Annotated in this window: 44 protein-coding genes and 2 pseudogenes (1 of these 46 running past the window's edge); 25 read left to right on the forward strand and 21 right to left on the reverse strand. The window is 61.8% G+C overall.

Going from position 1 to position 57,671, the window contains the following annotated elements; all coding sequences use genetic code 11:
• Positions 1 to 488: 488 nt before the first annotated feature.
• Entirely contained in the window at positions 489 to 1,091 is a 603-nt protein-coding gene (locus BBG20_RS21165; RefSeq protein WP_003172097.1) for a peroxiredoxin, read from the reverse strand.
• A 244-nt stretch (positions 1,092 to 1,335) separates the two neighbouring features.
• Here BBG20_RS21165 and BBG20_RS31995 point away from each other — a divergent pair, with 244 nt between their 5' ends.
• Positions 1,336 to 1,554 (forward strand): bacterioferritin-associated ferredoxin, encoded by a 219-nt coding sequence (locus tag BBG20_RS31995; protein WP_078740971.1) that lies wholly within the window; start codon positions 1,336 to 1,338, stop codon positions 1,552 to 1,554.
• A gap of 201 nt (positions 1,555 to 1,755) precedes the next feature.
• On the forward strand, positions 1,756 to 2,226 hold the full coding sequence (gene bfr, locus BBG20_RS21170; protein WP_012722487.1) for a bacterioferritin: 471 nt from the start codon (positions 1,756 to 1,758) through the stop codon (positions 2,224 to 2,226).
• A gap of 77 nt (positions 2,227 to 2,303) precedes the next feature.
• On the opposite strand, the gene grxD is transcribed toward bfr, so the two are convergent.
• Complete coding sequence (gene grxD / locus BBG20_RS21175) at positions 2,304 to 2,642, reverse strand: Grx4 family monothiol glutaredoxin (RefSeq protein ID WP_065906770.1); 339 nt, start codon at positions 2,640 to 2,642, stop codon at positions 2,304 to 2,306.
• A gap of 86 nt (positions 2,643 to 2,728) precedes the next feature.
• On the reverse strand, positions 2,729 to 4,837 hold the full coding sequence (locus BBG20_RS21180; protein WP_065906771.1) for a molybdopterin oxidoreductase family protein: 2,109 nt from the start codon (positions 4,835 to 4,837) through the stop codon (positions 2,729 to 2,731).
• A gap of 433 nt (positions 4,838 to 5,270) precedes the next feature.
• On the opposite strand from BBG20_RS21180, the gene argF reads away from it, so the two are divergent.
• Both argF and BBG20_RS21190 read left to right on the forward strand, forming a co-directional pair.
• On the forward strand, positions 5,271 to 6,191 hold the full coding sequence (argF, locus tag BBG20_RS21185; RefSeq protein WP_065906772.1) for an ornithine carbamoyltransferase: 921 nt from the start codon (positions 5,271 to 5,273) through the stop codon (positions 6,189 to 6,191).
• Complete coding sequence (locus tag BBG20_RS21190) at positions 6,188 to 7,297, forward strand: ABC transporter ATP-binding protein (protein ID WP_065906773.1); 1,110 nt, start codon at positions 6,188 to 6,190, stop codon at positions 7,295 to 7,297. Before argF ends, BBG20_RS21190 begins: the two co-directional genes overlap by 4 nt.
• 764 nt (positions 7,298 to 8,061) lie before the next feature.
• Here the strand turns inward: BBG20_RS21190 and ybaK are convergent.
• Positions 8,062 to 8,532, reverse strand: coding sequence for a Cys-tRNA(Pro) deacylase (ybaK, locus tag BBG20_RS21200; RefSeq protein ID WP_065906777.1), 471 nt, complete (start codon positions 8,530 to 8,532; stop codon positions 8,062 to 8,064).
• 326 nt (positions 8,533 to 8,858) lie between these two features.
• Here ybaK and BBG20_RS21205 point away from each other — a divergent pair, with 326 nt between their 5' ends.
• From BBG20_RS21205 to glpD, 4 genes are all read left to right on the forward strand, one after another.
• Positions 8,859 to 9,713, forward strand: a complete 855-nt coding sequence (locus BBG20_RS21205; RefSeq protein WP_065906780.1) for an MIP/aquaporin family protein — start codon at positions 8,859 to 8,861, stop codon at positions 9,711 to 9,713.
• A gap of 76 nt (positions 9,714 to 9,789) precedes the next feature.
• Positions 9,790 to 11,295 (forward strand): glycerol kinase GlpK, encoded by a 1,506-nt coding sequence (gene glpK, locus BBG20_RS21210; protein ID WP_065906783.1) that lies wholly within the window; start codon positions 9,790 to 9,792, stop codon positions 11,293 to 11,295.
• A 95-nt stretch (positions 11,296 to 11,390) separates the two neighbouring features.
• Positions 11,391 to 12,146, forward strand: a complete 756-nt coding sequence (locus BBG20_RS21215) for a DeoR/GlpR family transcriptional regulator (RefSeq protein WP_010212755.1) — start codon at positions 11,391 to 11,393, stop codon at positions 12,144 to 12,146.
• Between the two features lie 310 nt (positions 12,147 to 12,456).
• Entirely contained in the window at positions 12,457 to 13,992 is a 1,536-nt protein-coding gene (gene glpD / locus BBG20_RS21220; protein WP_065906785.1) for a glycerol-3-phosphate dehydrogenase, read from the forward strand.
• 48 nt (positions 13,993 to 14,040) lie between these two features.
• Here the strand turns inward: glpD and BBG20_RS21225 are convergent, their stop codons facing one another.
• Complete coding sequence (locus BBG20_RS21225) at positions 14,041 to 14,754, reverse strand: tetratricopeptide repeat protein (protein WP_065906787.1); 714 nt, start codon at positions 14,752 to 14,754, stop codon at positions 14,041 to 14,043.
• Between the two features lie 125 nt (positions 14,755 to 14,879).
• On the opposite strand from BBG20_RS21225, the gene BBG20_RS21230 reads away from it, so the two are divergent.
• The 8 genes from BBG20_RS21230 to BBG20_RS21265 all read left to right on the forward strand — a co-directional run bounded on the left by BBG20_RS21230 (position 14,880) and on the right by BBG20_RS21265 (position 24,599).
• On the forward strand, positions 14,880 to 17,198 hold the full coding sequence (locus tag BBG20_RS21230) for a TonB-dependent receptor (RefSeq protein WP_065906789.1): 2,319 nt from the start codon (positions 14,880 to 14,882) through the stop codon (positions 17,196 to 17,198).
• Positions 17,199 to 17,578: 380 nt separating this feature from the next.
• A complete protein-coding gene (locus BBG20_RS21235; protein ID WP_065906791.1) occupies positions 17,579 to 18,505 on the forward strand; it encodes a glutamate/aspartate ABC transporter substrate-binding protein in 927 nt (308 codons plus the stop codon).
• A 193-nt stretch (positions 18,506 to 18,698) separates the two neighbouring features.
• Entirely contained in the window at positions 18,699 to 19,445 is a 747-nt protein-coding gene (locus BBG20_RS21240) for an amino acid ABC transporter permease (RefSeq protein ID WP_065906793.1), read from the forward strand.
• Complete coding sequence (locus BBG20_RS21245) at positions 19,445 to 20,116, forward strand: amino acid ABC transporter permease (protein ID WP_065906795.1); 672 nt, start codon at positions 19,445 to 19,447, stop codon at positions 20,114 to 20,116. Before BBG20_RS21240 ends, BBG20_RS21245 begins: the two co-directional genes overlap by 1 nt.
• Complete coding sequence (locus BBG20_RS21250; RefSeq protein ID WP_007916729.1) at positions 20,113 to 20,847, forward strand: amino acid ABC transporter ATP-binding protein; 735 nt, start codon at positions 20,113 to 20,115, stop codon at positions 20,845 to 20,847. The genes BBG20_RS21245 and BBG20_RS21250 overlap by 4 nt, the downstream gene beginning before the upstream one ends.
• Before the next feature lie 167 nt (positions 20,848 to 21,014).
• On the forward strand, positions 21,015 to 22,916 hold the full coding sequence (locus BBG20_RS21255; protein ID WP_065906797.1) for a two-component sensor histidine kinase AauS: 1,902 nt from the start codon (positions 21,015 to 21,017) through the stop codon (positions 22,914 to 22,916).
• Positions 22,913 to 24,250 (forward strand): two-component response regulator AauR, encoded by a 1,338-nt coding sequence (locus BBG20_RS21260; RefSeq protein WP_065906799.1) that lies wholly within the window; start codon positions 22,913 to 22,915, stop codon positions 24,248 to 24,250. Before BBG20_RS21255 ends, BBG20_RS21260 begins: the two co-directional genes overlap by 4 nt.
• A 10-nt stretch (positions 24,251 to 24,260) precedes the next feature.
• Complete coding sequence (locus BBG20_RS21265; protein WP_065906802.1) at positions 24,261 to 24,599, forward strand: GlpM family protein; 339 nt, start codon at positions 24,261 to 24,263, stop codon at positions 24,597 to 24,599.
• A 131-nt stretch (positions 24,600 to 24,730) separates the two neighbouring features.
• Here BBG20_RS21265 and BBG20_RS21270 read toward each other — a convergent pair whose 3' ends face one another.
• From BBG20_RS21270 to BBG20_RS21295, 6 genes and pseudogenes are all read right to left on the reverse strand, one after another.
• Positions 24,731 to 26,128: a sigma-54-dependent transcriptional regulator gene (locus tag BBG20_RS21270; RefSeq protein WP_065906804.1), complete on the reverse strand. Its 1,398-nt coding sequence runs from the start codon at positions 26,126 to 26,128 to the stop codon at positions 24,731 to 24,733.
• Complete coding sequence (locus BBG20_RS21275; protein WP_065906806.1) at positions 26,118 to 27,887, reverse strand: HAMP domain-containing sensor histidine kinase; 1,770 nt, start codon at positions 27,885 to 27,887, stop codon at positions 26,118 to 26,120. Before BBG20_RS21275 ends, BBG20_RS21270 begins: the two co-directional genes overlap by 11 nt.
• A complete protein-coding gene (locus tag BBG20_RS21280) occupies positions 27,887 to 29,011 on the reverse strand; it encodes a GNAT family N-acetyltransferase (protein ID WP_065906807.1) in 1,125 nt (374 codons plus the stop codon). The genes BBG20_RS21275 and BBG20_RS21280 overlap by 1 nt, the downstream gene beginning before the upstream one ends.
• A 418-nt stretch (positions 29,012 to 29,429) precedes the next feature.
• Positions 29,430 to 30,284 (reverse strand): annotated as a pseudogene (locus tag BBG20_RS21285) (alpha/beta hydrolase); the annotation flags it as partial.
• A pseudogene (locus BBG20_RS21290) lies at positions 30,281 to 31,680 on the reverse strand (aspartate aminotransferase family protein). The pseudogenes BBG20_RS21285 and BBG20_RS21290, both read right to left, overlap by 4 nt.
• Positions 31,673 to 32,383, reverse strand: a complete 711-nt coding sequence (locus BBG20_RS21295) for an MtnX-like HAD-IB family phosphatase (RefSeq protein WP_065906809.1) — start codon at positions 32,381 to 32,383, stop codon at positions 31,673 to 31,675. The pseudogene BBG20_RS21290 and the gene BBG20_RS21295 overlap by 8 nt, the downstream one beginning before the upstream one ends.
• A 239-nt stretch (positions 32,384 to 32,622) precedes the next feature.
• Between BBG20_RS21295 and BBG20_RS21300 the strand changes: the two genes are divergently transcribed.
• Positions 32,623 to 33,393, forward strand: a complete 771-nt coding sequence (locus BBG20_RS21300) for a MipA/OmpV family protein (RefSeq protein ID WP_065906810.1) — start codon at positions 32,623 to 32,625, stop codon at positions 33,391 to 33,393.
• 107 nt (positions 33,394 to 33,500) lie between these two features.
• On the opposite strand, the gene BBG20_RS21305 is transcribed toward BBG20_RS21300, so the two are convergent.
• Entirely contained in the window at positions 33,501 to 34,154 is a 654-nt protein-coding gene (locus BBG20_RS21305) for a DsbA family oxidoreductase (RefSeq protein WP_065906813.1), read from the reverse strand.
• Between the two features lie 52 nt (positions 34,155 to 34,206).
• Complete coding sequence (locus BBG20_RS21310) at positions 34,207 to 35,226, reverse strand: alpha/beta fold hydrolase (RefSeq protein ID WP_065906816.1); 1,020 nt, start codon at positions 35,224 to 35,226, stop codon at positions 34,207 to 34,209.
• A gap of 182 nt (positions 35,227 to 35,408) precedes the next feature.
• Between BBG20_RS21310 and metR the strand changes: the two genes are divergently transcribed.
• Entirely contained in the window at positions 35,409 to 36,326 is a 918-nt protein-coding gene (gene metR / locus BBG20_RS21315; RefSeq protein WP_065906818.1) for a transcriptional regulator MetR, read from the forward strand.
• A gap of 14 nt (positions 36,327 to 36,340) precedes the next feature.
• On the opposite strand, the gene BBG20_RS21320 is transcribed toward metR, so the two are convergent.
• The 5 genes from BBG20_RS21320 to BBG20_RS21340 all read right to left on the reverse strand — a co-directional run bounded on the left by BBG20_RS21320 (position 36,341) and on the right by BBG20_RS21340 (position 41,144).
• Entirely contained in the window at positions 36,341 to 36,754 is a 414-nt protein-coding gene (locus tag BBG20_RS21320) for an NUDIX hydrolase (RefSeq protein WP_065906820.1), read from the reverse strand.
• A gap of 96 nt (positions 36,755 to 36,850) precedes the next feature.
• Positions 36,851 to 38,200, reverse strand: coding sequence for an HD domain-containing phosphohydrolase (locus BBG20_RS21325; protein ID WP_065906822.1), 1,350 nt, complete (start codon positions 38,198 to 38,200; stop codon positions 36,851 to 36,853).
• A gap of 172 nt (positions 38,201 to 38,372) precedes the next feature.
• On the reverse strand, positions 38,373 to 38,645 hold the full coding sequence (locus BBG20_RS21330) for a type B 50S ribosomal protein L31 (protein WP_025858669.1): 273 nt from the start codon (positions 38,643 to 38,645) through the stop codon (positions 38,373 to 38,375).
• A 100-nt stretch (positions 38,646 to 38,745) separates the two neighbouring features.
• Positions 38,746 to 40,071, reverse strand: a complete 1,326-nt coding sequence (locus BBG20_RS21335; RefSeq protein ID WP_065906826.1) for an APC family permease — start codon at positions 40,069 to 40,071, stop codon at positions 38,746 to 38,748.
• Positions 40,072 to 40,322: 251 nt separating this feature from the next.
• The gene (locus BBG20_RS21340) at positions 40,323 to 41,144 is read right to left on the reverse strand and encodes a carbon-nitrogen hydrolase family protein (RefSeq protein ID WP_065906828.1); all 822 of its coding nucleotides are present in this window, start codon (positions 41,142 to 41,144) and stop codon (positions 40,323 to 40,325) included.
• A 93-nt stretch (positions 41,145 to 41,237) separates the two neighbouring features.
• Here BBG20_RS21340 and BBG20_RS21345 point away from each other — a divergent pair, with 93 nt between their 5' ends.
• Complete coding sequence (locus tag BBG20_RS21345; RefSeq protein WP_065906830.1) at positions 41,238 to 42,002, forward strand: helix-turn-helix transcriptional regulator; 765 nt, start codon at positions 41,238 to 41,240, stop codon at positions 42,000 to 42,002.
• Here the strand turns inward: BBG20_RS21345 and BBG20_RS21350 are convergent.
• Positions 41,974 to 42,555 (reverse strand): hypothetical protein, encoded by a 582-nt coding sequence (locus tag BBG20_RS21350; RefSeq protein WP_065906832.1) that lies wholly within the window; start codon positions 42,553 to 42,555, stop codon positions 41,974 to 41,976. The two genes, BBG20_RS21345 and BBG20_RS21350, sit on opposite strands and share 29 nt — an antisense overlap.
• A 178-nt stretch (positions 42,556 to 42,733) precedes the next feature.
• Here BBG20_RS21350 and BBG20_RS21355 point away from each other — a divergent pair, with 178 nt between their 5' ends.
• From BBG20_RS21355 to BBG20_RS21370, 4 genes are all read left to right on the forward strand, one after another.
• Positions 42,734 to 44,353, forward strand: coding sequence for an FMN-binding glutamate synthase family protein (locus BBG20_RS21355; RefSeq protein WP_065906834.1), 1,620 nt, complete (start codon positions 42,734 to 42,736; stop codon positions 44,351 to 44,353).
• A 21-nt stretch (positions 44,354 to 44,374) separates the two neighbouring features.
• Entirely contained in the window at positions 44,375 to 44,659 is a 285-nt protein-coding gene (locus tag BBG20_RS21360) for a putative quinol monooxygenase (RefSeq protein WP_065906835.1), read from the forward strand.
• Positions 44,660 to 44,721: 62 nt separating this feature from the next.
• On the forward strand, positions 44,722 to 45,018 hold the full coding sequence (locus BBG20_RS21365; RefSeq protein WP_065906837.1) for a cupin domain-containing protein: 297 nt from the start codon (positions 44,722 to 44,724) through the stop codon (positions 45,016 to 45,018).
• 143 nt (positions 45,019 to 45,161) lie between these two features.
• Entirely contained in the window at positions 45,162 to 46,286 is a 1,125-nt protein-coding gene (locus tag BBG20_RS21370; protein WP_065906839.1) for an OpgC family protein, read from the forward strand.
• 45 nt (positions 46,287 to 46,331) lie between these two features.
• On the opposite strand, the gene BBG20_RS21375 is transcribed toward BBG20_RS21370, so the two are convergent.
• Both BBG20_RS21375 and BBG20_RS21380 read right to left on the reverse strand, forming a co-directional pair.
• Positions 46,332 to 47,744 (reverse strand): amino acid permease, encoded by a 1,413-nt coding sequence (locus BBG20_RS21375; protein ID WP_065906841.1) that lies wholly within the window; start codon positions 47,742 to 47,744, stop codon positions 46,332 to 46,334.
• A gap of 258 nt (positions 47,745 to 48,002) precedes the next feature.
• Entirely contained in the window at positions 48,003 to 52,583 is a 4,581-nt protein-coding gene (locus tag BBG20_RS21380) for a coiled-coil domain-containing protein (protein WP_065906843.1), read from the reverse strand.
• 180 nt (positions 52,584 to 52,763) lie between these two features.
• Here BBG20_RS21380 and BBG20_RS21385 point away from each other — a divergent pair, with 180 nt between their 5' ends.
• Positions 52,764 to 55,895 (forward strand): transglycosylase domain-containing protein, encoded by a 3,132-nt coding sequence (locus tag BBG20_RS21385; RefSeq protein ID WP_065906845.1) that lies wholly within the window; start codon positions 52,764 to 52,766, stop codon positions 55,893 to 55,895.
• Positions 55,896 to 56,013: 118 nt separating this feature from the next.
• Positions 56,014 to 57,671, forward strand: partial view of an NEL-type E3 ubiquitin ligase domain-containing protein gene (locus BBG20_RS21390; protein ID WP_065906847.1) — the start only. It continues 3,367 nt past the right edge of the window; the window shows 1,658 of its 5,025 coding nt (coding positions 1-1,658); the start codon lies at positions 56,014 to 56,016; the stop codon falls past the right edge of the window.

Below are 57,671 nucleotides of genomic sequence, written 5' to 3' on the forward strand. Positions count from 1 at the left end.
AGGCTTGCTCATCACGAAAGGCTTGTTCTCCACAAGAAGCCTATTCAATACAAGAAGCTTGTTCCTCCACGTGGAGCCGCCTCACCACGGCCTGCTTACCCTACTGTGGCCATCGGGTTGCTGTGTTGTGGTGAGCAGGCTTGCCCTGCGTTGGGCTGCGCAGCAGCCCCATTGGCACCCACAGGACTCATCAGGTAAACCGCGGGGTCTGGTTTTGGGGCCGCTGCGCGGCCCAACGCAGGACAAGCCTGCTCGCCACAAGAAGCCTGCTCACCACACGAGGCTTGTGCACCACATGAAGCCTACTCACCACAGCCTGCTTGCCTTGATGCGGTAATTTGGTTGCTGTGTTGTGGTGAGCACGCTTGCCACAAGAGGCCTCCTGACCACGAGCAGCGCGCTCGCGACTCAAAGCCAGTCACACGGCTGAATCCCGCGCATAAAAAAACCGGCCTTCTCAGGCCGGTTTTTTTTACCGTGAAACTGGCTTACAGCTTGCCAGCGTTCTCGGTCAGGTAAGCCGCAACGCCTTCTGGCGAAGCGTTCATGCCTTTGTCGCCTTTTTTCCAGTTGGCAGGGCAGACTTCGCCGTGCTCTTCGTGGAATTGCAGAGCGTCGACCAGGCGGATCAGCTCTTCCATGTTACGACCCAGCGGCAGGTCGTTGATGATCTGGGAACGTACAACGCCCTTGTCGTCGATCAGGAACGCGCCACGGAAAGCCACGCCGCCTTCGGACTCGACGTCGTAGGCCTTGGCGATGTCGTGCTTCATGTCGGCAGCCATGGTGTATTTGACTTTGCCGATGCCGCCATCATTGATGGCAGTGTTGCGCCAGGCGTTGTGGGTGAAATGGGAGTCGATAGAAACGGCAACCACTTCTACGTTGCGCGCCTTGAAATCGTCCATGCGGTGGTCCAGAGCGATCAGCTCCGAAGGGCAGACGAAGGTGAAGTCCAGCGGGTAGAAGAATACCAGGCCGTATTTGCCTTTGATGGCTTCAGACAGTTTGAAGCTGTCAACGATTTCGCCATTGCCGAGGACGGCAGGTACGTCGAAATCCGGGGCTTGTTTGCCGACGAGTACGCTCATTGGTTATCTCCTGATAGTAGGGTGACGATTGAAGTAAAAGGACCGGCCTCAAGTCTGCCGCATTCAAGCGACAGGCCCGTGACGCAGTCACGCTTCGTGAAGACCGAGCATCATACACTGAAAAAACCGTTCGTCAGTGCGTGGGCAATGCCTGCGAATACCCTACGAATCTACTTTGACAATCATTCTCGTTAACATTAAGATCCATCGCACTTAAGCCTTAAACCCGCGACGGTTCTCCCTTATGTATGTGTGCCTGTGTACTGGCGTCACCGACGGACAAATCCGCGAAGCAATCTACGAAGGTTGCTGCAGCTACAAGGAAGTACGTGAAACCACCGGCGTTGCCAGCCAGTGCGGAAAATGTGCTTGCCTCGCCAAGCAAGTGGTACGGGAAACCCTGACGCAGCTGCAGACAGCCCAGGCCGCGCTCCCCTACACAGCAGAATTTACACACGCCTGAATACGCGTGTTTTAAAGAACCGGACTTAGTGTCCGGTTTTTTTATGCCTGCAATTCAATTAGTTAGCGTCAAGACGCGGAACACAAACATTCTTATTCCGATTAATTTTCATTTATTATTCAATAACTTAGGTTTGACACTAGGGATTTCGCCGCTCAAACTCCGCCTTATACACAGCTATTACAGGGCAGGACCCCAGTCATGAAAGGCGACATCTCAGTCATCCAGCAACTCAACAAAATCCTTGCCAATGAACTGGTCGCGATCAATCAGTACTTTCTGCATGCGCGCATGTATGACGATTGGGGCCTGGAAAAGCTCGGCAAGCGTGAATACAAAGAATCCATCAAAGCCATGAAGGACGCCGACGCGCTGATCAAGCGCATCCTGTTCCTGGAAGGCCTGCCGAACGTGCAGGACCTGGGCAAGCTCAACATCGGCGAGCACACCCAGGAAATGATCAGCAGCGACCTGGGCTTTGAACGCAAGAGCCACAGCGACCTCAAGGCCGCCATTGCGCACTGTGAGACCAAGGGTGACTTCGGCAGCCGTGAACTGCTGGAAGATATCCTGGAAGACCAGGAAGAACATATCGACTGGCTGGAGACCCAACTGGGCCTGATCGACAAAGTCAGCCTGGAGAACTACCTGCAATCGCAGATGGGTGAATAAGCCCTAGGCGACAGGTACAAAAAAGCCCCGCTCTCTTATGAGAAGCGGGGCTTTTTATTGACCGATGATTTCTAGAATCAAGCGTCGGTCTTGGCTGCAGCGTTTGCCGCGGCTTCTTTGATCAGCGCCTGCAGCGAACCATCAGCGGCCATTTCGACGATGATGTCGCTACCGCCGACCAGCTCACCGGCAACCCACAGTTGTGGGAAAGTAGGCCAGTTGGCGTACTTCGGCAGGTTGGCGCGGATTTCAGGGTTTTGCAGGATATCCACGTAAGCGAACTTCTCGCCGCACGCCATGATGGCCTGGGAAGCCTTCGCGGAGAAACCGCACTGAGGAGCGTTCGGAGCGCCCTTCATGTAAAGCAGAATGGTGTTGTTGGCAATCTGCTCTTTGATCGTTTCGATGATATCCATGGAACACCTCGGCTGGAACTTTGCGACTCACAGGTCGGCACGGTGGCGCATTGTAACGCAAAATCCCAGCGTGGTGCTCGGGCTCCTTAAGCGGCTGCAACCTGCACCGGCACCCCGTTCAACGCGGCGTTGCCGGACAATTCGTCCAATTGCCGTTCGTCAGTCAAGTCGTTCGCGCTCGCGCCCGGCTGGCTGCTGGCGATGGTCATCTGCACGCCGGGGCGGCCATGGCCCCAGCCGTGAGGCAGGCTGACCACGCCGGGCATCATGTCCAGGCTGGCCACCACCTCGACCTCGATCATGCCGATGCGCGAACTCACACGCACCCGCTGGCCATCACTCAACTGCCGACGGCTCAGGTCGTCCGGATGCATCAGCAACTGGTGCCGAGGCTTGCCCTTCACCAGCCGGTGATAGTTGTGCATCCAGGAATTGTTGCTGCGCACATGGCGCCGACCGATCAGCAACAATTCGTCAGCCACCGGCACCGGCTGCGCGGCAAAACGCGCCAGGTCCGCGAGGATCACCGCCGGCGCCGCGCGCACCTTGCCATCAGCGGTTTTCAGACGCGCGGCGAGGTTGGGCTTGAGCGGGCCCAGGTCCAGGCCATGGGGATGCTCGGCGAGCATCGCCACCGACAACTTGTACCCGGACGCATCACCATAGGTCCCGGCCCGCAGCCCGAAATCGATCATCTGCGCTGGCGGCATGGTGGGCTTGAGCGCAGCGCCGGTGTGCGCCGCAAACGCTTGAGCCAGCCCGACAAAAATCTCCCAGTCATGCAGCGCGCCCGCAGGCTTGGGCAGGATTGCGCGATTGAAGCGGGTGACGTTACGCACCGCAAACATGTTGAAGGTGGTGTCGTAATGATCGTTTTCCAGCGCCGAGGTGGACGGCAGGATCAGGTCGGCATAACGCGTCGTCTCGTTGATATACAGGTCGATACTGACCATGAACTCCAGGCTATCCAGGGCCTGTTCGAGCTGACGACCATTGGGCGTCGACAGCACGGGGTTGCCGGCCACGGTCACCAGCGCGCGGATTTGTCCTTCACCTTCGGTGAGCATTTCCTCGGCGAGGGCCGACACCGGCAACTCGCCACCGTACTCCGGTCGTCCGGAGACCCGGCTCTGCCAGCGATTGAAATGCCCGCCGCCGGTGGACGCGACCAAGTCCACGGCCGGGGTAGTGCACAAGGCACCGCCGACGCGGTCCAGGTTGCCGGTCACCAGGTTGATCAACTGCACCAGCCAATGGCACAGCGTGCCAAACGCCTGGGTCGAGACACCCATGCGCCCGTAGCACACCGCCTTGTCGGCGCCTGCAAAGTCCCGCGCCAACTGGCGAATCTGCTCAGCCGGCACCGCACACTGATCGCTCATGGCCTCAGCGGTAAAGCCGGCGATGGCCTGACGCACCTCCTCCAGGCCTTCAACCGGCAGATGGCTGGCGCGGGTCAGGTTTTCGGTAAACAGCGTGTTGAGCACCCCGAACAACAACGCGGCATCCCCTCCCGGGCGCACGAACAGGTGCTGGTCAGCCATTGCCGCTGTCTCGCTGCGCCGAGGATCGACCACCACCACTTTGCCGCCCCGCGCCTGGATGGCCTTGAGGCGCTTCTCCACATCGGGGACGGTCATGATGCTGCCATTCGACGCCAGCGGGTTGCCGCCCAGGATCAGCATGAAGTCGGTGTGGTCGATGTCCGGGATCGGCAACAACAGCCCGTGTCCGTACATCAAGTGACTGGTGAGGTGATGGGGCAACTGGTCCACCGAGGTTGCGGAAAACCGGTTGCGTGTCTTCAGTTGGCCAAGGAAGTAGTTGCTGTGGGTCATCAGCCCGTAGTTATGCACGCTGGGGTTGCCCTGATACACCGCCACCGCGTTTTGCCCGTGACGCGTCTGAATGCCCGCCAGCCGTTCGGCTACAAGCCCAAAGGCTTCTTCCCACGAGATCGACTGCCATTCGCTGCCCACGCGCCGCATCGGCTGGTGCAGGCGGTCCGGATCATTCTGGATATCCTGCAGCGCAACGGCCTTGGGGCAGATATGCCCGCGGCTGAACGTATCCAGCGCGTCGCCCTTGATCGAGGTGATCGCCAGGCTGCCGTCGTCGGCCTGGGTGGTTTCCAGGGTCAGGCCGCAGATGGCTTCGCACAGGTGGCAGGCACGGTGATGGAGAGTCTTGGTCATGGCCAGTCTCTTTATTGGGGATGGCTGCACTATGGGCCGCGCCAGGCACAGGGACCAGTAACGTTCGCCCCGTGAATCGGCCGGCATCAGGCCCGGGCATGGGTATACGTGAGCAAATGTTTCAGAAACTTCCCACATAGCCGCCAAAACCGACGCAGCTTGGCCTGGGCGCGTCCCCGCGCATTGCAAAAGGCTGCGGCGCCAGTGTACAAATGGCCCGCTGCTGTCAGGAAATCGTCTTCAAACGCGCTCCGGCGCCCTGCTTGAACACCCTTAAAAACCGTAGCCCTATTGGTAAGACGCGACATTTAATTATAAGATCGCGCCTTCCCCTATTTCGTCGCCCCGTGCGGCTTTCGCCGCAGGTCTCGCCCGTTGTCACAATAAACAAGGCTTTGAGTATCTGCGGTCTGTTGCAAAAAGGTAGTTAATGATGAGCGCAAGGCACTTTCTCTCCCTGATGGATTGCACGCCCGAAGAGCTGGTCAGCGTGATCCGTCGAGGCATTGAGCTTAAAGACCTGCGTAACCGCGGCGTACTGTTCGAGCCTTTGAAAAACCGCGTGCTCGGCATGATTTTCGAGAAGTCGTCGACCCGCACCCGCTTGTCTTTCGAAGCCGGCATGATCCAGCTGGGTGGCCAGGCCATCTTCCTGTCGCCGCGCGACACCCAACTGGGCCGTGGCGAGCCGATCAGCGATTGCGCCATCGTCATGTCGCGCATGCTTGATGCGGTGATGATCCGTACCTTTGCCCACAGCACCTTGACCGAATTCGCTGCCAACTCGCGCGTGCCGGTGATCAATGGCCTGTCCGATGATCTGCACCCGTGCCAGTTGCTGGCCGACATGCAGACCTTCCTCGAACACCGCGGCTCGATCCAGGGCAAGACCGTGGCCTGGATCGGCGACGGCAATAACATGTGCAACAGCTATATAGAAGCGGCGATCCAATTCGATTTCCAGCTGCGCATTGCCTGCCCGGAAGGCTACGAGCCTGACGCACGTTTCCTCGAACAGGCCGGCGACCGCGTGACCGTGGTGCGTGACCCGCGCGACGCGGTGATCGGCGCCCACCTGGTGAGCACCGACGTCTGGACCTCGATGGGTCAGGAAGACGAAACCGCCAAGCGCCTGGCGCTGTTTGCGCCCTTCCAGGTTACCCGTGCCCTGCTCGACCAGGCTGCGCCAGATGTGCTGTTCATGCACTGCCTGCCGGCCCACCGTGGCGAGGAGATCAGCCTCGACCTGCTCGACGACCCGCGCTCCGTGGCCTGGGACCAGGCAGAAAACCGCCTGCACGCACAGAAGGCCTTGCTTGAGTTCCTCGTCGAGCCGGCGTACCACCACGCATGAGCCAGCCATTACTGCTGAACCTGCGCAATCTGGCATGCGGCTATCAAGATCAACGTGTGGTGCAGAACCTCAACCTGCACCTCAACGCCGGCGACATCGGGTGCTTGCTCGGCTCCTCGGGCTGCGGCAAAACCACTACCCTGCGGGCGATCGCCGGGTTCGAGCCGGTGCATGAAGGTGAAATCAGCCTGGCCGGCGAAGTGATTTCCAGTGCCGGCTTCACCTTGGCTCCAGAGAAACGTCGTATCGGCATGGTGTTCCAGGACTACGCGCTGTTTCCGCACCTCAGCGTGGCGGACAACATCGCCTTCGGCATTCGCAAGCACCCGCAAAAAGACCGCGTGGTCGCCGAACTGCTGGAACTGGTGAACCTGAAGAACCTCGGCAAACGCTTCCCCCACGAGCTTTCCGGCGGCCAGCAACAACGGGTGGCCCTGGCCCGCGCCCTGGCGCCGGAACCGCAGCTGTTGTTGCTCGATGAACCCTTCTCCAACCTCGATGGCGAACTGCGGCGCAAGCTGAGCCACGAAGTTCGTGACATCCTCAAGGCACGCGGCACCAGTGCGATTCTGGTCACCCATGACCAGGAAGAAGCCTTCGCGGTGAGTGATCAGGTGGGCGTGTTCAAAGAGGGTCGGCTGGAGCAGTGGGACACGCCCTATAACCTCTACCACGAGCCGCAGACGCCATATGTCGCCAGCTTTATTGGCCAGGGCTATTTCATCCGTGGCCAGCTAAGCTCGCCGGAATCGGTCAGCACCGAACTCGGCGATCTGCGGGGCAATCGTGCCTACACCTGGCCTACCGGTGGCGCAGTGGACGTGCTGCTGCGTCCGGACGACATCGTCTATGCGCCGGACAGTGCACTGAAAGCGCAGATCGTCGGCAAGACCTTCCTGGGCGCCTCAACCCTGTACCGCCTGCAATTGCCAACGGGCGCGCAGCTGGAGTCGATATTCCCTAGCCATGCGGATCATCAGGTCGGCGCGGATGTGGGTATCCGTGTCGCGGCAGAACACCTGATATTGTTCCAGGCCTCGGGCAGCACTGCCGCGCAGATTCCGCATGCCGAATCCGGTGTACGGCGTTACAGCCCGGCGAACTGACAAAGCCCTATCTTAATGTGGGAGCGGGCTTGCTCGCGAATGCGCTGCATCAGCCACTGCATCTTTGAGTGTCACACTGCTTTCGCGGGCAAGCCCGCTCCCACATTGGATCTGCACTGGCCTGAGATCAGGCCCGGCCTATCAGCGCGAACTTGGCCTGGGGTATGTTCGACAAATCCCTTCGAACAGCAGGCGGCGTTACAGCCCGGCGAACTGACGCAATCCTATCGAAATGTGGGAGCGGGCTTGCTCGCGAATGCGCTACATCAGTCACTGCATCTTTGACTGCCACACCGCTTTCGCGAGCAAGCCCGCTCCCACATTGGATCTGCACCGGCCTGAGATCAGGCCCGGCCTATCGGCGCGAACTTGGCCTGGGGTATGTTCGACAAATCCCTCCGAACCCAGCATGCGCCCTTCCAGCCCAACGAACTGACAAAACCCCATCGAAATGTGGGAGCGGGCTTGCTCGCGAATGCGCTTCATCAGTCACTGCATCTTTGACTGTCACACCGCTTTCGTGGGCAAGCCCGCTCCCACATTGGATCAGGCCCGGCCTATCGGCGCGAACGTGGCCTGGGGTGTGTTCGACAAATCACTCCGACCCAGCATGCGCCCTTCCAGCCCAACGAACTGACAAAACCCTATCGAAATGTGGGAGCGGGCTTGCTCGCGAATGCGCTACATCAGTCACTGCATCTTTGCCTGACACACCGTTTTCGCGGGCAAGCCCGCTCCCACATTGGATCTGCATTGGCCTGAGATCAGGCCCGGCCTATCGGCGCGAACTTGGCCTGGGTGTGTTCGGCCAGCACTGCTGCGGGCAGTTCGACCTCCAATCCCCTTCTCCCTGCACTCACGTGAATCGTCGCAAATTGCTGCGCCGTCATATCGATAAAGGTGCGCAGGCGCTTTTTCTGGCCCAGCGGGCTGATACCGCCGAGCAAATAACCGGTGGAGCGTTGCGCCGCAGCCGGGTCGGCCATTTCGGCTTTCTTGACCCCCGCCGCCTGGGCGAGCGCTTTCAAATCCAGACTTCCGACGACCGGCACCACCGCGACCAACAGTTCGCCCTTCTCACTGCTGGCGAGCAAGGTCTTGAACACCTGCGCCGGGTCCAAGCCCAATTTTTCCGCGGCCTCCAGGCCATAGGAGGCGGACTTCGGATCGTGCTCATAACTGTGGATGCGATGTTCGGCACGAACTTTTTTCAACAAATCCAATGCAGGTGTCATGACCTCTCCGGGCGTGGCAGACAGAGCACCAATTCTAAGCCAAGCCCGTGCGAAACGCTCTAGTGCGCGCGCTCGTGACCTCTCGCTTCAGAGGGCGCCTCATGATCATTCACCAGACCAATAGTTGGAAAGTGACCGACCGTTCACTTTCGACCTTTGACAGCCGTGATTCTTGTCTATATTTTTTCGTTTCCGAATACTGTAGGAATACACCTACGTGTTTCGAGCAGTAAGCCGTGGCGGAGATGGGGATCCCCACCACGGTGAAAATCGCGCATGACCCGTTGAGGTCAAACGCCAGACAAGAACAACAATTGAGGTTTTCCATGACAACTGCTCTTCAACAGCCTTCACTTTCGAGCCAATGCATGGCCGAGTTCCTGGGGACTGCGCTGCTGATCTTCTTCGGTACGGGATGTGTCGCTGCGCTCAAGGTCGCGGGTGCCAGCTTTGGCTTGTGGGAAATCAGCATCATCTGGGGGGTCGGCGTCAGCATGGCGATCTACCTGAGCGCCGGTATTTCCGGGGCCCACCTCAACCCGGCGGTCAGTATCGCCCTGTGCATCTTCGCCGATTTCGAAAAGCGCAAACTGCCCTTCTACATTCTCGCCCAGATCGCCGGCGCCTTCTGCTCGGCAGCCCTGGTGTACACCCTCTACAGCAATCTGTTTTTCGATTACGAACAAACCCACCACATGGTGCGCGGCTCACAAGCCAGCCTGGAGTTGGCCTCGGTGTTCTCCACCTACCCCCATGCGCTGCTGAGCACTGCCCAAGCGTTCCTGGTGGAAGTGGTCATTACCGCGATCCTGATGGGCGTGATCATGGCCCTCACCGATGACAACAACGGCCTGCCACGCGGCCCGCTGGCACCGCTGCTCATCGGCTTGCTGATTGCCGTGATTGGCAGCGCCATGGGCCCGCTGACCGGCTTTGCGATGAACCCGGCGCGGGATTTCGGGCCCAAGCTGATGACCTTTTTCGCCGGCTGGGGTGAAATGGCCTTTACCGGTGGCCGTGATATTCCTTACTTCCTGGTTCCGATTTTCGCGCCGATTGTCGGCGCATGCCTCGGTGCTGCGGCCTATCGCGGGCTGATTGCCCGTCATCTGCCGAGCGCCGCACCTGCTATAGCTGAAACACCTGACACGGCTGTCAACGGCAAGACCCGTATTTCCTGAAAGCGCCAGCCTGGGCCCCTGCCCTTCGCGGTCCAGGCTGATTTCTGACTTCCTTATTTCGTCCAAGGCAATTGACATGACCGATATCGAGAATAAGAACTACATCATTGCCCTTGATCAGGGCACCACCAGTTCGCGCGCGATCATCTTCGACCGCGACGCCAACGTGGTCTGCACCGCCCAGCGTGAATTCACTCAGCATTACCCGCAAGCCGGCTGGGTCGAACACGACCCGATGGAAATTTTCGCCACCCAGAGCGCGGTGATGGTCGAGGCCCTGGCACAAGCCGGCCTGCACCATGACCAGGTCGCCGCCATCGGTATCACCAACCAGCGTGAAACCACCGTGGTGTGGGACAAGATCACCGGCCGGCCGATCTACAACGCCATCGTCTGGCAGTGCCGCCGCAGCACCGAGATCTGCCAGCAGCTCAAGCGCGACGGCCACGAGCAATACATCAATGACACCACTGGCCTGGTGACCGACCCGTACTTCTCCGGCACCAAGCTCAAGTGGATCCTCGACAACGTCGAAGGCAGCCGCGAGCGGGCGCGCAACGGCGAACTGCTGTTCGGCACCATCGACAGCTGGCTGATCTGGAAATTTACCGGCGGCAAAACCCACGTCACCGACTACACCAACGCCTCGCGCACCATGCTCTTCAACATCCACACCCTGGAGTGGGATGCGAAGATGCTGGAGATTCTCGACGTGCCGCGCGAAATGCTGCCGGAAGTGAAATCCTCCTCGGAAATCTACGGCCGCACCAAAAGCGGCATCGCCATCGGTGGTATCGCCGGTGACCAGCAGGCTGCGTTGTTCGGCCAGATGTGCGTCGAAGCCGGGCAGGCCAAGAATACCTATGGCACCGGCTGCTTCCTGCTGATGAACACCGGCGACAAGGCGGTGAAGTCCAAGCACGGCATGCTCACCACCATCGCCTGCGGCCCTCGTGGCGAAGTGGCTTACGCCCTCGAAGGCGCGGTGTTCAACGGCGGCTCCACCGTGCAATGGCTGCGTGATGAGCTGAAGATCATCGCCGACGCCACCGACACCGAATATTTCGCCGGCAAGGTCAAAGACAGCAACGGCGTGTACCTGGTCCCGGCGTTCACTGGCCTGGGCGCTCCGTACTGGGACCCGTATGCCCGTGGCGCGCTGTTCGGCCTGACCCGCGGCGTACGCGTGGATCACATTATTCGTGCAGCCCTGGAGTCGATTGCCTACCAGACCCGCGACGTACTGGACGCCATGCAGCAAGACTCCGGCGAACGCCTCAAGGCCCTGCGCGTGGACGGCGGCGCGGTCGCCAACAACTTCCTGATGCAGTTCCAGGCCGACATCCTCGGCACCCAGGTCGAGCGCCCGCAAATGCGCGAGACCACGGCGCTTGGCGCGGCGTATCTGGCCGGCCTGGCCTGCGGGTTCTGGGGCAGCCTTGACGAACTGCGCGGCAAGGCCGTGATCGAGCGCGAATTCGAACCGCAACTGGACGAAGTCGCCAAAGAGAAGCTGTATGCCGGCTGGCAGAAAGCAGTCAGCCGCACCCGCGACTGGGAACCCCACGAAGGCGCTGAATAAGCCAGGCGCCGGACGGCGACAGGGTTGTAACTGGCAGGGAGCGGATTCCTGCGTCATCATGGGCCACTTTTGTATGGCAGCCCAAAGGACGCCCCATGAATCTGCCTCCCCGCCAGCAACAAATCCTCGAACTGGTCCGCGAACGCGGCTACGTCAGTATCGAGGAAATGGCGCAGCTGTTCGTTGTCACCCCGCAAACCATCCGCCGCGATATCAACCAGCTGGCGGACGCCAATCTGTTGCGCCGCTACCATGGCGGCGCAGCCTATGACTCCAGCGTCGAAAACACCGCGTACGCCATGCGTGCCGACCAGATGCGCGACGAGAAACAGCGCATCGGCGAAGCCATCGCGGCGCAAATCCCCGATCATGCCTCGCTGTTCATCAATATCGGCACCACCACCGAATCCATCGCCCGCGCGTTGCTCAACCACAATCACCTGAAAATCATCACCAACAACCTCAACGTCGCCACCATGCTCAGCGCCAAGGACGACTTCGACGTGCTGTTGACCGGCGGCAACGTGCGCCGTGACGGCGGTGTGGTAGGCCAGGCCAGTGTGGATTTCATCAACCAGTTCAAGGTCGACTTTGCCCTGGTGGGTATCAGCGGCATCGACGAAGACGGCAGCCTGCTCGACTTCGACTATCAGGAAGTACGGGTTTCCCAGGCGATCATCGCCAATGCGCGCCAAGTGATCCTGGCGGCGGACTCAAGCAAATTCGGGCGCAATGCCATGATTCGGCTGGGGCCGATCAGCCTGGTGGACTGCCTGGTAACCGACCAGCAGCCGGTGCCCGCGCTGGTGCAGCTGTTGAATCAGCATAAGGTTCGCCTCGAAGTCGTGTGACGCTTCGATCTCTGTGGCGCCTGCACCGACGCCTTCGCGAGCAAGCCCGCTCCCACATTTGAATGCGTAATTCCTGGCGAAATGCGATCAACCTGTAGGAGCCCGGCTTGCCGGCGATAGCGCCCTTGAGATCGCCATCGCCGGCAAACCGGGCTTCCACAGGTTTATGTTCACAAATTTTCCTTTTCCCGCCCTTCGATGAGTTTTTTCAATCGAAGTCGGGTGGCTGTGCGCGCGTTTATCAGCTACCATTTTCGCAAATGAACATTAATGTTCGAATTCCAATACGAAAAGATCGCGAGGCCAGCCGATGAACCCTTCTACCTTGCCTGCTGCACCGCTTGCCGAAGTCTATGACGTCGCCGTGATCGGCGGCGGGATCAATGGCGTCGGCATTGCAGCAGACGCAGCCGGGCGCGGTTTGTCGGTATTCCTTTGCGAAAAGGACGACCTCGCCAGCCACACCTCCTCCGCCAGCAGCAAGCTGATCCACGGCGGCCTGCGCTACCTCGAACATTACGAATTCCGCCTCGTGCGCGAAGCCCTGGCCGAACGTGAAGTGCTGCTGGCCAAGGCCCCGCACATCGTCAAGCAAATGCGTTTTGTCCTGCCGCACCGACCGCACCTGCGTCCGGCGTGGATGATCCGCGCGGGCCTGTTCCTCTATGACCACCTGGGCAAACGCGAGAAGCTGGCCGGTTCCAAAAGCCTCAAGTTCGGCGCCGACAGCCCGCTGAAAAGCGAAATCACCAAAGGCTTCGAATATTCCGACTGCTGGGTCGACGACGCCCGCCTGGTGGTGCTCAACGCCATGGCCGCGCGTGAAAAAGGCGCGCATATCCACACCCAGACGCGCTGCGTCAGCGCGCACCGCAGCAACGGCATGTGGGAAATGAACATGGAACGCGCCGACGGCAGCCTGTTCTCGATCCGCGCCCGCGCCCTGGTGAACGCGGCCGGCCCGTGGGTTGCCAAGTTCATCAAGGAAGACTTGAAGCTGGACTCGCCCTACGGCATCCGCCTGATCCAGGGCAGCCACTTGATCGTGCCGAAACTGTACGAAGGCGCCCACGCGCACATCCTGCAGAACGAAGACCAGCGCATTGTCTTCACCATTCCGTACTTGAATCACCTGACCATCATCGGCACCACCGACCGCGAATACACCGGCGACCCGGCGAAAGTGGCGATCACCGAAGGCGAAACCGACTACATGCTCAAGGTGGTCAACGCGCACTTCAAGAAGCAACTGAGCCGCGACGACATCGCCCACACCTACTCCGGTGTGCGCCCGCTGTGCAACGACGAGTCGGATAACCCGTCGGCGATCACCCGTGACTACACCCTGTCGCTGTCCGGCGGCACGGGCGAAGCACCGATCCTGTCGGTGTTCGGTGGCAAGCTGACCACCTACCGCAAACTTGCCGAGTCGGCGATGGCACAATTGGCGCCATACTTCACGCAGATGCGCCCGAGCTGGACCGCCACCGCGAGCCTGCCCGGCGGCGAGCACATGACCACGCCGGAAGCTCTGGCCGAGGCCATTCGCGCGAAGTTCGACTGGGTGCCAAGCGAGATAGCGCGCCGCTGGTCCACCACTTATGGCAGCCGGACCTGGCGCTTGCTCGAAGGCGTGCAATCGCTGGCCGATCTTGGTGACCACCTGGGTGGCGGCCTGTACACCCGCGAAGTGGATTATCTGTGCGCTGAAGAATGGGTGACCCAACCTCAGGACGTGCTGTGGCGGCGCACCAAGCTGGGCCTGTTCACCACGGCGCAGGAACAGGACAACGTGCAACGTTACCTGTCCAAGGTCGAGCAGAACCGCAAGATCGAAGCGGCCTGATCAACCGGTCGTAAAGAAGCCCCTGTGCCGTAAGGTCCAGGGGCTTTTTCATGCCTCGAGGGCCTGGCGCTGGTAACGCAGCCCCATGTCCCGGATACCGGGCAAGGCCGACCCGAGCAGCACCGGGTAAGCCGCCAGCAGGAAGCCCGGCGTGGCGCCCACCAGCGCGCGCTCAAGCCAGACACAGGCCTGCGCCTCGTCGCCGGCTTCTGCCAACTCCGCCGCGTGGTTGTATTGCCCACGGAAATCACCGGCCTCGGCCGCGCGCCGGTACCACTGGCGTGCCAGCGGCACATCCCTGGGCACCACGACGCCCTCATGGTGGAAACGCCCGAGCAGGTTCATCGACTTGGCGTGTCCTTGGGCAGCCGCCTGCTGGAACAATTGGAACGCCGCGCCCAGGTCTTGCTCGACGCCGCGGCCACGGGTCAGCAACTGACCGAAGTTGTACAGCCCCCAATCCAGGCCCAGATCGGCCGCCTGCCGGTAATGCCGTGCGGCCTGTTCCAGGTTGATCGCGTCGCCCCAGCCATGCTCCAGGCAACGGCCGATCATATTGATTGCCATCGGATGCCCCTGGCGCGCAGCGATCCGAAACCAACTCAGCGCCAAGGCCTGGTCCAGCTGGATGCCACGCCCCTCCAGCAGCAACTGGCCCAAGGTGGCCTGCGCGTCGGCATCCCCCAATTGTGCGGCGTGCATCACCCACCGTGCGTAGGCCCGGGGGTTACCGGCCAAATCAGAAGGCTCGGTGCTGTGCATTTGCGTCTCCCCACGGTGGATAAAACTTACAAAACTTTCATGAAACATTACGTAACAATCTATTACATTTGAGATTGGTTATCAAACACGACCACCTCTCAATCCTACTAACAAGAGACCATTCAATGACGACCGGCACCCGTTCCGCCCCCCTCTCCACGCGGCATTTGCTCGCATCGGCAGTGGGTTTGGCAGTGGCTGCGCAGGGAGGCTTCAGTTATGCGGGGGATGCCGCACCAGACGACAACACCGGGCCGATCCAGCTCGGCGCGACCAGCATCGAAGGGCAGGCGCAAAGTGCCTACAACCCGGTAGCACCGTCTTCACCCAAGTACACCGAAGCGCTGCGCGACACGCCGCAGACCATCACGGTGGTGCCCAAGGAAGTCATTCACGATCAAAACCTGCTGACCCTGCGCGACGTGCTCAGCACCGTGCCGGGCATCACATTCGGTGCCGGTGAAGGCGGCAGCGGCTATGGCGACAGCATCAATCTGCGCGGTTTTTCCGCCAGCGGCGATATCTACGTGGACGGCGTGCGCGACAGCGCGCAATACAGCCGCACCGACCCGTTCAACCTGGAGCAGGTCGAAGTCGTCAGCGGCGCCAGCTCGGTGTACTCGGGTTCGGGCGCTGTCGGCGGCACCATCAACCTGGTCACCAAGGCCCCGGAACTGCGCGACAAAACCACGATCAGCGCCGGCATCGGCACAGACAGCTACAAGCGCCTCACCCTGGACAGCAACCAGACACTCAACGACACCACGGCATTCCGCTTGAACCTGATGGCCCATGGTAACGACGTGCCGGGCCGCGATTATGAAGATTACTCGCGTTGGGGCATCGCCCCCTCGATCGCCTTCGGCCTGGGCACGCCGACGCGCGTGACCGTCAGTTATGAACATCAGAAAGATGACAACACGCCGCAATACGGCATCCCTATCTACAACGGCAAGCCGATGCCGGGCGTGGGCTGGAGCGACTATTACGGTTACCACAACATCAACGACCAGAACATCACCTCGGACGCGTTCAGCCTCAAGCTCGAACATGACTTCAACGATGCCGTGTCGGTCCGCAACTTCACCCGCGTCGAGCGCGTACGCCAGGAGCTGCGCGCTTCCGGCCCTGAAGGTGCGCAGGCCGGTTGCCTGGCCAGCGGCACCCAGATTACCGGTGCCCCCTGCCCCGCAGGCCTGAGCCCGGGCTTTTTCCAGCCAGCCGGTGGCTCATTGGGTAACGAGCGCAACACCCAGAACAAAATGTTCACCAACCAGACTGACGTGACCAGCCACTTCAGCACCGGCTTCATCGACCACACGCTGGTGACCGGCATCGCCATCAGCCGCGAGGAATACCAGGCCGACACCGGCAAGTGGCTGACGAACAGCAACGGCAGCACGATTGTGCCGCCGCCGGTCAGCTACAGCGATCCGAATTCCGACTGGACCGGCCCGGTCAATTTCACCCGTGCGGCTCATGTCGACGGAGCACTGAACAACCGCGCCGCCTATGCCTTCGATACGCTCAAGCTCAACCCGCAATGGGAAATCAATGGTGGCCTGCGGTACGAGCACAACGCCGGCAGTTCGGTGAGCAACGCCTATTCCAGCACCGGCGTGGAAACGCCCGGCGTGCGCTACGGCCAGGCAGACGACCTGACGTCCTACCGCCTGGCGCTGGTCTACAAGCCGGTGGAAAACGGCAGCTTCTATGTCGCCTATGGCAACAGCAAGACGCCGTCGCAAGCCAGCGTCAACGGTGGCTGCTACACCCCGGCCAAGACTTCCAGCACGGCCACCAACAACTGCAACGTCGCCCCGGAAACCGCGGTCAGTTATGAAATCGGCACCAAGTGGGACTTCCTCGACGATGCCTTGTCGGTCACCGGCGCGATCTTTCGCAATGACCGCACCAACTACAAAGTCGCCGATAACGACCCGAGCAACCTGAGCGGCACGCAAACCCTCGACGGCAAGGCGCGTGCCGATGGCGTGGCGCTCGGCCTGAGCGGCGCGCTGACAGATCGCTGGAAGGTCTTCGCCAACTACACCTACCTCAACACCCGTGTACTGCGCAGCGCCAGCGACTACACCCTGGCAACCACCGGTATCGATGTGCAGAAAGGTGAACCGCTGACCTTCACCCCCAAGCATGCGGCCAGCCTCTGGACGGTGTACGACCTGCCATACGACTTCCAGGTGGGTTACGGCATCACAGCGCAGACCAAGCAGTACCTGGTCAGCGCGGCCGGGGCACCGACTGCGCCTGGCTATGCGGTGCAGCGTGCGATGCTGGGTTACAAGGTCAACAAGCAGCTCAACCTGCAGTTGAACGTCAACAACCTGTTCGACAAGGAGTACCTGACCCGCATCCGCAACAACGGTTGGGCGGTGCCTGGCGACGGGCGTGCGGCGGTGGTCTCGGCCGACTACACCTTCTGACAGCAGAACCTGCCGTCGATAGCCCTGTGAGGGCTGGCGCGCCTGCGATGCAGACACTGGGCAGATCAATAAGCCCCGTCGATGCCCTCGCAGGCGTGCTCGTTCCTACAGAAAATACTGACCCGCTGGCATTCGGTTTTCCGAACGGCATACCCCCAACCATTCGGTTTGCCGGACCCAAGCCTTGAAAATACATCGTCACACAAAGTTAATACGCTTATAAATCAGCCGCTTAGCCTTTTAATTCGGGTATGGCACGACTCATGCTCTACACTTCCTGACGATTACCTGGGACGCCTTAGGAGCCGTCACGGGCATTCGCTGTACAAGAGAGCCGTTTAGCCGGCTTCATAAAAAAAACAAATGTCGAGGAAGTATTGATGCGCATCGTTCCCCATATCTTGGGCGCAGCTATCGCTGCTGCTCTGATCAGCACTCCAGTTTTCGCCGCCGAACTCACCGGCACACTGAAGAAAATCAACGACTCCGGCACCATCACTCTCGCTCACCGCGACAGCTCCATTCCGTTTTCCTACATCGCGGATGGTTCGGGCAAACCAGTGGGCTACTCCCACGACATTCAGCTGGCCATCGTTGAAGCCCTGAAAAAAGACCTGAACAAACCCGACCTGAAGACCAAGTACAACCTGGTCACCTCGCAAACCCGTATCCCGCTGATCCAGAACGGCACCGCGGATATCGAGTGCGGCTCCACCACCAATAACGCCGAACGCGCCCAGCAAGTCGACTTCACCGTCAACATCTTCGAAATCGGCACCCGCCTGCTGGTCAAGAAAGACAAGGATGGCAAGCCGTCCTACAGCGACTTTGCCGACCTGAAAGGCAAAAACGTCGTGACCACCGCCGGCACCACGTCCGAGCGCATCATCAAGGCGATGAACGCCGACAAGCAGATGGGCATGAACGTCATCTCCGCCAAGGACCACGGCGAGTCCTTCCAGATGCTGGAAAGCGGCCGCGCCGTTGCCTTCATGATGGACGACGCCCTGCTGGCCGGCGAAGAAGCCAAGGCCAAGAAGCCGGATGACTGGGTCATCACCGGTACTCCACAGTCGTTTGAAGCCTACGCGTGCATGGTTCGTAAAGACGATCCAGCATTCAAGAAGGCTGTCGATGACGCCATCACCGGCCTGTACAAATCCGGCGAAATCAACAAGATCTACAGCAAGTGGTTCGAGAGCCCGATTCCACCAAAAGGCCTGAACCTGAACTTCCCGATGAGCGACAAGGTTAAGGATCTGATCGCTAACCCAAGCGACAAGCCAGCGCCTGACGTAAAAATCTGATTTCTGACTAACCTTATCTCCTGAGGGAGCAAACCTCCCTCAGGCGTCTGTTACTACCTGCTGGCTTTATTTTGGAACACTCGACCTGGCGGTTTTCGAGCCGATCGTGTGTGCCTGGCGTTCAACGTCAGGTGGGAAAGGATCTTCCCCAAGCGGGTGCTTGTACATCGATCGATCTCGAGGGGAGACCCTAATGAATTACAACTGGGACTGGGGCGTGTTCTTCAAGTCCACTGGCGTTGGCAGCGAGACTTATCTCGACTGGTACATCGCCGGCCTGGGCTGGACCATCGCCATCGCTGTCGTGGCATGGATTATCGCCTTGTTGCTGGGCTCCATTCTGGGGGTCATGCGCACCGTGCCAAACCGCATCGTATCGGGCATCGCGACCTGCTACGTGGAACTGTTTCGTAACGTACCGCTGCTGGTCCAGCTGTTCATCTGGTATTTCCTGATACCCGACCTGCTGCCGCAGAACCTGCAAGACTGGTACAAACAAGACCTGAACCCGACCACCTCGGCCTACCTGAGCGTTGTCGTGTGCCTGGGCCTGTTCACCGCCGCCCGGGTGTGCGAGCAAGTGCGCACCGGCATCCAGGCGCTGCCACGTGGCCAGGAATCCGCCGCGCGCGCCATGGGCTTCAAGCTGCCGCAGATCTACTGGAACGTGCTGCTGCCCCAGGCCTACCGCATCATTATTCCGCCGCTTACCTCGGAATTCCTCAACGTGTTCAAGAACTCCTCCGTGGCGTCCTTGATCGGCTTGATGGAACTGCTGGCGCAAACCAAACAGACCGCCGAGTTCTCGGCCAACCTGTTTGAAGCCTTCACCCTGGCCACGCTGATCTACTTCACCCTGAACATGAGCCTGATGCTGCTCATGCGCCTGGTCGAGAAGAAAGTCGCGGTGCCCGGCCTGATCTCCGTGGGGGGTAAATAATGGACTTCGATTTCAGCGGCATCATCCCCGCCATCCCGGGCCTGTGGAACGGCATGGTCATGACCTTGCAGTTGATGGTCATGGGCGTGGTCGGCGGCATCGTCCTGGGCACGATCCTCGCGCTGATGCGCCTGTCGTCCAGCAAACTGCTGTCGCGCCTGGCCGGCGCCTATGTGAACTACTTCCGTTCGATCCCGCTGCTGCTGGTGATCACCTGGTTCTACCTGGCGGTGCCGTTCGTGCTGCGCTGGATCACCGGCGAAGACACCCCGATCGGCGCATTCACCTCCTGTGTCGTGGCCTTCATGATGTTCGAAGCCGCGTACTTCTGTGAGATCGTGCGGGCCGGCGTGCAGTCGATCCCCAAGGGCCAGATGGCGGCAGCACAGGCAATGGGCATGAGCTATGGCCAGACCATGCGCCTGATCATCCTGCCCCAGGCGTTCCGCAAGATGACCCCGCTGCTGCTGCAGCAGTCGATCATCCTGTTCCAGGACACCTCGCTGGTCTACACCGTGGGCCTGGTGGACTTCCTCAACTCCGCCCGTTCCAACGGCGACATCATTGGCCGCTCCAATGAGTTCCTGATCTTCGCCGGTGTCGTCTACTTCATCATCAGCTTTTCCGCCTCGCTGCTGGTCAAGCGTCTGCAAAAAAGGTTTGCCGTATGATCTCTATCAAGAACATCAACAAGTGGTATGGCGACTTCCAGGTGCTGACCGATTGCAGCACCGAGGTTAAAAAAGGCGAAGTGATCGTGGTGTGCGGGCCGTCGGGCTCGGGCAAATCCACCCTGATCAAGTGCGTCAACGCGCTGGAACCGTTCCAGAAGGGCGACATCGTGGTCGACGGCACCTCCATCGCCGACCCGAAGACCAACCTGCCAAAACTGCGTTCGCGCGTGGGCATGGTGTTCCAGCACTTCGAACTGTTCCCGCACCTGACCATCACCGAAAACCTGACCATCGCGCAGATCAAGGTGCTGGGCCGCAGCAAGGAAGAAGCCACCAAGAAAGGCCTGCAATTGCTCGAGCGCGTCGGCCTGTCGGCACACGCCCACAAGCACCCTGGCCAGCTTTCCGGCGGCCAGCAGCAACGTGTAGCGATTGCCCGCGCCCTGGCCATGGACCCGATCGTCATGCTGTTCGACGAACCGACCTCGGCACTGGACCCGGAAATGGTCAACGAAGTGCTCGACGTAATGGTGCAACTGGCCCACGAAGGCATGACCATGATGTGCGTGACCCACGAAATGGGCTTCGCCCGCAAAGTGGCCGACCGCGTGATCTTCATGGACGCCGGCAAGATCATCGAAGACTGCCCGAAAGAAGAGTTCTTCGGCGACATCAGCGCCCGCTCCGAACGCGCGCAGCACTTCCTTGAGAAAATCCTGCAGCACTAAAAGCGACAACCCTGCAGGAACGCAGTTTCTGTGGGAGCTGGCTTGCCTGCGATAGCGCCACCTCGGTGTCACAGTTACACCGCGGCGATGCCATCGCAGGCAAGCCAGCTCCCACAAAAGCCCGGCCCTGCAAGGTTGACAGCGGTAGCTGACCCAAGGCATCTGTGATGAAATGCGACCCCAACCAATTTCGCGCCGCACCGCCATCACTTGCCGTGAAACCTCGTCTGATTCGCCAACTGTTCCTGCCGCCGTTGATCATCGCCCTGATGATCGGCCTGGGTTATATCGGCTTCTGGGTCAGTGAGCACTACGGCATCCGCACCCTCAGCGACAACGGCGAACGCCAGTTGGAGCTGCATGCGCGCACCGTCGAAAGCGAACTCAGCAAATACACCTACCTGCCCAGCCTGCTGGAGCTGGAGTCCAGCGTCTCCAAGCTGCTCGCCGACCCCAACCAGGAGACCCGGCAGACAGTCAACGATTACCTCGAAGGCCTGAACCGACGCAGTCGCAGTCGGGCCATCTACGTGATGGACACCACCGGCCGCGTGCTGGCCACCAGTAACTGGCGCGATGCCGACAGTTACCAGGGTGAAGACCTGTCCTTCCGTGCCTATTTCCAGAATGCCGTACGCGGTCAGCCCGGGCGCTTTTATGGCATCGGCAGTACCAACGGCGAACCCGGCTACTACCTGGCCCATGGCCTGGAAGAACACGGCAAGATCATCGGCGTCGCCGTGGTCAAGGTGCGCCTCGAAGCCTTGGAAGAGCGCTGGCAGCGCGCGCGTCTCGAAGCATTTGTGAGCGACGAAAACGGCATCATCATCCTCTCCAGCGACCCGGCCCGCCGCCTCAAGGCCGTGCGCCCGCTCAGCGATGACACCAAGGAACGCCTGGCCCACAGCCTGCAATATTACTGGGCGACGCTGAACGAGCTGGAGCCGCTGGCCCGCGAGCGTATCAACGAAGGCACCGAGAAACTGACCTTCCCCGCCAACAGCGAAGTGGTGAACGACGAGCATGAGGTCAGCTACCTCGCGCAAACCCGTCCGCTCAACGACACGCCGTGGAATTTCACCCTGCTCACCCCACTCAACGACCTGCGCCGCGCGGCGATCAACCAGGGCATCCTGGTGGCCGTGGCCTTTGGCCTGGTGGCCTTCCTGCTGATTGCCTGGAACGAGCGGCGCAAGGTCATCGCCACTCGCCTGGCCGCGCGCGAAGCGCTGCAGGAAGCCAACAGCCAGCTGGAACGCCGGATTGCCGAGCGCACCGCCGACTTGCGCGCCAGCAATGAACGGCTCAAGAGCCAGATCCGCGAACGCCGCCAGGCCGAAGAGACCCTGCGCCGCGCCCAGGATGAACTGGTGCAGGCCGGCAAGCTCGCCGCCATCGGCCAGATGTCCACCAGCATCGCTCACGAACTGAACCAGCCGCTGGCCGCACTGCGCACATTGTCCGGCAACACCGTGCGCTTCCTCGAACGCGGCGCGCTGGACACCGCCAGCGCCAACCTCAAGACCATCAACGAACTGATCGACCGCATGGGCCGCATCACCGCCAGCCTGCGCTCCTTTGCGCGGCGCGGCGACGACCAGGGCGAAGCCAGCCTGGGCAAGGCGGTCGACGCGGCGTTCCAGGTCATGGGCGCACGCCTGGACAACCTGTCGCTGACCTTGCACCGCGACTTCGCGCCGGCCCAGTTGCAGATCGACCAGACACGCCTGGAACAGATCCTGGTCAACCTGATCGGCAATGCCCTCGACGCCATGCAAGCGCAACCGGCCCCCGAACTGTGGCTGGAAGGCAGCGCCGCCGACGGTAAGTACCGCCTGCTGGTACGTGACAACGGCCACGGCATCGACGCCGAGGCACGCAAGCATTTATTCGAACCGTTCTTCACCACCAAGCCCGGCGAGCAAGGCCTGGGACTGGGCCTGACCCTGTCCGCCAGCCTCGCGGCGGCCACCGGCGGCAACCTCGCCGTCGAACACCCGGCCAGTGGTGGTACTGCCTTTGTCCTGTGCCTGCCGTTGGTGGGCGCTCAACATGTTGAGTCGACATGAATACAGATCCGAAAGACCTCACCGTCCTGATCGTCGAAGACGACCCGCATGTGCTGCTCGGCTGCCAGCAGGCCCTGGCGCTGGAAGATATTCCCAGCGTCGGCGTGGGCAGCGCCGAAGAGGCGTTGAAGCGCATCGGCGAGAACTTCGCCGGCATTGTCATCAGCGATATTCGCCTGCCGGGCATCGACGGCCTGGAGCTGCTCACGCGCCTCAAGGCCCTGGATAAAAGCCTGCCGGTGGTGTTGATCACCGGGCATGGCGACATCTCCATGGCGGTGGGCGCGATGCGCAACGGCGCCTATGACTTCATGGAAAAACCCTTCTCTCCCGAGCGCCTGGTCGACGTCGCCCGCCGCGCCTTGGAGCAACGCGGGCTGGCACGCGAAGTCTGGTCACTGCGCCGCCAGTTGGCCGAGCGCGACTCGCTGGAAGGCCGCATCATCGGCCGTTCGCCGGCCATGCAGAATCTGCGCGAGCTGATCGCCAACGTCGCCGACACGTCGGCCAACGTATTGATCGAAGGCGAGACCGGCACCGGCAAGGAGCTGGTGGCGCGCTGCCTGCATGATTTCAGCCGACGCCACGACCACCAGTTTGTCGCACTGAACTGCGGCGGCCTGCCGGAGAACCTCTTCGAAAGCGAGATCTTCGGCCACGAAGCCAACGCCTTCACCGGTGCCGGCAAGCGCCGTATCGGCAAGATCGAGCACGCCCATGAAGGCACGCTGTTCCTCGATGAAGTGGAAAGCATGCCGATCAACCTGCAGATCAAATTGCTGCGGGTCTTGCAGGAGCGCACCCTCGAACGCCTGGGCTCGAACCAGAGCGTGGCCGTGGATTGCCGCGTGATCGCCGCCACCAAGTCCGACCTGGATGAACTGAGCCGCGCCAATCAGTTCCGCAGCGACCTGTATTACCGCCTCAACGTGGTGACCCTGGAGTTGCCGCCCCTGCGCGAACGCCGTGAAGACATCCTGCAACTGTTCGAGCACTTCCTGCAGCAGTCGTCCCTGCGCTTTGATCGCGCGGCACCGGATCTGGACAACCAGACCGTCTCGAGCCTGATGAGCCATGACTGGCCCGGCAACGTGCGCGAACTGCGCAACGTCGCCGAACGCTTCGCCCTCGGCCTGCCCGCCTTCAAGAAGAGCGGCGCGAGCAGCGGCAGCCATGGCCTGGCCTTCACCGAAGCAGTGGAAGCCTTTGAACGCAACCTGCTCAACGATGCCCTGCAACGCAGCGGCGGCAACCTGACCCAGGCCAGCCAGGAATTGGGGATGGCCAAGACCACCCTGTTCGACAAGGTCAAGAAATATGGCTTGAGCCACTAAGGAGCGCGTTGTGGATCTGGTATTGAAGGCCGCCCTCGGCGCGGCGGTGGTATTGATATTGGCTGCATTGGCCAAGACCAAAAACTATTACATCGCCGGGTTGGTGCCGCTGTTTCCGACCTTTGCGCTGATCGCCCACTACATCGTCGGCAAGGGCCGTTCACTGGACGACTTGAAGACCACAATCCTGTTCGGGATGTGGTCGATCATTCCGTACTTTGTTTACCTGGCGACGTTGTATCTGATGGTCGATCGGATGCGCCTGGAAGCATCACTCGCCGTGGCGGCGGTGGCGTGGCTGATGGCGGCGACAATATTGGTCAGCATCTGGGTGCGCATTCACGCCTGACCCAACCCGATCAAAAACTGCAGGCGCTGGCTTGCCTGCGATAGCGGTGTACCCGCCAACTCAGCTGACAAAGACATGCCGCCATCGCAGGCAAGCCTGCTCCCACATCTGGATCGGTGGCTCAAGAGAGATCAGCGCACGATCTTGTCGACCTGGATGCCCAGCTTTTTCAGGCGGTACCAGAAGCTGCGCTCGGATATGCCGATCTTCGCCGCCGCTGCGGCCTGCACGCCGTTGCTTTCATTCAGCGCCGCCAGAATGTAGGTTTTCTCGACTTCGGCCAGGGCCGCATCCAGGTCAGCAGGCACGCCTGGTGTGTCACCCAGCAGCGCGGTGACGCCGCCTTCGCCAGGCCGGGAAGCAAACAGGTACGCCGGCAGGTCGATATCCTCGATCACCGGCGAGGCCGCCACGATGGTCGCGCGCTCCACACAGTTTTGCAGTTCGCGAATATTCCCCGGCCAGTGATAGGCGGCCATGGCCTGCAGCGCCTCCGGGCTGAAGCCGGTGATGCGTTTACCCGCGGTAGCACTCAGGGTCTGGGCGAAGTGGCGGGCCAGCGGCACGATATCTTCGGCGCGCTCGCGCAGCGCCGGCAGCGGAATCGGGAAGACATTGAGGCGGTAATACAGGTCTTCGCGAAACTCTTTATTGGCCACCGCATCGAGGAGGTTCTTGTTGGTGGCGGCAATCACCCGCACGTCCACCTTGCGCTCGCGCGGGTCGCCCACCGGTTCGATCACCCGCTCCTGCAACGCCCGCAGAATCTTGGCCTGCAGCGCCAGCGGCATGTCGCCCACTTCATCGAGAAACAGCGTGCCCTTGTCGGCCTGCTGGAAGCGTCCGACCCGGTCAGTCACGGCGCCGGTAAAGGCGCCCTTGCGATGACCGAACATCTCGCTTTCCAGCAAGCCCTCGGGAATGGCGGCGCAGTTGACCGCCACGAACGGTTTATCGGCGCGGCTGCCGTGCTTGTGGATGGCGCGGGCGACCATTTCCTTGCCGGTGCCACTTTCACCGGTCAGCAGCACGGTGGCAGCGCTGTCGCGCACCGAATCCACCGCCTGCAGCACTTTGCGAAACGCCGGGCTGTCGCCGACCAGGCTGTCGAATTGCGCGTGCTCGTCCAGCTCGGCGCGCATGCGCGCGTTGTCGCGCATGATCTCGCGAAACTGCAGGGCCTTGGCCACGGTGATGTCCAGCTCGTCGATATCGAACGGCTTGGCGATGTAGTCATAGGCGCCGTTGCGCATCGACTGCACGGCGTTTTTCACCGTGCTGTAGGCGGTCATCACAATCACCGGCACCTGGGGGTAGCGCACCTTGATCTCCGCCAACAGGGCCGGCCCGTCCATGCCCGGCATGCGCCAGTCGCTGATCACCAGGTCGATGTCTTCCTGCTCCAGCACCTTGAGCGCGTGCAGGCCATTACCGGCAATGAACACCTGCACGTGGTTCTGGCCCAGGGCCGAGGCCAGCAGGTCGCAGAGCTTGGGTTCGTCGTCGACTACCAGAATGTTATGCGTCATGACTGTCCTCGTCGTCTTCGCCAATCGCCGGAATGTACAGGCTGAAGGTGGCGCCGGCATCTTTCTCACTGGTGCATTCGATGCTGCCGTCGTGACTTTCCATGATCGAATAGACTTTTGCCAGGCCCAGGCCAGTGCCCGAGGCCTTGGTGGTGACAAACGGCGTGAAGATGCGCTCGATCATCTCCGCCGGGATCCCCTGGCCGGTGTCGCCGATGCTGATCAGGGTATTGTCGCCGACGCTGCGAATGCCCAGGGTCAGGCGGCCGCCTTCGGGCATGGCATCGATGGCGTTGAGAATCAGGTTGAGGCAGGCCTGCTTGAGCTGCTTGGCGTCCGCGTAGATCGTCGCCCCCGGCGCCTGGTCGTCGATCTGTGCATCAATGTTATGCGTGGCCAGTTCCGGCGAGCAGAAACCCAGGATCTCCTCCACCAGCGGCCGGGCCGGCTGCAGTACACGCAGTGGCGGGTTGGGCTTGGCGAAATCGAGGAACTCGGTGATCAGGTCATTGATGCGGCTGACTTCGCTGATCACGTATTCCAGGTGGCGCTTATCGGACTCGGCCAGGTCGGCGCGGCGGTGCAGCAACTGGGTGGCGGTCTTGATGATACCCAACGGGTTGCGGATCTCGTGGGCCAGGCCCATGGCGACTTCGCCCAGGGCGTGCAGGCGATCACGGCGGCGCAACTGGGCCTCGAGGTGATGCAACTCGCCGAGGCGCTCGGTCATGTGGTTGAAGGTGCTGCTCAACTGCGCCAGTTCGTCGCCACCGCTGACCAGCACCCGGTGCTCGTAGTTGCCCGAAATCACCGCGTCCACGCCCTGGGACAAATCCCGCAGCGGCTTGGTCAGGCGCCGCGACACCAAGACCCCGGCCGCCAGCGACAGCGCCGAGCTGAGCAGGAAAATCAGCACGAACAGGTTGCTCTGGTTCACCAGCCCGACCAGGCTGGTGTGGCGCAGCAGGCCGCTGAAGATCACGCCTTGCAGGTCGCCGGCATCGTTGAAGATCGGCCAGTACAGACCGCTGTAGTTATTGGTGAACTGCTCGCTGGGCTGCTTGGTGCTGCGCATCGCGGCTTCGACATTTTTCGGGATGCGCGAAGGGTGATCCTCGAAACGCTGGGTCGAGAAGATCTCCGAGAAACCGTCGGGGTTGGCCAGGTACAAGCGCAAATCCAGCGAATGCACATCGGCCACGCTGGTCAGGAAGCTGCTGTCCAGGTAAGTGGCCACGAGCAGCAGGTAGTCGACACCCTCCTGGGTGGTTTCGAAGGTCGACACCACCAGGCCGGTGCTCACCCCCGCCACCTTGACCGTCTGCAGCACCGCGTTGCTGGTCAGGTCGATCTGTTTGACGACATCGTCGGCCGCCGTGCTGAACACCACTTTGTGGTCACTGACGCGAATCAGCGCGACCACGTCGATGTCGGTGGCATCGGCGATGTCGGCGGTGAGCCGGTCGTGCTTGGCCGCCTGCTTGTTCGACGGCGGGCTGGTGTAGCGCAGGAACAGCTTGGCCATGCGCGCGTTGTCATGAAGGATGTCGCCGATTTCGTCCTTGACGATCTTGGTCGACTCCTGCAGCCAGATCCGCACGTTGCTGTCGAAAATCTGCGACAGCGTGGTCGCCGCCAGTTCGGCCGCGATCATGGTGGGAATGACGCTGACCAGCCAAAACGCCAGCACCAGCTTGCGCTGGACGCTCCAACGCGAAATGGCAAAGGGGCGGGCTTTCTGGCGGGTCTTGGTGATCATCAGGTTTCGCTTATCGCAGCAGCCATGGCAGGGTCGGAACGATCCGGTCGGAGGTACATCTTCACAAGTTTGAGCAGGCCGTTGACCAGCCGATTACGGTGACGGAAAAACAGGTTGTTGCCGCGGAATTCGCACCCCAGGCGCAGCTTACTGGCATAGCCCTCCTGGCCGCATTCATACACGGGGATATTGTGCTGAATACAATAGTCGACATTGGTCAGCCAACACCTGAAGTACAGGTTGTACTCACGGCTGAACTCACGGTCATGCCCGAAAAACTTGTCGACCAAGCGGTGCTGATCCACCAGCATCAGGTTGAACGCCACCAGGCGCTCGTCCACCCAATAAAGTGCACAGACCGCGCGTTTTTCAAGCCGTTCAAGGATACCGGTGAAGTAACTCGCCGGCAGGCGTTCGAACTGTAAATCCGCGCGGCTGAGCGTGTCTTCATACAAGCGCATCACCTGCGGCAACACGTCGTCTATGTTGTGCCGCCATTCCACCCGTGGCCCCGGCGCACGCAGTTTACGGCGCAGGTCCTTGCGGGTCGATTTGCACAGCGAACCCAGGTAGGCGTCCACCGAACCGTAAGGCACCGTCAGCCAGCCGCTGGGCAGGCTCGGCATGCTCTGAAACCCGGCAACACGGCAACTGGCGGCCCACTGCGTATCGTGGGTGGGCACATCCTTGACCGCCACCAGGCCGATGCCGAATTCGTTGGCGTCCTGGCGCGCGGCCTTGAGTACGTGCGTGATCATCAGCGGGCGCCGCGCCTCGGGCACGCTACTGGCGATGCCCGCATCACAGCGCTCGGCCACCGGAGAGCCGATGGCATACAACGGCAACTGTAAAACACCCGGCCACAGTCGCTCCAGGCGCTCGGTAAAGCGCTTGCCGGTGCCCGACACCGTGGTGTCGAGTCGATACTGCGTGATGAACGCGGGCGCAACCGCCACCAGCGAACCGCTGTCGTAGACCGCCAGGTAACGCCATTTGAAATCATCAATGGCCGCGTTTTCCACGGCCACATAAAAGTCCCAATCCTCCAGGGCACCGGGAAAACAGTCGTTCCAGGCACTGCGCTGGATGGCCCGGATGGTCGAGAAGGCTTGGGCGGTGATCACGGATTTCCCTTTTTCTATTTCTTGAGCGAGCCGGCCTGTGGTCATGATCGGGCGTGGTGTGGCAGCAATCCTCTTGTGGCAACCGCTCTATTGTGGCGAGCGGGCTTGCCCCGCGTTGGGCGGCGAAGCCGCCCCAGACCCAGCCACCCCAGTCCTAACGGGAAGCATGCAGTGTCAGCGAGGGGGCGGCTTCGCCACCCAACGCGGGGCAAGCCCGCTCGCCACGAGAAGCAGGTTCAGCCTGGAAAACAGGTTCAGCATAAGCAGCAGGTTCAGCCTGCAAACCAGACCCAGCACGGGAAGCTGCCTCACCCTGGAAAACAGGTTGAGCATAAGCAGCAGGTTCAGCCTGCAAACCAGACCCAGCATGCGAAGCTGCCTCACCCTGGAACACAGCTTCAGCCGCAGAAGCTCGTTGCCCCTGTGAAACCCGCTCACCACGGATGCGCGCATGCTGCTCGACAAACTCGGCACTCAACTCGATCACCCGGCGGTATTGCAGGTCGACGGTAATCATGTGATAGCAGTTGTCCAGCAGGATCTTGGTCACCGGCCCGCCGAGGTGGCGCTCCACGTAATCGGCGTTCCAGCGGCTGGTGATGTCGTCCTCAATGGAGTGCAGCACCAGCGCCGGCACCTTGACCTCGGGCATGCGTTTCTTGACCACGGCGTTCATCCGATGCAACTCGCGCACCGTGATGCCTTCCATGGTCAGCAGACCGGCTTCGCTGCTCTCCCCTTCCTTCATCTGGCGCTCGACGATCGCCCGCAGGCGTTCGTTCTTGATGCCATACGGCGGCTTCTCTTCGAAGCGGCAGATGTGCACGCCGAACGGAATCTTCATCAGCAATGGCGTCAGAAACGCCAGCTTGTGAATGCTCCAGCCGTCGTACTTCAAGGTGGTGGAATACATCAACAGCCCGGCGACTTGCCCAGGGTGCTCGGCGGCCACGTACATCGACATCACCGCGCCCATGGACAAGCCACCGACAAAGACTTGCGCGTGGCGTTGCCTGATCTGGACGAAGGTCTTGCGCACGCCTTCGTACCAGTCCAGCCAGCCGGTGGCCTGCAGGTCGCTGTTATCGCCGCAGTGCCCGGCCAGGGTGGGCACGTAGACCGTGCAGTTACCCGCCTTGGCCAGGCCCTTGGCGACCTGGCGCAATTCCGTCGGGGTGCCGGTCAGGCCGTGGATCAACAGGATCCCGACCGGACCTTCACCGAGAACGAAGCCGGCATCACCTTCACCGAGGTCGATCCCGAGGCTGTTCACCGTTTGGTCGCCCGCACCAGCAGTTGCTCGAGGAGCTTGAGGCCCAGGTCGATTTCCGGGTAACTGATTTCCAGCGACGGTGCCAGGGTGATCACGTTTTTGTAGTAGCCGCCCACGTCGAGGATCAGCCCGAGTTTCTGGCCATCAACGACCATGTCGCCCTTCATGCCTTCCTCGACCATGTAGTCCAGGGTCGCCTTGTCCGGGGTGAAACCATCCGGGCCGCAGATTTCGCAGCGCAGGGCCAGGCCCAGGCCGTCGACGTCGCCGATGATCGGGAAACGTTTCTGCAGGTCCTGCAGGCCTTCCAGGAAGTATTTGCCCTTGGCCATGACCATCGCGCCGTAGTCGACTTCGTTGGTCATCTTGAACATTTCCAGGCCCACCGCCGTACCCAGTGGGTTGGAGGCGAAGGTGGAGTGGGTCGAACCTGGCGGGAAGATCTTCGGGTTGATCAACTCTTCACGGGCCCAGATGCCGCCCAGTGGGTTGAGGCCGTTGGTCAGCGCCTTGCCGAACACGATCACGTCCGGTTGCACGTCGAAGTGCTCGATCGACCACAGCTTGCCGGTACGGTAGAAGCCCATCTGGATTTCGTCGGACACCATCAGGATGCCGTGCTGGTCGAGCACCTGCTTGAGTTCGCGGTAGAAGTTCATCGGCGGGATCACGTAACCNAACCGCCGGTGCCCTGGATCGGCTCGACGTAGAACGCGGCGTATTCACTCTGGCCGACTTTCGGGTCCCACACGCCGTTGTATTCGGTCTCGAACAGGCGGGCGAATTGCTGCACGCAGTGGCTGCCGTACTCTTCCTTGGTCATGCCTTTAGGGCCGCGGAAGTGGTACGGGAACGGGATGAACTGCGCACGCTCGCCGAAGTGGCCGTAGCGGCGACGGTAGCGGTAGCTGGAAGTGATCGACGACGCACCGAGGGTACGGCCGTGGTAGCCGCCTTCGAAGGCGAACATCAGGCTCTTGCCGTTGGTGGCGTTGCGCACCACTTTCAGCGAGTCTTCGATCGACTGCGAACCGCCGACGTTGAAGTGCACGCGACCGTCGAGGCCGAATTTTTTCTTGGCATCGACGGCGATCATTTCCGACAGCTCGATCTTGCCTTTGTGCAGGTACTGGCTGGCGATTTGCGGCAGGGTATCGATCTGCTGCTTCAACGCGTTGTTCAGGCGCGGGTTGGCGTAGCCGAAGTTGACGGCCGAGTACCACATTTGCAGGTCGAGGTAGGCCTGGTCTTCGGTGTCCCACACATAGGAGCCTTCGCAACGGCTGAAAATACGCGGCGGCTCGATGTAGTGGACGGTGTCACCGTAGGAACAATACTTGGCTTCTTTATCCAGAAGGACCTGGTCTTCGGCGGTAGCGATACGGATATCAGACATGGTGGAAGAGTTCCTGATTTTCGGTAGACAGTTCGCCAGCAAAAGCGCTGGCGTTGGCGGCGATGCCCTGCGGCAGTTGCGCCAGCAATGCAGGCACTTCGGCGAAGGTGTCGAAGCGCGCGTGAGGAATGTTGTTGGCCACGCAGTAGTCGGCGAGGCTGCCTTTGGCGAACACGAAGTCGGCGGTGGAGGCCACGCACATGTCGGACTTGCCGTCACCGATCACCAGCACGCGCTTATTGCGCGGGGTGGACTTGCACTTGCAGTTGCCGGAAGCGGCCCGGCAGGCATCGCTGGCATACGGGAAGTCGATGCGCCAGCTGTTCTGGTCGACCTGGCGCAGGCGGTTGGCGAGGATCGGCAGCAAGGTCACGTAGTTGCGCGACAGGATGCGCGCGATGCCTTGTTCGATGCCGTCGCTGACCACTTCGATGGTCGCGCCCAGGCCCATGACGTGATCGACGAAATCCGGGAAGTCCGGATCGATCTCGACACTGTCGAAGTACGCCAGCAGTTCAGTCGGGGTCGCCTTGATCAGTGCCAGTTGGCGGCTCAGGCATTCGCGGGAACCGATATGCCCATCCAGCCATTCCTGTTCGATGGTTTCCCACTCGGGGCCGGCGAAGCGTTGGAGGACGTTGTCGATGACATCGGTGGGGGTGATGGTCCCGTCGAAGTCACACACGATATGCCAGTGGATCATTGCCTTTCCTTGAGTTGGAGGGCTTGAAGAAGAGCGCTCTGTGCGCTTGCCACTGGAGTAGAGCAGGGAGCGTGCCAACTGACGCAAACCCAGCGGGGCTGGGCTTTGCGTGGATTTGTCGGGAGATATGTGTCGCGCAAGCTACAATTTTTGTAGCTCGCTACAAACAAGATGAGTGCTTGCGCCAGGGACGCCCTTCGCGCGTGAATGCGCGTATGTCCAGATAAGGAAACCGCTGCATGTTCAAGGTGACTTCTGCTGTATTCGCCGGCCTCCTGGGGCTGTGGGGCTTTTCCAGCACGGCATTGGCCCAAGGCATTACCGGCGAGATGGGCGCGGGCGTCAGCTATCAACCCCACGACCCGACGGGCAGTCGCTACGAAACCCGGCCCATTCCCTACTTCGACCTGGACTGGGGCCCGGTCAGCCTCGGCACCGACGATGGCCTGACCTGGAGCGCGCTGGACACCCACGGCTTCACCGCGGGCCCGTACATCAATTACCTGCCGGGGCGTACCGCCAACGGCTCACTGCGCGGTCTGCGCAATGTCTCGGACATGGCCGAGGTGGGCGGTTTCATCCAATACGCGCCGGCCGACTTCTGGCGCGTGTACGCCCAGATGGGCCAGGCCGTCGGCGGCGGGCGTGATCAAAGCGGCGTGCTGGGCAAGGTCGGCGGCGAACTCGGCTACCCGCTCGGCGGCGGGATCATTGGCAGCACCGGCTTGCTGGCGCACTTTGCCGACGCCCGCCAGACCCAGACCTTTTTCGGCGTCGACGACAAGGAATCCGCGGCCTCGGGCATTCGCGCCTACAACGCGAGTGCCGGCTTCCAGAACCTGACGCTGACCCAGAGTTTCGAATTCCCCCTGGCGAACAACTGGTCACTGCTGACCAGCGCCAGTTGGGTCCACCTGGTGGGCTCGGCGGCCAACAGCACCATCGTCAAGGACACCGGGGATGTGAACCAGGGCCAGGTGCAGACCGCGATCAGCTACAAGTTTGACTGAAGAACCCGCGCCCCCTGCAGGCGCTGGCTTGCCAGCGATGCCGGCACTTCGGTCTATCCGGTAGACCGCGCAGACCATCGCAGGCAAGCCAGCCCCCACCCACAGGCTTAGCCCTTCGCCTCGCGGATGATCTGGCGAATAGCGCCCACGAAGGCGTCGGCCGGCTGGCCACCGCTGACCGCATACTGATCGTTGAACACGATGGTCGGCACCGAGGTCACGCCCCGGGATATCCACAACTGCTCTTGCTCGCGGACATCGGCGGCGTATTCGTCGGAGGCGAGAATCTCGGCCGCCCGCTTGATATCCAGCCCGACGCTTTCAGCAATGATTGCCAGCGTGGCGTGATCGGAAGGGTCCTGCTGATCGGTGAAATACGCCTTGAACAGCGCTTCCTTGAGGTTGTACTGCAAACCTTCCAGCCCGGCCCAGTGCAACAGGCGGTGCGCATCGAACGTGTTGTAGATACGGCTCTGTCCATCGGTACGAAAGGCAAAGCCCAACGCTGCGCCCAAGTCGCGGATGCGCGCACGGTTGGCCTGGGATTCTTCGGCAGTGGAGCCGTACTTTTCAGTGATGTGCTCGACGATGTTCTGACCGATGGCCGGCATGTTCGGGTTCAGTTCGAACGGCTGGAAATGAATCTCGGCCTGCACCTCGGCGCCAAGCTGGTCGAGGGCTTCGGTCAGGCCACGCAGGCCGATGATGCACCAGGGGCAGGACACGTCGCTGACGAAATCGATTTTCAGGGGAGTACTCATGGTAGGCAACCTCGCAGGCAATGCGCCGCAAAAGTTGCACGATACACCAATGTCACAACACCTTCGAAGGCTCGCCCAGGTCAATCTGCGCCCAATGGGCGGCATCTTCGCGATGGGCTTGCAGGTACGGCAGCACTGCCGCCAGCAGCGGCGCCTTGAAGGCTTCCTGGAATCGATGGGCCAGGCCTGGAATCAGTTTCAGCTGGCTGCCCTGGATATGCGCCGCCAAATGCACGCCGTGCATCACCGGCAATAACGGGTCGGCCGTGCCGTGGACTACCAGGGTGGGCACGCGCAACTGATTGAGCAACGGTACCCGGCTTGGCTCTGCGAGGATCGCCATGATCTGGCGCTTCACGCCGTCGGGGTTGAAGGCGCGATCGTAGGACAGCGCCGCCTGCTGCAGCAGCACCTGGCGATCGTCTTTCACCGACGGGCTGCCCAGTGCTGCCAACAAATCCGCCTGCTGTTCCAGCGCGACTTCACGGTTTGGTGCGCTGCGCCGCGACAGCAATTGCACCAACGCCGCACTCGGCGCCGGCAGGCCTTCGGCGCCGGAGCTGGTCATGATCAGCGTGAGGCTTTCGACCCGCTGCGGCGCCATGGCCGCCAGGTGCTGGGCGATCATGCCGCCCATGCTCGCGCCCAGCACATGGAATTGGCGGACCTGCAATGCGTCCATCAGGCCGAGGGCGTCGTCGGCCATGTCAGTCAGCGTGTAGGGCGCCGCCACCGGCAGGCCGAGCTTGTAGCGCAGCACTTCGAAGGTCAGGTTGGCGCTGGCAGGTGCCTGTCGCCAGGTGGACAGGCCGACATCCCGGTTGTCGTAGCGGATCACCCGAAAGCCCTGTTCGCACAACGCCACCACCACTTCATCCGGCCAGTGGATCAACTGCCCGCCCAGGCCCATGACCAGCAGCAACGCGGGATCGGACGCCCGCCCGATGCTCTGGTAGGCGATGCTGACCGTTTCCAGGTCGACCGTTTGGGTCGGGACATTGACATCACATCGAGACGCCGCAAAAGACGGCAGGCCGAACATAAAAGCGGCCAATAAAAGCAACACGCGCATGGAAAACACCGAAACACAGAACCCCAGTAGAGCGCGAGTCTGATGAAGTTTGTTCGAGCGCGCTGCCACAGTTGCGTGACAGTTTGATGAAGAGTGCCCAGTGGTCATGGTCGACACGGCCTGCAACATGAGACAAACTCACGCCATTCCAATTCTTCACAAATTGTTTTCATGGAGAGCCCGTGCTCGAAATCCGCCACCTCAAGACCCTGCACGCCCTGCGCGAAGCCGACAGCCTGGTAGAAGCCGCCGAGCGCCTGCACCTGACGCAGTCGGCACTGTCCCACCAGTTCAAGGAGTTGGAGGAACGCCTGGGCATGCCGTTGTTCGTGCGCAAGACCAAGCCGCTGCGCTTCACCAGCGCCGGCCTGCGTCTGCTGCAACTGGCCGATGCGACCCTGCCGCTGCTGCGCGGCGCCGAGCGTGACATCGCACGATTGGCCGGCGGTACCGCCGGGCGTTTGCACATGGCGATCGAGTGCCACAGCTGCTTCCAATGGCTGATGCCGACCATCGACCAGTTCCGCGATGCCTGGCCGGAAGTCGAGCTGGACCTGGCCTCGGGCTTCGCCTTTGCGCCGCTGCCAGCCCTGGCCCGTGGCGACCTGGACCTGGTGGTGACGTCCGATCCACTGGAATTGCCGGGCATTACCTACGTGCCGTTGTTCACCTACGAAGCCATGCTCGCGGTGGCCAATCAACACCCACTGGCACACAAGTCCTACATCGTGCCCGAAGACCTGCTGACCGAAACCCTGATCACCTACCCGGTGGAGCGCGACCGCCTGGACATTTTCACGCGCTTCCTCGAGCCAGCCGATGTGGAACCAGCCCAGGTGCGCACCTCGGAGCTGACGGTGATGATGATGCAACTGGTCGCCAGCGGCCGCGGCGTGTGCGGCATGCCCCATTGGGCGCTGCATGAATACAGCTCACGGGGTTACGTGAAGGCCAAGCGCCTGGGCGAGAAAGGCCTGTTTGCCACGCTGTATGCGGGCATCCGCGCGGACATGCTGGACGCGCCGTATATGCGCGACTTCCTGCTGACGGCCAAGGACACCTCGTTTTCCACCCTGGATGGCGTCAGCGCGGTGCGCTGACGCGCAAGCGGCGATCAGGCCGGGGTGGTCAGCGACGCGCGATAGAACGGCAGGATCAGATCACGGGTCAACGGCGCCAACAGCAGGCCGCCATCGCCGGCGGGGTCGATCCAGCGCACCTCTTCAATCTCGGCGGCAGGGGTGACCGGGACGTCGATCTGCACCTGGAACAGCTCGGCTTCCACGGTGAAACCCGGCTCGTTGACGGCAGGTGCCGAAAACTGGCCGAGGTAGGTCGCAGCGCCGGGCTCGATACGCAGGTTCAGCTCCTCAAACAGCTCACGCGCCAGCGCCTCGACAGGTTGCTCGCCGGCGTCGATCTTGCCGCCAGGTTGCATGAACGCCTGGGTGCCGCGCTTGCGCACCAGCAGGGTCTGGCCGTCACTGCCAATCAAAAGGGCGGCGGCGATGCGGATGGTCGAGGTCATGGATAAGTCGTCCTTGAAGGCAAAGGGCGCAAGGATCACATGATCGACACGAACGCCGCAATCAATCCGAAAGCTGGCTTGCCTGCGCCTATTCGCTCAAGGGTGTTGAGCCGCGATCTCGGTGTGCTCTTTGATAAACACGCTGTAGCGCGCACCCTCCATGGTTTCGAACGCGATCAACTTGTCCACCAGCGGCAGGTTCAGCACCTTGCCGGCATTGAGCAGCAGCATGCCGTTGTCGGCATTCAGATTGCGCGCCAGCACCATGCCCTCCTCCAGCTCGCGGGTGCCGAGCACTTTGACGTTGGGGTCGCCCAAGGTCACGTCATTCAAGTAGGTTGCGCAGACCTGCACAAAGTCTTCGACCAACAGCGGGTCATACAGCCGCCCGGCGTATTTGCGGATGTACAGCAGCGCTTCATCGCTGTTCATCTGCCGCTCGAGGATCAGGCCCTTTTGCAGCTCGATAAAATCCACCGCCAACTTCAACAGCCGCGACCCGGCGGGAATCGCTTCACCCTTGAGGTGATCGGGAAAGCCACTGCCGTCCCAGCGCTCCTGATGATGGCGGATCAGGCGCGCGGCATCTTTCATCGGCTCCAGGGTCATCAGCAGTGATTCGCTCTGGGCCGGGTAGGCGCGATACCGTTCGCGGTCGCTGCTGTGCAGCAAGTCCGAGGGCGAGGCCATCATGCTGTCGCTCCAGCTCAACTTGCCGATGTTGTAGAGCGCGGCGGCCATGGTCAGGTCGCGATTGCTGGCGCAGTCTTCGCCATGGGCCACGCACCAGGTGCGTACCAGTTCGATGATCTGCCGGTTGGTCTGCTTCGCGCGCGGCAGGCGCAGGTTGGCCAGCAGCGAGAACACCTCGGCGCCGGTGGCATAGCTGTGCTTGAGTTCTTCGTAGGCCAGGTCAAGCATGTCGGCGGTTTGCTGCAGCTCGCTGGTGCGCGAGGCCACGCGTTTTTCCAGGGTCGTGTTGAGCTGCTTGAGCGCATCGTTCTGCTGCTGGATCAGTTGCTCCAGCCGCGCACGCTCGCGCTCCGAATGCTGATGCGCCAGGGATTGGCGCAGCGCCAGCAACAACTCTTCATCCTTCCAGGGTTTGCTCAGGTAGCGGTAGATCTCGCCTTCGTTGATGGCCTTGATGATCAGGGTCAGGTCGGTCTCGCTGGTCAGCAGGATGCGCACGGTGTGGGGATAGTGCTGGTGGATATGCGCCAGCAATGACGCGCCGTCCATGTCGGGCAGGCGCGCAGCGCTCATCACCAGGTCGACGGGTTGGCTGGCGAGGATGGCCAGGGCATCGGCCGCGCAAGTGGCGCTGTGCAGTTCGAAGGGCTCCAGCCGCAGCAGGTGCGTCAGGCTGTGCAGCACCTGCGGATGGGCATCGATCAGCAGCACGACGGCGCGTTCGGTATCGGTGAAAGCCACTGACTCTCCCATGGCACACCTCGGATCGTCGGTTGGGTTTCCTTGTTGTTGTGGTTCACGGCCTCCTTGGCGATTACTGAGGAGTTTAGTTGGTTTTCGCTAAAGTAATGGCCTTACGATATCAACCCACAAAAAAAAGCCGCTCCATTTTCTGGAGCGGCCTTCGAGGTGAAACGCGGAGCCCTCACGCCTCGGTTTTTTTCGGGCTGGAGCCAAACGAAGCGAAACGCTTGTTGAACCCGGCAATACGGCCTTCGGCCTGGGTCTTGCGCTGTTGGCCGGTGTAGATCGGGTGCGAGGCGCTGGACACGTCCAGCGGGATGTAAGGGTAGGTGTTGCCGTCGCTGTGTTTATGCGTGCGGTCGCTGTCGGCGGTGGAGCCGATCAGGAAGAACACATCGGCGGCGGTGTCATGGAACAACACGGTACGGTAGTCGGGATGGATACCAGCTTTCATAAGGCCTCCGGGGCGTCTGGGTGCACTTGATGTGTTATACAGTAACACAAATCATGCACCCAAACGAGAACCGATTGCAATAAGAATAGGCCGTACGCTTCTATGCGGCCTCCTGGAAGTCCATTTCCGGCGGCTGTCGGGAGAAGCCGCGCGTGAGGAAACCCAGGTAAACCAGGCCGATCGCCAACCACACCAGGCCCAGGTAGATCGCCAGGTGGTCGAGGCTGATCATCAGCCACAGATCCGCCAGCAAGCCAATGGTCGGGAACACCAGGAACAGGATCAACTCACGGACACCACGCTGCTGGGCGCCGATCCAGTAGTGAAAAATCACCGACAGGTTCACCAGGCTGAACGCCAGGAACGCGCCGAAGTTGATGAACGATGTGGAGGTGGTCACGTCCAGCTTCAACGCCAGCAGCGCCACCGCTGCACACAGCAGGATACTGTTGACCGGCGTGCCGAACCGCGCATGCAAGGTGCCGAAGAAAGACTTGGGCAACACGCCGTCGCGGCCCATCGCAAACAGCAGGCGCGAACCACTGGCCTGGGCCGACAGCCCCGAGGCGAACTGGCCGACGATCAGGCCGATCAGGAAGATCGACACGAACAGGTCGCCGCCGATGTTGCGCGCGATTTCATACGCCGCCGAATCGACATTGGCGAATTCGAAGGACGGATGGGCGATCTGCACAAAATAGGACACCGCCACGAAAATCAGCCCGCCGATCAGCGTGATCAACATGATCGCCCGCGGGATGGTGCGGCGAGGGTCGCGGGTTTCTTCGGTGAGGGTGCTGACCGCGTCAAAACCCAGGAACGAATAGCAGGCGATGGCGGCGCCGCTCATGATCAGCGGCATCTGCATCTGGCCGTTGAAGAACGGGGCGACGGTCCACAAGGGCTTGCTCGCATCACCGCCGATGTAGTGGATGCACAGCGCGACAAACGCGATCAGCACCAGAAACTGCACCAGCATCAGCAACGCGTTGATGCCATTCGCCAGCTTGAGGCCAATGATGTTGATGACGCTGGTGATGCCGATAAACGCCAGCACCCAGACCCATTGCGGCACCGCAGGGAACGCCGAGTTGAGGTACGCCGCGCCGATCAGCCAGATGGCCATGGGCAGGAACAGGTAATCGAGCAACACCGCCCAGCCGGCGATAAAGCCCAGCTTGGGGCTGATCGCCTTGCGCACGTAGCTGTAGGCGGAACCGGCCACCGGGAACGCCGAGGCCATGCGCCCGTAGCTCATGGCGGTAAAGAACATTGCCACCAGCGCTGCCAGGTAGGCGGCAGGGACCATGCCGGCGGTGGATTGCGCGAGGATGCCGAAGGTGCCGAGCACAATGATCGGCGTCATATAGGCGATGCCAAACAGCACCACCGACCCTAATGACAGGGTGCGTTGCAAACGAGCCATGAGCGATTCTCCGCTGATTTATTAGATTTATGGCAGAACTGAAGTCGGTGAAGCGGACGTCTTTTTTCTTATGGTCAAACCGATTTACAAGGCCAAGCCATTGATAGGCCCAGCCGTTTTATTGTGGCGAGCGGGCTTGCCCCGCGTTGGGCTGCGCAGCAGCCCCCATTGCGTTCAGCGCATTTCTCCAGACAACCCGCGGTGGCAGGTTTTGGGGCCGCAGGGCAAGCCCGCTCGCCACAGGAGCTCCATCAGTTTCCAGGGATCAGCAGCTCGCGCGTGCCGTCAGGGTGCTCAATCACCTCACCGGGCAATTTCAAGCGTTGGTCATCCAGGTAGCGGTAGTCCTTGCGCGCCGCCTCCAGCTGGTCGAGGTCCAGCTCGACGGTAAATTGCCCCGCCTCGCGCCCGGCTTCGAACAGCAAGGTGCCGAACGGGTCCACCAGGGCGCTGCCGCCGGCGAACAGCAGGCCGCCATCACCCTCCTCCACGCGGTTGACCATCAGCGCAAACGCCTGGTTTTCCTGGGCCCGAGCCATGATCGCGGTGCGGTGCGTGGGGCCGTACGGGTCCATGTTGCCGTTGGTGACGATCAGCAATTCAGCACCCAGCTGCGCATTCGCACGGGCGCTTTCCGGGAACTCGATGTCGTAGCAGATCAGCAGGCCCACGCGTACGCCGTTCCACACGCAGGTGGCGTAGCGATCGCCCGGGGTGAACACGCCACGGTCCGAGGCCCACAGGTGGGTCTTGCGATAACGCAGCGCGATGCCTTCGGGGGTGATCAGCAAGGTGGTGTTATAGAATTGGCCGCCGTCACTCTCGGCCATGCCGATCACCACCGCGATATCGCGCGCCTGGGCGGCCTGGATAATCGCCTGCACAGTAGGGCCATCCACCGGCTCGGCGATGGCGGCGACGGTCTCGGCTGTCGGGAAGCCCATGAGGTGGGTTTCCGGGAATACGATCAGTTGCGTGTCGCTTGCACTTGCAGCAATCGCCGCCAACGCGCGCTCAAGGTTGTAAGCTGTGCCGTTATCGCGGACTGCCAACTGGGCAAATTCGACCTTCATGGGACATCCTGTGGTTTTATCTGTGGCGCAGTATGCGCAGCCGCACACGCCGGGGAAATCACGCCGCCGGGGTAACCCTATGGGGGTAGACGAATGACCGTTTCGCTGCAAGACATCGCCTGGCACCGTTCAGTCGGGCAAATGATAGACGCCCTCGACCAGGCCAACTTCTGGACCCAACTGGTGCGCCTGCTCGACCAGTACGTGCCGTTCGACAGTTGGGTGGTGTTGCTGTTCAGCAGCGAGCACCGCCCGCTGGTGTTCGCCGAATGCCCGGGCGCCGACGGTACCCCGGACCATTTGTTCCAGGATTATCTCAACGGCCTCTACCTGCTCGACCCTTTCTATATCGCCAGCCGCGAGCACTCGCACACCGGCCTGTTACGCCTGGCTGAAGTGGCGCCGGAGCATTTCGAACTCACCGAGTACTACCAGCGTTACTTCCGCCTCAATGTGGTGGCCGATGAAATTCAGTTCAATTGCCACCTGCCGGACGGGCGCACCCTGTGCCTCTCCCTGGGCTCGAAGCAGCGTTTCGAACCGCAGCAGATTGCCCTGCTGTCGCTGATCCAGCCCTGGGTGCTGAGCCTGCTGCGCCAGCGCCTGCCCTTTGAACTTAACCAGGTCAGCACGCCCCAGCCGCCGATCCAGAATGACGACTGGGGTGCCCAACTCACCGCCCGCGAGCTGGACGTGGGCCGCCTGATGCTCAGCGGCTGCTCCAGCAAAGAGATCGCGCGCAAGCTGGAAATCTCGGTGGAAACCGTGAAAGTCCATAAGAAGCACATGTACAGCAAGCTGGGGATCAAATCCCAGTCGGAGCTGTTCTCTATTTTCCTGCAAGCGCAGCGGAACTAGCCGCGACGCCCCTCACGGAGTGGGACAGCGCCAGCGTCGACTTGACCGAGTCGGGCGTGGATTCGTTATGGGCCACCGCTTGCGAGTAGCCATCGGCAACCGCCATCCAATCGCCCCTCGCAGCCCCCAGAGCCGCCGTGGCCAGGCCCGTCTGCAGGGTTTTATCAACACCGTTTATCATCCCCGCCAACGCGCCGCTCAAGCTGCCGTCGGACTTTTCCACCCCATGGAGCATGTTGCTCAAGCCGGGAATAAACCAGGTGTTGCGAGCAACGTCGCCCGCCGCCTTTTGTAGCCCAGTGCGCTCGGCGCCTCCCGGCATTTGCGCTGATGCGGCCCGTGGATGGTGGCCCGATGAAGACGAGAATTGCTGGTCGAGCCTGGACCTGACCAAGGGGTTGTCATTGCGCAAGCCAGACGGAAATTGGCGATGGGTCGGTGTGATGAACGGCTCACGCCCGGAAGCCACTTGAGGCGCAGCAGGACGCGCCTCCGGCGCCTGGGTCAGGCGTGTCAGGAGATCCACCGCAGTCAGGGCAGTATTGATATTCATGGTCGGCTCACTTTGGGAGAGGTTGAGGAACGTGTGTTTAAGTGGCTCGGGGCAACCGATGAGTTCCGCGCGCCAACCCCTCTGAAATGGGCCTCTGCGCGCTCAAACCTTGTCCACGGTTTCGCAACAGGCGCAGAATGGGTGATCGACCTTCAGAGTTGAACCAAGGAAAAACCGTATGAGCCTGTCCTTGTTAAGCCGTTACGCGTTCTTTGCTGCCTGTGTCATTTTCACCCTCGCCAGCCTCCCTTTTATCGAACATGAATGGCTGTGGCCCATCACCCTGGTCACCGGTGTACTGAGCCTGATCGGTCTGTTCGACCTGCTGCAAAGCCCCCACGCGGTGCGCCGCAACTACCCGATCCTGGGCAATATCCGTTACCTGGTGGAAGCCATCCGCCCGGAAATCCGTCAGTACCTGCTCGAGTCCGACAGCGACGCCCTGCCCTTCTCGCGGGCCCAACGTTCGCTGGTGTATTCGCGCGCCAAGAACGAAACCGCCGACAAACCCTTCGGCACGCTGATCGACGTGTACCAATCGGGCTTCGAATTCATCGGCCACTCCATGCGCCCCGCGCCGCTGAGCGACCCCAGCGCATTTCGCGTGATGGTTGGCGGCCCGCAGTGCACGCAGCCGTACTCGGCCTCGGTGTTCAATATCTCGGCGATGAGCTTTGGCTCGTTGAGCGCCAACGCCATCCGCGCGCTGAACCAGGGCGCCAAGCTCGGCAACTTTGCCCACGACACCGGCGAAGGCAGCATCAGCCCTTATCACCGCGAAAACGGCGGCGACCTGACCTGGGAACTGGGCAGCGGCTATTTCGGCTGCCGCACCAGCGACGGGCGCTTCGACCCCGAGCGCTTCGCCGTGCAGGCACAGAACCCGCAAGTGCGCATGATCGAAATCAAGATGAGCCAGGGTGCCAAGCCGGGCCACGGCGGGATTCTGCCCAAGCACAAAGTCACCCAGGAAATCGCCGATACCCGCGGCATCCTGATGGGCGAAGACTGCATCTCGCCGTCACGTCACAGTGCCTTCTCCACCCCGGTCGAAATGATGCAGTTCATCGCGCAGTTGCGTGAACTGTCCGGCGGCAAACCGGTGGGCTTCAAATTCTGCCTGGGTCACCCGTGGGAGTTCATGGGCATCGCCAAGGCCATGCTCGAAACCGGCATCCTCCCGGACTTTATCGTGGTCGACGGCAAGGAAGGCGGCACCGGTGCCGCGCCGGTAGAGTTCACCGACCATATCGGCGTGCCGCTGCGTGAAGGCCTGCTGTTCGTGCACAACACCCTGGTGGGCCTGAACCTGCGTGACAAGATCAAGCTCGGCGCCAGCGGCAAGATCGTCAGCGCCTTCGATATCGCCAGCGTCCTGGCCATCGGTGCCGACTGGGCCAACTCGGCGCGTGGCTTCATGTTTGCCATTGGTTGCATCCAGTCGCAAAGCTGCCACACCAACAAATGCCCCACCGGCGTCGCGACCCAGGACCCGCTGCGCCAGCGCGCCCTGGTGGTACCGGACAAGGCTCAGCGCGTGTTCAACTTCCATCGCAACACGCTTAAAGCCTTGGCTGAAATGCTCGCGGCAGCCGGCCTGGATCATCCGTCGCAGCTCTCGGCCAAACACCTGGTGCGGCGCATGTCGGCCACCGAAATCAAGCTGTTCTCGCAGTTGCACGTGTTCCTCAAGCCTGGCGAATTGCTCACCGGCGAAGTGAACGGCGAGTTCTACTCGCGCATGTGGCAGATGGCGCGGGCCGATAGTTTTGAGCCGAATGAAATCGCGGCTGCCTGATGTTTTTAACGGAACGATACGATGCTGAAAGTGATTGCCGAAGACTTCATCAAACCTGAACACCTCGACACCGTGCGCCCCTGGTATGCAGAACTGGTGGAAAAAACCCGCCAGGAACCCCTGTGTATTGACTACGATCTGTTCGTCGACCAGAAAGACCCCGGGCACTTTATCTTTATCGAGCAATGGCCCGACCAGGCCGCTCTCGATGCGCACTGCCAGACGGAACACTTCACCCGTCTGGTGCCGCAGATCAACCAATACGAAGCCAAACCCTGCCGGGTTTTGCTGATGGACACGTTCTAAACCATCCACTTTCCTGCTGAACCGGACCACCGAACGGCATCGTTGAAACAAGGAGCTTCACCATGCCGTTACTCGACTTCACCGCCCTTGCCGCCCAACTGCCGGACACCTGGAAATCCACCCGCGTGGGCCAGGTCGGCCCGGCGCGGATCAAGGTGTTGCGCATGGATGCACAGGCTTATGAAGAAGAAAGCCACGACTACAACGAAGGGCTGTTGGTGATCGACGGCCTTTTGCGCCTGTCTATTGGCGAGGAGGCCATCGACGTCGGCGCCGGTCAGATGTACCTGGTTGAAGCCGGCATCGCCCACGCGGTACTCGCCGGCAGCCAAGGCACGCTGGTGATCATCGACGTTTAAACAAAGCGATGAGACATTCAGCAAAAAACTCAGCTTTGCAATTGCTTACAAATACCGCCAACCTGCGCCCGCCCGACGTACGGCTCGACTGAAGCCGTCGTCCACTTGTCATTACTAAACCCCTTGTTCAAGAGCCCGCTGCCATGTTGAACGGACGCGACCCGCGCATCGATTTTTTTCGGGGCCTGGCGTTGATCTTTATTTTCTGGGATCACGTGCCCCACAACCCTCTGGGCCAGATCACCTTGCGCAACTTCGGTTTCAGCGACGCGGCGGAAGTCTTCGTGTTCCTGGCCGGTTATGCGGCCGTGCTGGCCTACGGCAAGATCCTGCAGCGCGACGGTTATCTGATCGCCTGCGTGAAGATCTGGCGGCGCACCTGGGTGCTGTACGTGGTGCACATCTTCTTGCTGGCGATGCTGATGGGCATCGTGTTCTTCGCCAACAGCCATGTGGAAACCCGCGACCTCGTTGAAGAGATGGGCTTGACGCACTTCGTCACTCATCCCCAGCAAGCCCTGGTGGATGAACTGCTGCTGCGCTTCAAACCCAACCTGATGGACCCGTTGCCGCTGTACATCGTGCTGCTGGGTTGCCTGCCGCTGGTGTTGCCGCTGCTGTTGCGCAAGACCTGGGCAGTGGTAGCTGTTTCGCTGACGGTGTACCTGCTGGCGCCGCATCTGGGCTGGAACCTGGCAGCGATTGCCGACGGCGTGTGGTATTTCAATCCGGTGACCTGGCAGTTGCTGTTTGTGCTGGGCGGCGCGGCGGCGATTCATGCCGGGCAACCCCGCCCTGTCAAGACTCGGCGCCTGTTGCGTCAGCCGTTGTTCGTCGCTGCGGCGGTGTATGCGCTGTTGGCGGGGGTTCTCACGCTCTCGTGGCGCTGGCCGGAAATCCACGACGCGCTGATGCCGTCGGCGCTCAGTGACCTGCTGTACCCCATCAGCAAGACCGACCTGTCGCCGGTGCGTCTGCTGCACTTTCTGGCCCTGGCCTATGTCACCGCCAAGCTGCTACCCGGCCACGCCTGGACGCAAAACTGGCTGGCGCAGCAAACCTGCCGCATGGGCCGCTACTCCTTGGAGGTGTTCTGCCTGGGGGTGTTGCTGGCACCGCTGGCGGACATGATCAATGCGATCACCGGCGATGCCTTCGCCATGCAAATCTTCACCGCATTGGTAGGCGCCGGGCTGATGGCGCTGCTGGGGGCCTGGCTGGATTTGAACAAACGGCTCACCCAACCGGCGCCTCCCGCCACCGCCTGAAAAACAAAAAGCCCCGAAAGGGGCTTTTTGTTGAGCGCAGGAAACTCAGCTCGCGGTGCGTGCCGCCGCTTGAGTCGGCTGCAGCTTGAACACGTAGAACAACACCGTCAGCAGCACCAGGAACACCGGCCCCACGTAGAGCGCCACACGGGTGTCCGGGAAGTACGCCATCAGGCCCACCACCAGCACCAGGAACGCCAAGGCCAGGTAGGAGCTGACCGGGTACAGCCACATGCGGTATTTAAGGCCGTCACGTTCGGCCTGGGTCAGGCTCTTGCGGAACTTGAGCTGGGCCAGGAGGATCATCAGCCAGGTCCAGATCGCGCCGAAGGTAGCGATGGAAGTGACCCAGACGAAGACTTTTTCCGGAACCATGTAGTTGAGCAGCACGCCCAGCAACAGCACGAAGATCGACAGCAGCAGCGCCTTGCGCGGCACGCCGTTGCTTGAGGTGGTGCCGAACGTGGCCGGCGCCTGGCCGTTCTGCGCAAGGCTGTAGAGCATGCGCCCGGTGCTGAAGATGCCGCCGTTGCACGACGACAGCGCCGCGGTGATCACCACGAAGTTGATGATGCCGGCGGCGGTCTTGATACCCAGGCGCTCGAAGGTCATCACGAACGGGCTGCCCTGGGTGCCGATTTCATTCCACGGGTAGATCGACAGGATCACGAACAACGCACCGACGTAGAACAGCAGAATACGCCAGAACACCGAGCCGATGGCGCTGGGGATGGTCTTCTGCGGGTTCTTCGCTTCACCGGCGGTGAGGCCGATCATCTCTACGCCCAGGTAGGCAAACATCACCATTTGCAGCGACATCAGCACGCCCTGGATGCCATTGGGCATGAAGCCGCCGTGGGCCCACAGGTTGGAAATCCCCAGTGCCACGCCGTCGTTGCCAAAACCGAACGCGATGATGCCGACGCCACCGATCACCATCGCAATGATGGTGACGATCTTGATCAGCGCGAACCAGAATTCGAACTCACCGAAGGCTTTCACCGCGATCAGGTTGATGGTGCCCATGCTGATCAGGGCCGCCAGGGCCCAGATCCAGCGTGGCGTATCGGGGAACCACACGCCCATGTACACCGCCACGGCAGTGATCTCGGCCACACAGGTCACCAGCCACAGGAACCAGTAGTTCCAGCCGGTCAGGAAGCCCGCCAACGGCCCGAGGTAATCCTGGGCATAGCGGCTGAAGGAGCCGGCCACCGGGTTGTGCACGGCCATTTCGCCGAGGGCGCGCATGATCACCAGGATGGCCAGGCCACCGATGATGTAGGACAGCATGATGGCCGGTCCGGCCATTTCGATGGCCTTGGCCGAGCCCAGGAACAGGCCGACACCGATACAGGCGCCGAGGGCCATCAGGCGGATATGCCGCTCGCCCAGTTCGCGTTTGAGCGGGCCGCCCGAAGCGGTCTCGCCATGGGGCAGGTGGTTGCCGACTGGCATAGGGATACAACCTCGTCTTGTTATTGGATATGAGCCTCTGAGTCCGGTACGTCACGACGGGTCTGCCATGGCGTACCGTTTCCGCTTGGCCTTTTGGGTCAATCGGTCTGGCCGGGCCAGATCAGGGGGGTGCAGTATAAAAAGCTCAACCCAGTGATTTTCACTCTATAAACGGCAATATTCAGAGGGAATTCCCGTATAAATCCTATTGCGCGGTTGGAGTATCGCACAGCAATGGTGCGCCATTTCAAGCCCGGCCTATCCACCAGGCGTCCACAGCGGTGCGTCGAAGAACAACTTGCGTGCCATCCGCCGGTTGATTTCGCCGCGATGGATATCCAGGCTTAGGCTGACACGCCCGCCCTGCCCGGCCTGAATACTGGCAAATGCCTGCGCCTGGGCCTGGGCCTGAGTCTGCTTGCCCATCCGATGCTGCGCAGATGTCTTGAGGTGCGCGGCATTGAAGTGATCGTCCGGGCTGGTCTGGCGCTCATAGTGAAAGTGCGCGTAACAAAAGGCCTCGCGCGTATGCACATCGATCACCACATAGGTTTGCAGCCAATCATTGGGGCTGCCGGCCACCGCGACTCGCCCGCCTTGCCGGAATATGCTCGCCTCATGATGACTGACCAGCACATCCACGCCGGACTGGGTGGGCAGGCGTGCCTTGATGGCACTCAGTCGCGCGCGCAAACCCTGCTCGGATAAACGGCTGGCAGCGGCTCGCAGGGCATCGACCTCGGTCCTGGCGCGCGCCCGTTGGGTGGCGGCCAGGCGCGCTGGCTCGCTGTACTGCAGGTGCCGATGAAGGGTCTCGGCGCACTGGCGCAACTTATCGGCACGCTGCTCCAGGATATCCTGCAGCGACTGCGGCTCGTTGGCCGTGCGCGCCATCCTCAAGACCTCGCCGATGGCTTTTTCCACCTCAGCCCGCAATGCCTGGCCCTGCTCAATCAGGCTATTGAGACCGGACATTGAACCTGCACGCGTGGCAGCCGGTTTCTTGACCTGCTCCCAGACCCCATCGGCGGCATGGGTAAACGAGGCGATTACGGTGTTCTGTGCATCCACCACCTCTGCCACCTCCGCCGGCTCTTCGCCAGTCGTTATCTTTAGCTGAGCCACATACAACTCCTGATTGCGCGTGCGGATGATGTTTTTGCGCGGCGCGCGAGGTGTCAGCTGTGTGCGTGGCGCAGGGGTCGCAGGGGTCGCAGGCGCCAGGGCGGTGGACAACTCGCGGTCTGCCTCTGCGTGCAACTGGCTGAACAGCTGCTGCAACTTGTCCAGGTAAACCAGGTGGAATTTATCCGGCGCCATCGCGCGCCAGAATTCGATGCGGTCATCGGTCTGGGCATAAACACGGTTGAAGCTCTCCAGCAACTCGATGCGCAGTTCAGTGCTATGGGGCGCCAACTCCTCCAGCTGCGCCTGGGATCCACTGGCCCAGCGTGCGCGCTGAATGGTGTCGTCCAAGCCTTGAAAAAAATCCTCATCCAGCCTCGGCCCTTCGGTATTGAGCGCCACCGCCCACAACGCCGTCACCTGCAGCGACTGCAATTCCAACACCGACGGACTTGTCGGCAAGCCCAGCTGCAAGGCCCGGGCCTTGTCCTGTCCGAACTTGGGAACACGCTCCAATTCCTTCAGGAAGGCAAACTCCTGGGTGCGCCAGCGGATCGCGTTCTCGTTGCTGTCCGCCAATTGCCGCAGCCCGTCGATCAGGGTCTGATGCGCCTGCAGATTGATGTCCAATGCGGCCTCTTCCTCACTCAGCGACTGCACGCGGTCCAGCAGCGGCTCCAGGCGAGTATTGATCGCGAGGGTCGTTGAGCGCGCCTCTACCAGCAACTGCTGCAGGCCGAGGATCACGCCTTCAAGCGACGTCGACAGTTCACGTTCATAACCGGCTCGGGGCTTGAGTGCCTGCAGGTCCTTGAGGCACTGCAGCTCCAGCAGCGAAGCGTCGAGTTTGTTCTGCAGCTCCTGGGTGTAGCGGCTGGCCGCCGTGGCCCGTTGCTGTGCGGTGACGCTGGCGGCGTCGCTGGTCTTGAGGGTGTAAGCCACCACCATGGCGCGGTTCGCGGTCTCGCGGCGCACACCGTACTGGCGGTACTCCTGCTCCAGCTGCTGGCGGCGCGATTCGCTGTCCACGCCAACGCGCGGATAATCGGGCTGCCCCCCCAGCAGGCGCAGGCGCAGGTCCACCTCCCAGCCGCCAGTGTCGAGCAACTTGAGCCAAGGCCCGTTCTCGCGGCCATCGGCACTGATGACTCGCACACTGTTGTCGGTGACCCTGGCCCGGTACACATGACCCCGCACCAGCACCTGCCATTGCGGCGGTTGCGCGGCGGCATTGAACAACACCCCGTCGAGGCGCCCGCCCACCTGCGCGCCGGGCAATCGCGCCGGCCAGGGCCGGGCGAAGGCCTTGAGGCTCAGCCGCTCGAGCCGCGCCTGCATCGCCGGTGCAAGGGTGTCACGGGCATTGCTCCAGCCACCGGCGGCGCGCAACGGCACCTCCAGCGGACCACGAACCAACGTGGTCGGCGCCGGCCGCGGCGTCGGCTCGAACGCCGGATGCTGCAGGTCAAGGCTGGCAGGCACCTCGTGAGGTGACGCCCGATGCGCGAGGATCAGCACCAGGTTGGTCAGCAGGTCCATCACTCCCTTGGCCTGGGCGGCAGGGTCAGTCGTACTGATGGCCGGCACATCCTGGTGAACACTGTCCATCACCTGCAGCATCCATCCCACCAGCGCCACCGGCCCCCGGAGAAACGGCAACAGGCTATTGAAGAGCAACCAGCCGCCTTCCTTGAACGTCATCCAGCGCTGCTCGGCGTTGGAGACTGATTCGCGCTCTGCCAGGCTGACCAGCGCCTGCGCCGTGGAGGCGAACACCCCAGGCAATGGGTCCGCGTCCAGCAGTTGTTTGCTCAGGCGCACCGGCGCAGGACGATCGGGCACAGTGAACTCATCACCCGCCAGGAAATGCTGCACATGGGGCTCCTGGAATCCGCCGTTGGCGTACACCGCCTGACGCCTCGGCGGCAGCCACGCCAGCACCGTATCCTGCAACGGGCCTGGCGCACCGATCACATCGAACAGCGCCTGGGCGGATGCAAACTCACGCAGGCTGGGGCTGAACAGCGGCTGGTAGAGCAGGTGCGGCCCATCCTCCGAATGCCGCGGGCCAATGACATACAGATTGAGCACCGTGTCCGGCGCTGAGGTCGGCGAGGCCTTGAATGCCAACGGCCATAACGCCGCCTCCGGCTGCTGCAGCAGCGCGGCCTGCACCAGGCGATAACCGGCGTCGGTCAGGCCGTTCTCGCCCTGGAGCTTCATCTGCAACGCCAGCAGCGGCAGTTGCGCACGCAGCTGTTGAGTGAACAACGTTTCACGGCGCAGGCGTTCGGCGGGATCGTCCACCAGCCTTTGGCGCAGCAGCGCCGGGTACGCCTGGCCGATATCCACCTCGGTGACACAGCCCGTGAGCAGGGTGGCCGTCATCCAGTCGGGCGCGGCGGCGCCTTTGAGTTTGATCGCCGACGGCAAGTGGGGGAACCCGCCGAGGTTCTCGAGCGCCAGGTCCGTGAGCGTCAAGGTCAGCGGGTGCACCTCGCCCGTGGCAAAGCCGCCCGGGGTCATGGCCGCCGTCACGATGTGGTAAGTCAGTTCGATGTCATCCGGCTCGATGCCGTGGGCGCGGCGCTCCTTGCGCAGGCAGCCCTTGAGGGCCTCGGCAGCAAAGGTGCGGATCGGCGCAATGCCGTCCAGGAAACCCTGCCCGCCCGCCACGACCATCGCCTGCAACGCGCCGGCGTAGGCCAGGCTGTCGGCCGCCGAGGCGTGGATCAGCCACAGCGGCAACTGGTCCTGCACGCGCAGTTGAAACGGGGTCAGCACCGACTCGAACCAGCGCGAAGGGTCGGTGATGTAATCGAGCATGGCCTGGAACTGTGCGGGCGTGCGCGGCACCGTGCGGTCGATCGCCAAGGTGTCCGCACGCTGGCACTCGGCATAGCTGGCGGCCAGCGCATCGAAGGGGTCGCCCCAGGGGGCCTGCACAAACCACTCAAGGGCCTGGCCGGCCAGGCGGGCGTTCAGGTAGTCGGGGATCCGCGTGTCGATATCGTCCACACGCTCGAGCAGGTGAAGCCCGGTCGCAGGGCTGAACAGCCACGTGCCGAGGATCAACAGCGGCAGCATTTGCGCCGGCTGCGTAGTGCCTCGGGGCCGCACGTACACGGTGTGCACCGGCAAGGTTGCGTCGTGCAGGCTCCACTGGTGATCGGGACGACTGGCATGCATCGCCGCGCGTGGGAACGCGTCGCTGAATTGCTGCGCATTCATGCCCGGTGGTTTCGGGCTGTCATAGAGCAACGCCAGGCAATCATCCGACAAATAAGCCCAGCGCGTGGTGTTCACCGGCACCGTGCCCCGCCACCAGTCCTGCAGCTGTTCAAGCCAGGCGTCGAGCAGGCTGGGGCCGAGCTGGTTGATCACTTGCTCGACGTCCGCCAGTGGCGGGCCCCCGCGCACATGGATCTCGCGTTGGTGCAGGAACACCTGGTGATAATCCTCGACATAGCGCAGCGGCTCGGCGCCGGCCAGGCACACCAGCACCTCATCGGCCAGCGGGCTGTAATGATATTGATCGGCTTGCACCGGGGTACCGATGCTCACCCCTTCGGCGCGCAGATTGAGGCTGGGGAAACGTTGATTCAGCGTGGCTTGCAGCTGCTTGAGGGCGACTTCCCGCAGTGTCGGGGGCTGGGAAAACAGACTGATGATCTGCTCGATATGGGGGCGACGCGGCGAATGTGTTGCAGACATGGCAGTGGACTTCCTTGTGACGGACGCTGAAGTGGGTCCGATAAGCCCGAACGGTAGGGAAGTACCACGACGGTCGGTGGTAACCGGATGCCCCCACGCAGACAAATTCTTCGACGGCGCCAATCAGCGTCTAAGCTTCATTCAAGTCCGATCAATCTGCCGGGATGGGATCAATCGACTATGGGCGCTTTATGGCAAACCGATTCAACCCAGGCTGCGGTTCCCACCGACAGCGCGGATGAACAGCCATTGCCACGACGCCCGCGCAGACCTGCGTACCGCTGGCGCCTGGTGTGGCTGCTGCTGGTGATCGGCCTGATCGCCGCAGGGTTTGCCGCCCAGCGCGAGATGCGCACCGCGCACTGGCAGGCGCGCGAACTCAGCCGCCTGGCGGGCACCCTCGGCTACACGCTGCAAGCCGGTGCGAGCGATGCCATCGTGTATCCCGGTGACGGCCCCTTCGACAAGCGCCTGGGCTACAGCGACCTCGATCAATTCCTGCCGCGCCTGCTCAAGCGCAATTACCAGGTGCAGAGCCAGGTGCGCTTTTCCGCGCCACTCATGACGTATGTCGGGCGCGGCCTGTTCGTGCCCTATGCCGAAAAGATCCAGGCGGGCCTTTCGATCAATGACTGCCGGGCCGAGCCGCTGTACCAGTTCACCTACCCGCAGCAGGCGTACCAGCAGTTCAGCGCGATCCCGCCGGTGGTGGTCAACAGCCTGCTGTTCATCGAGAACCGCGACCTGCTCGACCCGGCCCAGCCCCAGGCCAACCCGGCGGTGGACTGGCCGCGCTTCGCCAAGGCGGCATGGTCACAAGTGGCCAGGCTGCTGCACTTGCCCGGGCAGAGCGCCGGCGGCAGTACCCTGGCCACGCAACTGGAAAAATACCGCCACTCCCCCGACGGCCTGACCCTGTCCGGCGGCGAGAAACTGCGCCAGATGTTTTCCGCCAGCGTGCGCGCCTATCAGGCCGGCCCGCAAACCTTGCAGGCCCGGCAGAATATCGTGCGCGATTACCTCAATAGCGTGCCGCTGTCCGCCGTGCCCGGTCATGGTGAAGTGCATGGCATGGCCGAAGGTTTGCGGGTGTGGTACGGCGCCGACTTTGACAAAACCAACGCCCTGCTCGCCGAACCCGGCACGCAACACCTCGCGCAAAAAGGCCTGGCGCTGCGCGAAGTGTTGTCGTTGATGATTGCCCAGCGCCGGCCTTCGCATTACTTGTCCAAGGGCCGCGACGAATTGACGAGCCTGACGGACAGCCACATCCGCCTGTTGGAGCAGAACGGCGTGGTCGAGCCGGCCCTGGCCAAGGCCGCGCTGGCGAGCAAGATCAGCTACCGCGACTGGCTGCAGCAACCGACGTTGCAACCGATTGAAACCAACAAAGGCATCAGTGTCGCGCGCAGTCGCCTGGCCGCCCTGCTCAACCGTCCGCTGTACGACCTCGACCGCCTCGACCTGTCCGCCACCAGCACCCTGCAAAATGACCTGCAGACCCAGGCCACCGCCTACCTCAAGCACCTGGCCGACCCCGCCTTCGCCGGCCAGCTCGGCCTGCTCGGCCCGCGTCTGTTGACGCCCGCCAGCACCGCCCAGGTGCGCTACAGCTTCACGCTGTATGAGATGACCGGCGACGGTGCCCGCGTGCGGGTGCAGACCGACAACACCGACCAGCCCTTCGATATCAACGAGAGCAGCAAGCTGGAACTCGGTTCCACGGCCAAGCTGCGCGTGCTCACCACCTACCTGCAAATCATCAGCGAGCTGCACGTCCGTTACGCCGGCCAGACGCCTGCGGCCTTGAAGAAAGTCGACATCGACGAACAGGATCGCCTGTCGCGCTGGGCGGTGGACTACCTGGCGCAAAACAGCGACCAGAGCCTGCCGAAGATGCTCGATGCGGCGCTTGACCGGCAGTATTCCGCCAGCCCCGGCGAGAGCTTTTTTACCGGTGGCGGGATGCATCACTTTCACAACTTTCGCAACGAAGACAACGGCCGCAGCCCCAGCTTGCGCGACGCCCTGCGCGAGTCGATCAACCTGCCGTTCATTCGCCTGATGCGCGACCTGGTGCGCTACAGCACCTATCACGGCGCCAACAACAGTGCCGAGCTGCTCAAGGACGACAGCGATCCACGTCGCCAGGAATACCTGGCCCAGTTCGCCGACCGCGAAGGCACCACCTTCCTGCTGCGCTTCTGGAAAAAGTACCGCAACAAGGACACCCAGGCCCGACTCGACACCTTCCTGGACGGCATGCGCCCAACCGCCATGCGCCTGGCCGCCGTGCACCGTTACCTGCTGCCGCAGGCCAGCCAGGACAGTTTCAACCGCTTTGTCCGGGCGCACCTGAACACGCAAAAAGCCTCGGAAAAACTCACCGACGAACGCTTGGCCAAGCTCTATAAAGATTACGGCCCTGGCGCCTACGACCTGCCGGACCAAGGCTATATCGCCAAGGTCCACCCGCTGGACTTGTGGTTGCTCGGCTACCTGTTGAACCACCCCGACGCCACCTTCACCCAGGCCGTCGCCGCGAGCGAGCATGAGCGCCAGGAAGTCTACGGCTGGCTGTTCAAGAGCCGGCACAAAAGCGCTCGCGACAGCCGTATCCGCACCATGCTGGAGATCGAAGCGTTCCTGGATATTCATCAGCGCTGGCAGGCGGTCGGCTACCCGTTCGACCATCTGGTGCCGTCCCTGGCCACCGCCATCGGCAGCTCGGGCGACCGCCCGGCGGCGCTGGCGGAACTGGTCGGCACCATCCTCAACGACGGCATACGCGAGCCGACGCTGCGCATCGACAGCCTGCACTTTGCCGCCGACACGCCGTATGAAACCCGGCTGGTGAACAATCCCGACAAAGGCAAGCGGGTGATGCCCAGCGAAGTTGCCACCGCATTGCGTGGGGCGTTGTCGCAGGTGGTGGATGCAGGTACGGCGAAACGCGTGTCGGGCAGTTTCAAACTGGCCGACGGCACACCGCTGGCCATGGGCGGCAAGACCGGCACGGGCGACAACCGTATCGAAGCGATCGGCGCCGGTGGACGCATCCTCAGCTCCAAGGCGATCAACCGCACGGCGACCTTTGTGTTCTACATCGGCGACCGGCATTTCGGCACCCTCACCGCCTTCGTCCCCGGCAGCGGCGCGCAGAATTTCACCTTTACCTCGGCGTTGCCGGTGCAGGTGCTCAAGGGCATGGCACCGGTGCTGATGCCGTACCTGCAACCGGGCAGCCATACCTTGTGCACCCCCGCCACGATGGCGGTCACCGAAGGCGGTAGCCGGCTGTTTTCGAGGTGACATTTGTTGAACGGAAGGCGCGGTTATCCGGCCTGTCCGACCCAGTATTCAAACTTATTCTCGGCCCCTGGCCTCAATAGACTGAAGCGCTTTCATGGCTCTTTTCAGGATCTGTTGCATGGTCGTCATTTCCCCTGTCCCGTTCAATACAGCGTTTCAAGGTCGGCACTATCCGCTGCTCAAGCATGCCTTGCCGCCCTGGCTCAAAAGCACCTCCCTGGCACGCCTGCACGCCTTGCGCGCCGTCGGGCTCAAGGATCCCGCGCCGTACCCCCACGCCACGCCGGACCAGCACGCCGGCCTCAAGCAGGCGATTGCCGACCACTGGGACACCCTCAACACCCTCGACCAGCGGCTGCAGAAGCTCAATGACGTATATGCCTACGCCGAACGGGTGCTGGGCAGCGCCTTGCTGGCGGACTACGGCCCGATCGATGTGAGAAATACCTTCCTGCGCGTGTATGTCAAAGCCACCAGCGCGTGGTGGGTGCATGACTTCAAGCAAGCCGTAACCAGCCGCACGGTGTCCCTGCTGGACGCGGCGCTGCACAACTTTGCCGCCTCAGAACGTTTCGTCGACTATGCCTTCCTGTCCGCCGCCGATGCCCGTGGCCAGCAACGCAGCTTGACGTTCAAGCACAAGGCCAATGGCACCGCCCTCACGGCCGAGCGCTTCAAGCAACTGTGTCGTGGCCTGGACATCGGCCGCCATTACCGCGAGCACCTGAAGATCGTCATGGGGGTCTACACCCCCACGGTCGCCCGCGACCTGCGCCGGCAAGTGATCGACCAGCACAAAGCCGGGTTGAAAGCCGCCGCCCACTTGGCGCTGGTCAAGGGCGATATTGCCCAGGATGCCTGCACCGCCTTGCTGGGGCTGATCAATGGAAACCCGACGCTGCGCCTCGACGGCCAGACCCTGGTCGCCCATACCCTGGACATGATGAACAGCCGGCTCACCGGCATTCTGCTGTTCTGCGCGACGCCGCCCTCGGCAGCGCGGGTGATCGCCTATGTGCCGGACGACCCCGAGCACCCGCTCAAGCAATACCCGACGCCGATGGCCTTCATGACGCAAGTGACCCGCCAGTTGCGGGATGCCGAGCACTACCAGGTGTTCTTCAGCCGGTTTGTCGACCATGACCAGCGCGGCTTTTTTTTCGCCAACCTCAACACCCGCCTGAGCCGGGTGCAATGGCGCATCAAAGCGCCCACCGACAGCCAGCCCACCTGGCAAGACACACCGCTGGACAACCCCCACCTGCAATTTCATGTGCAGCCCATCGCGGCTGACCACCCCAACCGCGCTGGCAACGGCGGCGCAGATGACCTGTGGCACTACCGCTACCGGGTGCACCTGAACAAGGTGCTCAACGATGCCCAGGACATCGCCGTTTCCACCCTTCGCGCCGATACCCTGGCGCGCCAGGCCTGGTGGGACAACCTGGGGAAAATCCTCGGCGATCTCTTCAACGCCGCCCTGCAGGTACTCACGCCGTTTGTGCCGGGGTTGGGCGAAGTGATGCTCGCCTACACCGCCTACCAGATCACCGACGAGGTGTTCGAAGGCGTGGTCGATTGGGCCCAGGGCCGAGGCGCGGAGGCGGCGGATCATCTGCTCGGGGTGGCGCAGGACTTTGTCCAGTTCGGCCTGTTCGCCGCCGGTACCACCTTGGCCGCGCCACTGCGCCTGAAACTCTCGGCGTTCGTCGAAGGGCTCCAGCCGGTGCAGAGTGCAGACGGTCGTCAACGCCTGTGGAACCCGGACCTTGCACC

The sequence above is a fragment of the Pseudomonas aylmerensis genome (genome assembly GCF_001702265.1).
GTDB classification, from domain to species: Bacteria; Pseudomonadota; Gammaproteobacteria; order Pseudomonadales; family Pseudomonadaceae; genus Aquipseudomonas; species Aquipseudomonas aylmerensis.

Coding starts and splice junctions, on each gene's coding strand:
- BBG20_RS21225 (WP_065906787.1), bottom strand. CDS start 14,754: ATGCACAGCACCGAGCCTTCTGATTTGGCCGGTAACCCCCGGGCCTAC.
- BBG20_RS21355 (WP_065906834.1), top strand. CDS start 42,734: ATGAGCCTGTCCTTGTTAAGCCGTTACGCGTTCTTTGCTGCCTGTGTC.
- grxD (WP_065906770.1), bottom strand. CDS start 2,642: ATGGATATCATCGAAACGATCAAAGAGCAGATTGCCAACAACACCATT.
- BBG20_RS21300 (WP_065906810.1), top strand. CDS start 32,623: ATGTTCAAGGTGACTTCTGCTGTATTCGCCGGCCTCCTGGGGCTGTGG.
- BBG20_RS21270 (WP_065906804.1), bottom strand. CDS start 26,128: ATGACGCATAACATTCTGGTAGTCGACGACGAACCCAAGCTCTGCGAC.
- BBG20_RS21190 (WP_065906773.1), top strand. CDS start 6,188: ATGAGCCAGCCATTACTGCTGAACCTGCGCAATCTGGCATGCGGCTAT.
- BBG20_RS21305 (WP_065906813.1), bottom strand. CDS start 34,154: ATGAGTACTCCCCTGAAAATCGATTTCGTCAGCGACGTGTCCTGCCCC.
- BBG20_RS21385 (WP_065906845.1), top strand. CDS start 52,764: ATGGGCGCTTTATGGCAAACCGATTCAACCCAGGCTGCGGTTCCCACC.
- BBG20_RS21215 (WP_010212755.1), top strand. CDS start 11,391: ATGAATCTGCCTCCCCGCCAGCAACAAATCCTCGAACTGGTCCGCGAA.
- BBG20_RS21240 (WP_065906793.1), top strand. CDS start 18,699: ATGAATTACAACTGGGACTGGGGCGTGTTCTTCAAGTCCACTGGCGTT.
- BBG20_RS31995 (WP_078740971.1), top strand. CDS start 1,336: ATGTATGTGTGCCTGTGTACTGGCGTCACCGACGGACAAATCCGCGAA.
- BBG20_RS21345 (WP_065906830.1), top strand. CDS start 41,238: ATGACCGTTTCGCTGCAAGACATCGCCTGGCACCGTTCAGTCGGGCAA.
- BBG20_RS21325 (WP_065906822.1), bottom strand. CDS start 38,200: ATGGGAGAGTCAGTGGCTTTCACCGATACCGAACGCGCCGTCGTGCTG.
- glpD (WP_065906785.1), top strand. CDS start 12,457: ATGAACCCTTCTACCTTGCCTGCTGCACCGCTTGCCGAAGTCTATGAC.
- ybaK (WP_065906777.1), bottom strand. CDS start 8,532: ATGACACCTGCATTGGATTTGTTGAAAAAAGTTCGTGCCGAACATCGC.
- bfr (WP_012722487.1), top strand. CDS start 1,756: ATGAAAGGCGACATCTCAGTCATCCAGCAACTCAACAAAATCCTTGCC.
- BBG20_RS21260 (WP_065906799.1), top strand. CDS start 22,913: ATGAATACAGATCCGAAAGACCTCACCGTCCTGATCGTCGAAGACGAC.
- BBG20_RS21235 (WP_065906791.1), top strand. CDS start 17,579: ATGCGCATCGTTCCCCATATCTTGGGCGCAGCTATCGCTGCTGCTCTG.
- BBG20_RS21380 (WP_065906843.1), bottom strand. CDS start 52,583: ATGTCTGCAACACATTCGCCGCGTCGCCCCCATATCGAGCAGATCATC.
- BBG20_RS21320 (WP_065906820.1), bottom strand. CDS start 36,754: ATGACCTCGACCATCCGCATCGCCGCCGCCCTTTTGATTGGCAGTGAC.
- BBG20_RS21250 (WP_007916729.1), top strand. CDS start 20,113: ATGATCTCTATCAAGAACATCAACAAGTGGTATGGCGACTTCCAGGTG.
- BBG20_RS21205 (WP_065906780.1), top strand. CDS start 8,859: ATGACAACTGCTCTTCAACAGCCTTCACTTTCGAGCCAATGCATGGCC.
- BBG20_RS21230 (WP_065906789.1), top strand. CDS start 14,880: ATGACGACCGGCACCCGTTCCGCCCCCCTCTCCACGCGGCATTTGCTC.
- BBG20_RS21340 (WP_065906828.1), bottom strand. CDS start 41,144: ATGAAGGTCGAATTTGCCCAGTTGGCAGTCCGCGATAACGGCACAGCT.
- argF (WP_065906772.1), top strand. CDS start 5,271: ATGAGCGCAAGGCACTTTCTCTCCCTGATGGATTGCACGCCCGAAGAG.
- BBG20_RS21330 (WP_025858669.1), bottom strand. CDS start 38,645: ATGAAAGCTGGTATCCATCCCGACTACCGTACCGTGTTGTTCCATGAC.
- BBG20_RS21370 (WP_065906839.1), top strand. CDS start 45,162: ATGTTGAACGGACGCGACCCGCGCATCGATTTTTTTCGGGGCCTGGCG.
- BBG20_RS21365 (WP_065906837.1), top strand. CDS start 44,722: ATGCCGTTACTCGACTTCACCGCCCTTGCCGCCCAACTGCCGGACACC.
- BBG20_RS21295 (WP_065906809.1), bottom strand. CDS start 32,383: ATGATCCACTGGCATATCGTGTGTGACTTCGACGGGACCATCACCCCC.
- BBG20_RS21310 (WP_065906816.1), bottom strand. CDS start 35,226: ATGCGCGTGTTGCTTTTATTGGCCGCTTTTATGTTCGGCCTGCCGTCT.
- BBG20_RS21165 (WP_003172097.1), bottom strand. CDS start 1,091: ATGAGCGTACTCGTCGGCAAACAAGCCCCGGATTTCGACGTACCTGCC.
- BBG20_RS21245 (WP_065906795.1), top strand. CDS start 19,445: ATGGACTTCGATTTCAGCGGCATCATCCCCGCCATCCCGGGCCTGTGG.
- BBG20_RS21335 (WP_065906826.1), bottom strand. CDS start 40,071: ATGGCTCGTTTGCAACGCACCCTGTCATTAGGGTCGGTGGTGCTGTTT.
- BBG20_RS21375 (WP_065906841.1), bottom strand. CDS start 47,744: ATGCCAGTCGGCAACCACCTGCCCCATGGCGAGACCGCTTCGGGCGGC.
- BBG20_RS21360 (WP_065906835.1), top strand. CDS start 44,375: ATGCTGAAAGTGATTGCCGAAGACTTCATCAAACCTGAACACCTCGAC.
- BBG20_RS21275 (WP_065906806.1), bottom strand. CDS start 27,887: ATGATCACCAAGACCCGCCAGAAAGCCCGCCCCTTTGCCATTTCGCGT.
- glpK (WP_065906783.1), top strand. CDS start 9,790: ATGACCGATATCGAGAATAAGAACTACATCATTGCCCTTGATCAGGGC.
- BBG20_RS21180 (WP_065906771.1), bottom strand. CDS start 4,837: ATGACCAAGACTCTCCATCACCGTGCCTGCCACCTGTGCGAAGCCATC.
- BBG20_RS21255 (WP_065906797.1), top strand. CDS start 21,015: ATGAAATGCGACCCCAACCAATTTCGCGCCGCACCGCCATCACTTGCC.
- BBG20_RS21350 (WP_065906832.1), bottom strand. CDS start 42,555: ATGAATATCAATACTGCCCTGACTGCGGTGGATCTCCTGACACGCCTG.